Source organism: Bacillus sp. TH19 (genome assembly GCF_016651075.1).
Classification (GTDB): Bacteria; Bacillota; Bacilli; order Bacillales; family Bacillaceae_G; genus Bacillus_A; species Bacillus_A mycoides.
On the sequence record NZ_JAEKEO010000007.1, the window covers coordinates 1,849,418 to 1,907,088 of the forward strand.

Consider the following 57,671-nt stretch of genomic DNA (forward strand, 5'->3'; position numbering starts at 1 on the left):
ATGAAATATATGTTTGGGACAAGTTTCATGTAGTTAAGTTTTCATATAAAAATAATCTATTTACAAGTTTTGAGAGGAGATATATAAAGATGAACAAGAAGTTATTTACATTAGGGATGGTTACAGTTTTAAGTGTAGGTTTAGCAGCATGTAATAGTACGGATAAAACTTCAGGGGAACAAAAGCAACAGACAAAAGCTACGGAAACAAAAAAAGATGAAAAACGAAAAATTACATATTTAGGTAAAGAATACACAGTACCAGCAAAAGTAGATAAAATTGCGACAGCTAGTTTAGAGTCAATGGAAGATGCAGCAGTACTTGGAATTAAACCAGTCGGTGCAATTACTGTAGGTGGTAAATTACCAAAGTATCTTGAAAAAGAATTAGAGGGTGCAAAATCTGTGGGTGAAAAAATGCAACCTAATTTTGAAACATTACTTCAATTAAAACCGGATGTTATTACATCTAGTACGAAATTCCCAGCAGAAACAGCTGAAAAGTTTACGAAAGTAGCTCCGACGTTCCCGGTATCACACGTTTCAACAGATTGGGAAGATAACTTAAAGTTAATGGGAGAATTAACTGGTAAAAAAGATAAAGCAGAAAAAATTATTAAAGATTACAATGCGGACGCTGAAAAAGCAAAAGCAAAATTAGGAGATAAGTTAAAAGACAAAAAAGTACTTGTAATTAGACTAAGAGCAAATGAATTATTCCTATATCCAGAAGGAGTATACTTCAACCCTGTAATTTATAAAGATCTTGGACTAACTGCTCCAGAACAACTTAAAACTGTAAAAGCACAAGAGAAAATTTCATTTGAAAAACTTGCTGAACTTAACCCAGATTATGTTTTCTTACAATATGAGGCAAGTGAAAATAAAAACCCGAAAGTGCTAGAAGAAATTGAAAGCAATCCAATTTGGCAAAGTATGAATGCTGCGAAAGAAAAGAAAGTATTTGTAAACGTTGTAGATCCAATGGCCCAAGGTGGCACAGCTTGGAGTAAAACAGCATTCTTAAAAGAAGCAGTGAAAAATTTATCTAAATAATACAATAAGTAAGGTGCGTTGAATGATATGCAGAAAACGAATGCGGTACCAGTAACCATTTTATGTATAGCACCCATATTGATTTTATTTACAGTTATACTTTCTGTTTTATATGGGGCGAAAAACATTGATGCTGAAACAGTGTGGAATGCTTTATTTCATTTTGATTCAAGCGATGTAAATCATAATATTATTATTACTTCACGTTTACCAAGGGTAGTTGCAGCTCTTTTAGTCGGAGCATTTCTAGCCATATCAGGAGCACTTATGCAGGGGATGACAAGAAACTATCTTGCATCCCCTTCTATTATGGGTGTGACGGATGGTGCAGCCTTTGTTATTACACTTTGTATGATTTTTCTTCCGGGAATGTCATCGATTGGTATGGTTTTATGTTCAATGATTGGCTCTGCACTAGGAGCCGGTATAGTGTTTGGTTTTGGCTCACTCCTTCAAAATGGCTTATCCCCTGTTAGATTAGCAATTATAGGGACAGTTATTGGAACATTTTTAAGTAGTGTATCGGCTGCGATGGCTTCATATTTCCAAATTTCTCAAAATGTTAGTTTTTGGTTTAATGCAAAGTTAGATCAAGTGGACCCTAATATCATTAAAATCACGATACCATTTGGGATAATTGGTATAATTTTAGCACTATTAATATCAAAATCTATTACCATTCTTTCTTTAGGAGAAGAAGTTTCTATTAATCTAGGTCAGCGTACAAAACTAGTTAAAGCGATGGCAATTTTATCAGTTATTTTTTTAACAGGAACAGCAGTTGCTTTAGTGGGGAAAGTTGGTTTTGTAGGTTTAATTATTCCACACATTACGCGCTTTATAATTGGGGTAGATTATAAGTGGATTTTGCCTTGCGCAGGCGTTATTGGTGGAGTTTTCTTAGCATTATGTGACATTTTAAGTAGATTTGTAAACTATCCATTTGAAACACCAATTGGAGTCGTTACTTCCTTAATTGGAATTCCTTTCTTCCTTTATTTAATCCGTACAAGAGGAGGAGAGAGACATGCTTAAAAGTTCAAGTCAACGTTTTGGAATGACAATGGGGATTAGTATATTTTTAATATTATGTGCTATTTATATTAGTTTAACGAATGGTACGTTTGATATTACGATTACAGATGTATTTAAAACACTCTTTAGAATAGATCCAGTACCAGACCATGATTTAGTTATTTTTGAGTTTCGCCTTCCGCGCATTGTAATTGCTGGATTAGTAGGATTAGGCCTCGGTGTTGCGGGTGCTGTAATTCAAGGGATTACGAGGAATGGATTGGCAGATCCAGGTATTTTAGGTGTAAATGCCGGGGCAGGAACAGCCATTGTCATTTTTATGTTTTTCTTTCAAGGACAATTAAAGAGCACAGACTGGGTTTCTATTATGATGATGCCGATGTTTGGTTTAGTCGGTGGGCTAGGAGCCGCTATAATAATTTATCTGTTTTCTTGGAAAAACGGTAAGTTAGACTCGCAACGTCTTTTATTAACAGGGATTGCAATTGGATCTGGATTTGGAGCGTTTTCTATGTATTTATCGCTCAAAATGAAGTCAACTGATTTCGAGATGGCTGCAGTTTGGGTGTCTGGAAGCATATATAGTGCAAACTGGAAGTATATTGTTGCTATGTTACCGTGGCTTATCATTTTAATTCCACTTATACAAAAGAAAGCTTATTTATTAGATTTATTTCAATTGGAAGAAACGAGTATTACAAGTTTAGGTGTTGCAGTAGAACGAGAGAAATCCATTTTACTATTAAGTAGTATCGGACTTGTGAGTGCATGTGTTGCTGTTTCAGGAAGTATTGGTTTCATTGGATTAATGGCACCGCATATAGCGAAAAGGCTCGTCGGTATTCAGCATAAATATATAATTCCTACGTGCGGAGTAATCGGAATGTTCCTTGTAATTGCTTCAGACTTTATTGCAAAAACAGTTTTCACACCTGTAGAGTTACCAGTTGGAATCGTTATTTCTATTGTCGGTGTACCGTATTTCTTATATTTACTTTATAAGGCGAAAGCGTAAGAGGAGGAATAAAAGTGAGTATTTTAAGTGCAAAAAATTTAGAAACGAGTTATGAAAAGCTTACAGTGTTTCGCGATTTAAATGTGGAAATACAAGAAGGAAAAGTAACGACAATTATAGGACCAAACGGGTGCGGGAAATCGACATTGTTAAAAACAATGGGAAGAATTTTAAAGCAAAAGAGCGGTAAAGTATATTTGCAAGGACAGGATTTAAATACAATTCCAACGAAAGAAATTGCGAAGCAGTTAGCTTTACTTCCGCAAACTCCAATTGCACCAGGGGAGCTTAAAGTAGAAGAGTTAATTTCTTATGGACGCTATCCACATCGAAATAACGTAAATAAGTTAACTTCAAAAGATAAAGAAATGATTGATTGGGCATTAGAAATAACGAAAACTTCTGAATTTCGAACGAGACAAATTGCAAATCTATCAGGTGGTCAACGACAGAAGGTATGGCTAGCGATGGCTTTAGCACAAGAGACAGAAGTGTTGCTATTAGATGAGCCAACTACATATCTTGATATGTCTCATCAATTAGATGTATTACAAATTGTGGAGAAGTTAAATAAAGAACATAATTGTACGGTCGTTATGGTATTACATGATATTAACCATGCAGCAAGGTTTTCAGATGAAATTATTGCAATGAAGGAAGGGGAAATCGTTACAACTGGTAGCCCAGAAGAAATAATTACAAATGAAGTGTTAAAAGAAGTATTTCATATTGATGCACGTGTCATGATTGATCCGTATAATGGGTCTCCTGTTTGTTTCGGTTACGATAGCGTTGTATCTCAAAAAGAGAAAGTAGAAATATATGTAACGAGTTAAGAAGGGGGATGTAAGATGAATACTACTATTGAAAAACAGCAGGTTATTACATTTAATACAGAACAGTGGAAAATGTATTCAAAATTAGAAGGTAAAGAATATCAAATTCATATTTCAAAGCCGAGGCAGCCAGCACCAGAGTCAGGATATCCTGTTATATACGTATTAGATGGCAATGCCTTTTTTCAAACATTCCATGAAGCGGTTAAAATACAATCAGTTAGAGCAGAGAAAACAGGTGTTTCACCAGCTATTATAGTAGGTATTGGTTATCCAATTGAAGGGGCATTTTCAGGAGAAGAAAGATGCTATGATCTTACACCTGTCGTAATTTCAAAAGATGCCCCGTTAAAACCGGACGGTAAACCGTGGCCTAAAACAGGGGGAGCTCATAATTTCTTTACTTTTATTGAAGAAGAATTGAAACCACAAATTGAAAAGGAATTTGAGATTGATAAAGGAAAGCAAACGTTATTTGGACATTCTTTAGGTGGTCTATTTGCTTTACATATACTATTCACAAACGTAAATGCCTTTCAAAATTATTTTATAAGTAGTCCATCTATTTGGTGGAATAACCAATCCGTGCTTGAAAAAGAAAAGAATCTTATAAGTGAATTAAACAATGCTAAGGTTGAAACGGGAGTATTCCTTACAGTTGGGTCATTGGAACGAGAGCATATGGTTTTAGGTGCAAACGAATTATCAGAGCGCCTTCTCCAAGTAAAACACGATCAGTTTAGATTTATGTTTTATGAAGCTGAAGGGGAGAATCATGCATCTGTTGTGCCGACTTCTTTAAGTAAAGGATTGAGATTTATTAGTCAAGTGTAGAAGACGTATATGAAAAAAGGTAAGCAATTGCTTACCTTTTTTCATTATTGTTTTATTGCTACGTATCCATCAATTAAAAAGCTTGTGAAAAAGCGATTGATTTGAGTAAATCCACATTCCTTCATGATAGCTAGTAGATTCGTTTCGGAAATAGGAAATATTTCTGTTTCAAAAGAATTTTCAAATCGGTTCCAATCTTCTAATGGAATTTGATTTTGCATCATGTGGTTGCGCCAAGCATTCAATTGTGCAGAAAACATACTTGTATGGGGTACACCATTTATTGTAGAGAGAAAGAATGGAGCACCAGGTTTTAAGCGACTACTAATTTCATTAAGAAGCTCTTTTTTCTCCTTAATAGTTGGGATGAAATGAAGAACAAGCATACAAGTAGCAGCGTCAAATAATGGATTGGTTAATAATGAATGGACAGTTCCATGTACAAAGTGAATTTGATTTTGTATGCCTTCGCTTTCAATTCTTTTTTTAGCTAGCTGTAGCATGCTTTCAGATGGATCAACACCTGTAAAAGATAAGTTGCTATTTTGTTTGCCTATTGAGAGAATTTCTTGTCCACCACCAGCACCTATAACTAGAAAATTTGGATTCATATTTTCTTTAGGGAGTGTAGTAAACAAGAAATGATTCATCATTTCATATAGGTTGTAGTAGCCTGGGATTTTACATGGAATTCTTTGTTCATATGAATTTACGGTAGTATCATTCCAATTCATTTTTAACCTCCTAAGTATGTGTGTTATAGGTTTATTATGGAATGAAATTATGAAGGGAAACAATCCCATAAATCTGGGGGGAAGAGGATGTATGAAAAAATAACGAAAGAAATTACAATGGTAGCGAATCGTATAAGTTCTATAAGGACATTTCAAGAGTCATTTCTCCACTTAATACGTAAAGTCATTGATTTTGACGCCGCTTGTTTTACAGCTATAGACCCAATTTCTTTTTTATCTACTGGGGCATTTACGGATGAAAGTGTTGAAAAGATTCATCCACAATTGTTTATGAATGAATTTCTAGAAGATGATTTTAATAAATTTAAATATTTATCAGAACACTATCCTCATGTTGCTTCTCTTAGTATGGTGACAAATGGTGAACAAAAGAAAAGCTCTAGATACCGAAATATTTTAAAACCAGCAAGTTTTGGAGATGAATTAAGGGGCGTTTGTATGAGTAAGGGGAACTGTTTTGGGCATCTTAGTTTATTTCGAGGGAGTACAAGTCCCGCTTTTCATATAGATAATTGTAAGTATTTGGCAATGTTAGTCCCGATTGCTGGAGAGGCTTTAAAAAAGGCATTTCCTAAACCTTTTTCAGAAGAGAAGGTAATAGGGACAGGTACGATTATATTAAGTGAGGATTTTAATTTATTATATTGGAATCAAGATGGCAGCGATTGGCTTTCAAATCTTAGAAAGTATGAACAGTTAAATATAAAAGAAATACCAAGGCCAATACGTGCGGTTTGTTCGAAAGTAAAGGCTAACGAATATAATGTAGGTTGTATGAATAGAGAAGAAAAAGTTTGTATACCTTTAGCCTATGGACATTTTTTAATCATTCGGGCCAGTAAGTTAGAACGTACAAGTAGTTTTCAGGGTGGTTATGTTGTTCTATTCGAAAGAGCAAGACCGGAAGAAATCTTTCCGCTTATTACGGAAGTGTATAGTTTTACAACACGTGAGAAGCAAGTAATACGTAAAATTCTTACAGGTATGTCGACAAAGGAATTAGCCCATGAACTTTGTATATCTATATACACGGTACAAGATCATTTAAAATCCATTTTTGAAAAGACTGGGGTAAGTAGTAGAAATGAACTCGTGTGGGAAGTTTTTTCAAGATTTTGTTTTGATGGCGATGAATAAAAATAAAATAACTCTACAAAAATCACATGAAGTACGGTGGATGAGTTGTAGAATAGGGCTGAAAAAAGGTTATGGATGAAACATTCCATAACCTTTTTTTATAAGTAGAATTGTCCTTTTTGAAAGTTTTGTTTCAACTTTTCGTCTAAATAGACAAAAAGTTGTCACAATTCGGTCACAATTAGCATAAACATAAAATAGACGAAATGAACTTATTTCCAAAAAAGGCTTGATTCATTCCATTCATGATTAGTAGAGCTGAAAAAGCATGGATTAAAAGTTCACTATATTCTCAAGGAGGTAGATCGTATGAAAACTATTCTTGCTATCGCTGGGTTTATTTGGGTTTTATCGCATGGCATTCCAATTTATGAAGGAGAACAAATTCGCAGTGCTCTGAATAAAAATTTTAATGAATACCATATCATTGATCGGCAAGATAATGTTGTGACAGTTCGTGTAAATGACTGTTTTCATACGGTAACCGTTGAAGGAACTTCAGTAGTGAATGATACAAAAGTATGTGATCAGCAATAATTATATATAGGAAGAAAAAAGTCTCAATTTACACGTGTGAAAATTGAGACTTTTATATTTGTGGATGAATAATAAGCGGGGATGGACAATCCCTGCTTATTATTGTTTTTTTGAAAAAAAGAAAGGGTATCATATTAATTGAGACTGAGAAGCTAATGATGTGTTAAGAATAATCATAAAGCGAAAACATACTCATATGGGGTATCCTACATAGATATTTGATGATATAATTGGTATACTCATAAAAGCAATTGTTTTATTGGATGAAGAGAAACTTTAAGAAGGTGATAATATGGATCATAAGGACCATGAATCAGTAACACATAGATCAGAAAAAGAAAAAGAACAAATTATAAATAGATTAAAGAGAATTGAAGGCCAAGTCCGTGGTATTCAAAATATGATTGAAAATGATCGTTATTGCGTGGATATTTTAGTTCAAATTTCTGCGATTAATGCAGCGATGAAAAAAGTAGGAATGGGTGTCTTAAAAAATCATACGAGTCATTGTGTTTCAGGAGCTATTAAAAATGGTAATGGTGACGAAGCAATTGAAGAATTAATGACAGTATTTGAACGTTTTTCAAAAGCATAAAAGCCAAGCTAGTATTTGACTAGCTTGGCTTTTGTTTATATAGGAGAAGATATATAAATTCATAATTGGAGCAAAAAAATAAAGATTTTAGAAAAAAATAAAAATCATGATACAAAACCATTGATTACCTTAGGGGGGTATGGTAAGATGTAGTTGTGATTAATAAACAATGAATAAACAAGAGGAGGATTTTAAATGGAACAGTTAACATTAAAAGTTGAGGGTATGTCTTGTGGGCATTGTGTAAATTCTATTGAAAGTAATGTGAAAGAACTAAACGGCGTTGAACAAGTAAAAGTTCAATTAGCAGAAGGAACTGTTGAAGTTACTATCGACTCATCAGTTGTAACGTTAAAAGATATCGTTGCTGTAATTGAAGATCAAGGCTATGAAATTCAATAATAATTTTTAATATAGAAATAAATCGTACTTTATATGGAGTACGATTTATTTTGCTAAAAATTATACCTTATAAGGGTATATAGAGGTGAGAGACATGAATGAGCAAAAAGAGGCCAATCTCCAAATATCAGGCATGACATGTGCAGCCTGTGCAAATAGAATTGAAAAAGGCCTGAAAAAAGTAGAAGGTGTTCATGATGCAAATGTAAATTTTGCACTTGAAAAAACAAAAATAATGTATGATCCCCATAAAACAAATCCACAACAATTTAAGGAAAAAGTTGAGTCGCTAGGATATGGAATTGTAAGTGATAAAGCTGAGTTTACTGTTTCAGGGATGACATGCGCAGCATGTGCGAATAGAGTAGAAAAGCGTTTAAATAAGTTAGAAGGTGTGAACGGAGCGACAGTAAATTTCGCTTTGGAATCAGCTACAGTAGATTTTAATCCTGATGAAATTAATGTAAATGAAATGAAGAGTGCAATCACGAAATTAGGATATAAATTGGAAGTGAAATCAGATGAGCAAGATGGATCAACAGATCATCGCTTACAAGAAATTGAACGACAAAAGAAGAAATTTATTATTTCGTTTATTTTATCATTCCCGTTATTGTGGGCAATGGTGAGTCATTTCTCATTTACATCGTTTATTTATTTACCTGATATGCTAATGAACCCTTGGGTGCAGCTAGCTCTTGCAACTCCTGTTCAATTTATCATTGGTGGACAGTTTTATATTGGAGCGTATAAAGCGCTACGTAATAAAAGTGCAAACATGGATGTTCTTGTGGCACTTGGAACGTCCGCAGCTTATTTCTATAGTGTGTATTTAAGTATTAGGTCGATTGGTTCTTCAGAACATATGACAGATTTATATTTTGAAACGAGTGCGGTACTTATTACTTTAATTATTTTAGGTAAATTATTTGAGGCGAGAGCAAAAGGGCGTTCATCAGAAGCTATTAAAAAGTTGATGGGACTACAAGCGAAAACTGCCACAGTTGTGCGAGATGGAACAGAGATGAAAATTTTAATCGAAGAAGTGGTAGCTGGTGATGTTGTCTATGTTAAACCTGGTGAAAAAATCCCAGTAGATGGGGAAATTGTAGAAGGAAAATCAGCGATAGATGAATCGATGTTAACAGGCGAGAGTATTCCAGTTGATAAAACAATTGGGGATGTAGTAATTGGCTCTACAATGAATAAAAATGGATTTTTAAAAGTTAAAGCAACTAAGGTAGGAAGAGATACTGCATTAGCTCAAATTATTAAAGTAGTAGAAGAGGCTCAAGGTTCAAAAGCTCCTATTCAAAGGGTAGCAGATCAAATTTCAGGTATTTTCGTACCTGTTGTAGTTGTAATTGCTATTATTACATTTGCGGTGTGGATGATATTTGTTACACCTGGTGATTTTGGCGGAGCACTTGAGAAAATGATAGCAGTACTTGTTATCGCTTGTCCGTGTGCATTAGGTCTTGCAACACCTACATCTATTATGGCGGGATCAGGAAGATCAGCTGAGTATGGTATTTTATTTAAAGGTGGAGAGCATTTAGAAGCAACGCACCGATTAGATACAGTTATTCTAGATAAAACAGGTACTGTGACAAACGGGAAGCCTGTTTTAACAGATGTAATTGTAGCAGATGGATTCCATGAAGAAGAAATACTACGTTTAGTAGGTGCGGCAGAAAAAAATTCTGAACATCCACTTGCAGAAGCGATTGTAGAAGGAATTAAAGAAAAAAAAATTGATATCCCAAGTTCAGAAACGTTTGAAGCGATTCCAGGATTCGGTATCGAATCAGTCGTAGAAGGGAAACAATTATTAATTGGTACACGTCGATTAATGAAGAAATTCGATATTGATATTGAAGAAGTTTCTAAATCGATGGAAGAGCTAGAACGAGAAGGAAAAACAGCAATGCTTATTGCGATCAATAAAGAATATGCTGGTAAAGTGGCCGTTGCAGATACTGTAAAGGATACTTCAAAAGCCGCAATTGCAAGACTTAAGAAAATGGGTCTAGATGTCGTTATGATTACAGGAGATAATACACAAACTGCTCAGGCAATCGCTAAGCAAGTTGGTATTGATCACGTAATTGCAGAAGTATTACCAGAAGGAAAAGCAGAAGAAGTGAAGAACCTTCAAGCTAGTGGTAAGAAAGTGGCTATGGTTGGAGATGGAATTAATGATGCTCCTGCGCTTGCTACAGCGGACATTGGAATGGCAATTGGAACAGGAACAGATGTAGCAATGGAAGCAGCGGATATTACGTTAATCCGTGGTGATTTAAATAGTATTGCTGATGCAATTTTTATGAGTAAAATGACGATTAGAAATATTAAGCAAAATCTATTCTGGGCGTTAGCTTATAACGGCCTAGGAATTCCAATTGCGGCGCTCGGTTTCTTAGCTCCTTGGGTTGCAGGTGCAGCAATGGCATTTAGCTCTGTATCAGTCGTATTAAATGCATTAAGATTACAAAGAGTTAAATTGAAATCTTAAACACTTTCAGCTATAAAGCGAATTTAATATGCTTTTTTACAATAAACAATACTTTGTATGAGTATTGTTTATTGTTCGTTTAGAAGGAAAAGTCGATATAATATAGAAAGAGCAGAAGTAGAATCATATATAGTGGAAGAAACTGTTTCGAAAATAAACACGAAATAATTATCCGGATAACCGAAATAAAAGAGTTAGTTTGATAAGGAGTTTTACATATGTTTAAAGATATTAAAATTAGAACATTCCAGAAGAAGGATTTAGAGCAAGTATTACAATTGTTCTATGAAACGGTTCATACGGTGAATGCAAAAGATTATAACGAGTTACAGCTACAGGCGTGGGCCCCGGAGCGACTAGATAGAGAGAGATGGCTACAGTCTTTAGAAAAGAATATTTGTTACGTTGCTGATTATAAAGGTGTGATAGTGGGATTTGGGGATTATAATGATGATCATTACGTAGATCGCTTATTTACGCATAAAGATTATCAAGGAAAAAGGATAGCATCATACATACTACAGAAGTTAGAAAAAGAAGCAGTGAACTTGCAGCATAGGGATATGTATACAGAGGCGAGTATTACAGCAAAACCTTTCTTTGAAAGCAAAGGTTTTATTTGCATAAAGGAACAAAATAAGCAGCATAATGGTCAGATTTTTATTAATTATGTCATGAAAAAAATAGCCTTCTCATAAATGAGAAGGCTATTTTTCATTATTTTACAGCTTCTTTTAGTTCTTTACCAGCTTTAAAAGCAGGTACTTTAGAAGCTGCGATTTGCATTTCTTCACCCGTTTGTGGGTTACGGCCTGTACGAGCAGCTCTTTCACGAACTTCGAATGTACCGAATCCGATAAGTTGTACTTTTTCGCCAGCAGCTAAAGAGTTAGTGATTGATTCTACTACAGTTTGTAAAACTACAGTAGCTTCTTTTTGAGAAATCTCAGCGTTTTGTGCTACGTTTTTAATTAATTCTGTCTTATTCATGTTTTTCACCTCATATGTAAATAATGCTATTTAAGTTGTTATTATAACGTATAAAACATTCGAGAACAAGTGTACGTACATATATTCGCAAAAAAAATGAAATTTGTAATATTTTTAGGACCAATTTATAGACATTCAATTTAAGCGGATACAGATTTTTTCTTTAATGCAGTTTGCTCTTTATTGGAAGGTAGTTTCTTATTATAAGATATGAAATAAGGTAATGCTACAAATAACATACCCCCTACTAAATTTCCGAAGAAAACAAAAATGAAGTTTGGAAAATATTCAACCCAAGTTAAATGACCAGAAAAAATTGCAGCTGGGATGACAAACATATTGGCTACAACGTGTTGAAATCCAATCGCAACAAAAGTCATAACAGGGAACCAAATACCGACAATCTTTCCGATAAATTCTTTACTTCCCATACTGAGCCAAACAGCTAAACAAACGAGCCAATTACACCCGATTGCAGAAATGAAGGCTTGCAGTGGTGTATCTTGTAGTTTAGCTTGTGCAATAGAAACTGTTTTTGCTAAAAAAGCTCCCTCCGTTAAGCCGACGATATGACCAAAAAAATAAGCGACGAATATAGCACCTATGAAGTTGCTAAACGTAACAATAACTAAATTTCGTATGAAGTGAAATAAGTCGATTTTTTTGTGAAGCCATGCCATTGAAACGGTCATCATGTTGCCAGTTACTAATTCACCGCCTGCAAGGATAACGAGTATAAGACCGATAGGGAATACGGCAGCACCTAAAAAGCTAGTAAATGATCCCCAAGATTTTGGCATTGTTCCGATAACATGGATATCAAGTAAATATCCTAATGCTATGAAAGCACCACCAAAAAAACCGAGAATTAGCATAGGGAGCAATGATAAATGAGCTTTTTTTCTTCCAGAATTAGCAGCAAGTTCCGTAATTTCTTCTGGTGTAAATACAGACATGAATAACCTCTCCTTAATAGAATGATGGAATGAATAGAAGAAACATTTTAAAGAATCTATGTATGATAAAAATATGATATGATTTCTGTATAAATTTGTCAAAGTGAGTGGGGCTGAAATTGGATATAACGAACATTGTTCATGTTGTCACATTAATGTAACAATAAGGATTTAAAGTGATTTTAGAGGTGAAAACATGAATACGCATCATGTAAAAAAAGAACGAAAAAAATCAATCGTAAAGATATTTATTATTAGTTTCATAAGTATATTAATGATACCAGTAAGTTTGTATTTCTATGCGACTGAAATAGAAAGAAGACTAGTAACAGTTACGTGGAATGAAATAGAAGCTCCTACAATTCCTAAAGAGTTTAATAATAAAAAAATATTGCAGTTCTCAGATGTACATTTAGGACCAGATTTTACATTGAAACAACTAGAAAATTTGGTGGAGAAGATGAATGAATTACATCCAGATATAGTAGTTTTTACAGGAGATTTAATAGATAAGTTTGGATCCTATAGTGTGGAAAGAGAAGAAGCAAAGGTTATTTTGCAGAAAATTAAAGCTCCCCTAGGAAAATATGCTGTGTTTGGGAATCATGATAGAGGTGGGGGCGGTAGTTTATTTTACAAAAAGTATATGGAGGAAGCTGGTTTTTCTGTGTTAGTAAATGAAGTGCAGAAAATTAAAGGGGAAAACGGCAAGTATATTACAATATCAGGTTTGGATGATTTTTTATTAGGGAAGCCACAAATAGACTCGACTTTAAAAAACTTAAGACAACAAGATTTCAATATGCTATTAATACATGAGCCGGATGTTGTAGATAAAGTATCTCGTTATCCAGTCGATTTTCAAATGTCAGGACATAGTCACGGAGGACAAGTTCAAATTCCTTTTGTAGGTCCTTTAATTACTACAAAACTAGCTGAGAGTCATGTTGAAGGTATGTATGAATTAGAAGGGAAGAGTAAGCTGTTACATTTATACGTAAATCGTGGTATTGGGACAACCCGAATGCCTGTTAGACTTTTGAGTGTACCGGAACTTTCACTATTTGTATTGAAGCAAAGTAGTGACTGAAGTAGAAAGTTTAATATTTTGAAGAATTAAGAGTACTTTTAAAGAAAGTTCTCTTTTTTTATTGATTAAATACAGAATATTATGTATTTTTTATTTAAACTGTTAAAAAGAAAGGGGAATTTCTATGATAGAAACATGGCATAAAGAATTGGAAAGTTTATATAATCAAATGGTTTCGTGGCGAAGAGATTTTCATCAATACCCAGAGCTATCGTTTCAAGAAATAGAAACACCGAAAAAAATAGCTGGAATTTTAAAAAGTTTTCATATTGATGTGAAAACAGATGTCGGGGGGAGAGGGGTAATCGGCGTAATTGAAGGTGGAATACCTGGGAAGACGATGGCGCTACGTGCTGATTTTGATGCACTACCTATTCAAGATGAAAAGAAAGTTTCATATAAATCAAAGGTTCCTGGTGTAATGCACGCTTGTGGCCATGATGGACATACAGCAACACTTTTAGGAGTTGCAAAAATATTAAGTGATAACAGAGACCAACTTTCAGGAAAAATAGTCCTTATTCATCAACATGCAGAAGAGAAAGAGCCTGGCGGAGCAATTGCCATGATTGAGGATGGTTGTTTAGAAGGAGTAGATGTTGTTTTTGGTACACATTTATCTTCTCAGATGCCTTTGGGAATTGTTGGAACGAAAGCTGGAGCAATGATGGCGGCAGCTGATACTTTTGAAGTGAAGATTCAAGGGCGAGGCGGTCACGGCGGTATGCCACATCATACTGTAGATGCTATTATCGTTGCAACACAAGTTATTAATCAGTTGCAACTTTTAGTGAGTAGAAAAGTCGATCCACTTCAATCAGCAGTTTTAACAGTTGGTACATTCCATGCCGGGCAAGCCGATAATATTATTGCGGATACTGCTACGTTTACAGGAACCATTCGAACGTTAGATCCTGAAGTGAGAGAATATATGGAGAAGGAATTTAGACGAGTTGTTGAGGGGATTTGTCAGTCCCTTCATGCTGAAGTTAATATTCAATATAAACGAGGCTATCCAATATTAATAAATCATGTAGCTGAAACACGTCATTTTATGACGGTCGCGGAACACGATCTTGGCAAAGAAAGGGTCATGGAAGTACCACCTATTATGGGCGGAGAAGATTTTGCATACTACTTAGAACGTGTTCCAGGAGCATTTTTCTTCACAGGTGCCGGTAATGAAGAAATAGGGGCAACATATCCACACCATCATCCTCAATTCGATTTTGATGAACGTGCGATGTTGGTTGGTGGGAAGTTGCTTTTAAGTCTTGTGAATAGTTATTCAAGAGATGGAAAAGAATTTCTTCATCATGTAGAAGTGAAAAAGTAATTTACATAAATAAAAAACAACAATAGGTCATATAAAACCTATTGTTGTTTTTTATTATTTTTGCAAGGAAAGACTATCAAAATATGTTCTATAGTTATTAGAGAATTCAAAGTTGTTTTTTGCATCCCAATTAATAGACCAAGACATTAGGCCACGGAATGCAGGATAGCCACTCTGACTTGAAAGTTTATACTTTCCTCCGAAAGGAATTCCTTTAATGATATAATCTAAAGCTTTTTTCATTTCAGTTGGAGAAATATATCCGCCACTTGGAGCGGCCGCTGGTGCTGCAGGAAGTCCTATCATGACTTGATCCGAACGAAGAGGCGGGAAAATGTTATTTGCATTACCACCTACAGGAAAACCATGTAAGAGCATATCTGCCATAGCGACTTCGTAGTCTGCAGTACCTTGATTGTAGTTATTACCGTCCATTCCAATCCCGCTACCAGCGTTATAGTGTTGAACGTGAATGTATGTTAATTTGTCTTTCACTCCGTAAATAATCGGTAAATATGCACCCCAGATGCTTCCATATGCGCTATAGCCGCCTTGAACATAAGCTGTTTCAGGAGCCATGCTTAATAGAAAATTTGGACCATAATGATCTGAGATTGTCCGAATAGCCGAAATAAGATTTACGATTTGAGGAGTCGTTGGGTTTTTGAAATTAGTGTCATTACCGTTTAAGTAAATTCCTGATTCAAGGTCAATATCTATTCCATCAAAACCGTATTTATCAATTAGAGATTGTATAGAATTAATAAAACGTTGCTTAGCGGCATTATCAGGAAGTAAAACGACCCCATTTTGTCCACCTATTGAAAGAACTACTTTCTTTCCTTTACTTTTTAAATAAGCAATATCTGATTTGAATTCTGCATCTGTACCATACACAGGAGAAAATTCAACAGTGGAACGATCACCACCAGTTTCACCGAAAGATACATTGAGTACATCCCACTTTGGTGAAACGTCTCTTAATTTAATAATGCCAGTACCGTTATCAAAGTTATGCCAGTATCCAACGAGTAATTTTGATCCTAAATTGTTTGCTGCTTGTGCTTGAAAGGGAGCTAGCGGTAGCAGTAAGAAAATTACTAAAGTACAACAAATGAATTTGAACTTGTTTAACATATCAACACTCCTATACAAAAAGTTGTCTAGATGTATAATCTTGTTTATTTAATGATATCTGAAAATTCTTTCTCTTGTAAGGTGACTATAATTTTCTCAACAATTGTGTATGGGAAATTATTAAACCTAATGAAATAATTTTTGAAGGAGGTCGAATTACGATTGTTAAATTCAGAATATTTTGATATATTTTAAAGTATAGGATAAGATTTTTCACATAATACTCTTACATAAATTTCAAAATTAAGTTTGGAAGGGGATGTACAAGAGTTGGATAAAAATCTTAAGAAAGACCTCAAAATACGCCACATTACAATGATTTCCATTGGTGGCGTAATAGGAGCTGGTTTGTTTGTTGGAAGTGGTGCGGTTGTGCATTCAGCAGGTCCAGGTTCTATCGTTTCATATGCATTAGCAGGACTTCTAGTTATTTTCGTTATGAGAATGCTAGGAGAAATGGCAGCTATTAATCCGACAAGTGGTTCATTTGCAACATATGCAAGAGAGGCAATTGGTCCATGGGCAGGTTATACAATTGGGTGGCTATATTGGTTTTTCTGGGTAATTGTTATTGCAATAGAAGCTACAGCAGGTGCTGGTATTATTCAATACTGGATTCCAGAAATCCCACTCTGGTTATTAAGCCTAATATTAACGATATTATTAACGTTGACGAATGTTTTCTCGGTGAAATCATTTGGAGAATTTGAATATTGGTTTTCATTTATTAAAGTAATAAGTATTGTTTTGTTCCTTTGTCTTGGACTAGCTGTTATTTTAGGATTTGTATCAGGAACGGAAGCACCTGGCACTTCGAATTTGGTAGGTCAAGGAGGATTTATGCCAAATGGTATAAGTTCGGTGTTACTTGGAATCACCGTCGTTATATTTTCATTTATGGGATCTGAGATTGTTGCAGTGGCCGCTGGAGAGTCTGCCGAACCTGTAAAGGCAGTCAAAACAGCAACAAATAGTGTAATTTGGCGTATTCTCGTATTTTTCATTGGATCGATCGCTGTAGTTGTTACACTCCTTCCGTGGAATTCGGCGAACATACTAAAAAGCCCATTTGTGGCGGTACTGGAACATATAGGGATACCAGCGGCAGCGCAAATTATGAATTTTATCGTTTTAACAGCTGTACTTTCTTGTTTAAATTCGGGTTTATATACGAACTCAAGAATGCTTTTTTCAATGGCAGAAAGAGGAGATGCGCCAAAGGCATTTTTGAAATTGAATAGTAGTGGTGTTCCAGTTCGGGCGGTTTTATTTGGAACTTTCTTTGCTTACATTGGAGTTGTTTTTAGTTACATATCTCCAGATAAAGTATTTTTATTTTTAGTGAATGCATCTGGCGGGATTGCGTTACTCGTTTATCTCGTTATAGCAGTTTCACATTTCAAGATACGTAAAAAAATGGGGAAAGCGGAACAACAAAATTTGAAAGTGAAAATGTGGCTTTTTCCATATGTAACATATGTTACAATTGCTGCGATTATAGCAGTTTTAGTTGCCATGCTCGCAATTGAATCTTTACGTTCACAAGCGCTTTTAACAATGCTTGTTACTGTTCTTATAATAATTTCTTATTTTATTTTTAATAGAAATAAAAATAGTACATTGTTGAATCCTAAAAGTAAGAATGAGGAATCTGTTCGATTCTAATTTCTTGTTTTAGAAGAGAGTTACACCCAATCATTGCTATAAAAGAATCATATATAATCATAGAAACAAGTAATTACTATTGTCATAGTGAATATAAACTTTTTTCTTGACTTTTTATATGAAGGCGAGCAAAATGGTAAAAAAGGAAGGGGGGATGACGATGGAAGAGTACGTATTAGAGCTGTATAACTTTTTATATACGACAGAATGGCAAGATATTGTTTCATTTCTAGGAATAATGTTTTGTATGAAAATTGTAATTGTATATATGGAAGAGCAAGGTATGTTCTATTCCTTCTCATCTCCGTTCGATGTGCAGCGCGAGCCGTTGCCAAACTATGCCAAGGTAAATTACGAACAATTTCCTTTTGTGATTTTCTTTATGATTCGATTTATAACAGCAATTGTAAAGAAAAAGGAAAGTGACGATGAAGAGTGCCACTCAACTTGTAATATAGCGACTGCTTTTTAAGCTAAATACAAGGAGGAGATTTATATGTGGTTTCGATTTCTTATGATTGGTTTCTTTTCATTAACAGCAATTTCATTAATGGGATATCAAGTGTCTGAAATATATCAAGCGTATAGCAGTACGTTTTTTAACAAAAACTAATTACATTGCTATTTAAATAATAAAGCGATAAAATCCTTCTTAAGAAGTTTTATTAAGAAGGATTTTTTCTTTGCTTTGTCTTACTGTGTCAAACTATTGTCACATTTACACTGTGAATAATATGTTAAAATAGTGAGGTTACGTATACATATTTGAAGGAAGAGGAGTGACCATTTTGGTGGATCAATCAACTAATCAGAAAAGCTATGCTCCTATTGTGATAACGCTTTCTGTAATTGTAAATGCGATTATTTTATTTTTGTTCTTTGGACCTGTTGGCTATGAAGGAGAAGTACATTTTGATGTAACAATTTTACCAATGTTAAATGCAATTTTTAATAGCTTTACGTTCGTATTCTTATTAGCAGCTTTATACTCTATTATTAAGAAGAATGTGAAAATGCACCGTGGTTTCATCCTAGCAGCATTTACAACGACGTTGCTATTTTGTGTTTCTTATTTATCGTATCATTACTTGGCGCCAGCAACACATTTTGGCGGAGAGGGATTCATTAAATATGTGTATTTCATCATTTTAATTACACATATTATCCTAGCAGCAATTATTGTACCGCTTGCATTGTTTGCACTTGTGTTTGGTTTTACGAATCAATTAACACGTCACCGTAAAATTGTACGTTGGACGATGCCGATTTGGTTATATGTAAGTTTATCTGGTGTTATTGTTTACTTAATGATCTCACCTTATTATCAATAAAAAAATCTCAGCCTGTAGGCTGGGATTTTTTTATTAGGCAAATATTTTTGTGAAATGAAAAAATTGTGGTATACAAAAGTATAGTTGCTTTTTATATAGAAGGGATGGTAAAAATATATGCAAAATTTTGTATTTCGTAATCCGACAAAACTTATTTTTGGTAAAGGTCAATTAGAGCAGTTAAAAACGGAAATTCCACAGTTCGGTAAAAAGTTCTTCTCGTATACGGGGGAGGCAGCATTAAAAGAAATGGTATTTATGATAATGTGATTTCTATTTTAAAGGATATAAATGCGGAAGTATTTGAGTTGACAGGAGTTGAACCGAATCCTCGTTTATCAACAGTAAAGAAAGGGATTCAAATTTGTAAAGACAATGGAGTCGAATTTATTTTAGCGGTTGGCGGAGGAAGTGTAATCGACTGTACGAAGGCGATTGCTGCTGGTAGTAAATATGATGGAGATGTATGGGATGTTGTAACGAAAAAAGCATTTGCTAGTGATGCATTACCATTTGGTACGGTACTTACGCTTGCGGCAACAGGTTCTGAAATGAATGCTGGTTCTGTCATTACAAACTGGGAAACGAATGAAAAATATGGCTGGGGTAGCCCAGTTACTTTCCCGCAGTTTTCGATTTTAGATCCAGTTCATACTGCATCTGTACCGAAAGATCAAACAATTTACGGTATGGTAGACATTATGTCGCACGTATTAGAGCAATATTTCCACCATGGAACAAATACAGAACTACAAGATCGTTATTGTGAATCTGTTTTAAAAACAGTAATTGTAACAGCTCCTAAGCTTTTAAGTGATTTAGAAAATTATGAGCATAGGGAAACCATTTTATATTGCGGTACTATGGCGTTAAACGGCATTTTAGCGATGGGAGTAAAAGGAGACTGGGCAACTCATAATATTGAGCACGCAGTTTCTGCGGTTCATGATATACCACACGGGGGTGGCCTTGCAATTTTATTCCCGAACTGGATGAAGCATGTTGTAGATGAAAATGTAAGTCGTTTTAAACAGTTCGCTATTCGTGTATTCGATGTAGAAACAGAAGGGAAGACGGATCGAGAAATTGGGTTAGAAGGAATTGAGGCGTTACGTCAATTTTGGACTTCAATTGAAGCTCCAGTAACATTAGCTGATTACGCTATTAGAGAAAGTGAAATTGACTTAATGGCGGATAAAGCGATGGCTTATGGTGAATTCGGTAACTTTAAAAAATTAAATAAAGATGATGTTCTTGCAATTTATAAAGCTTCTTTATAAGTGAAGCGAGAGAAGAAACCTATTTGATTGTTGTATCAAATAGGTTTCTTTTTTTATTTATAACCGGTTTTGATTGATAGTGATTATTTTTGACTGTTTATGGTTGATTTTTGTGATCGTTTTCATTATACTGTAATCAAAGAAGAGGTGAATAAAATGTTAACTCCTGAACGTCATCAAATGATATTGCAACTTGTAAAAGAGCAGAAGGTTGTTAAATTACAACAATTAGTTGAAAGAACAGAAAGCTCTGAATCGACAATTCGTCGTGATTTAGCACAATTAGAAAAACAAAGGTTATTAAAAAGAGTTCATGGTGGTGCCTCTGTTTTAACAGGAAAAGGACAGGAGCCAACGATGATTGAAAAATCATCCAAAAACATTCAAATAAAACAACAAATTGCCAAGTATGCGGCTAGTATTGTTGAACAAGGGGATTGCGTTTATTTAGATGCAGGAAGTACAACATTTGAAATGATTCCATTTTTAATAAATAAAGATGTTACTGTCGTAACGAATGGACTTATGCATATTGAAGCTTTAGTTGAAAATAATATTCGTGCGTATTTACTAGGCGGGATGATGAAGAGTAGGACGAAAGCTTTAATTGGTGCTATGGCACAGGAAAGTATGCAAAAGTACCGTTTTGATAAATGTTTCTTAGGAGCAAATGGTGTACATGAACAGCTTGGTTTTACAACTCCAGATCCAGAAGAGGCACTTTTAAAACAAATGGCATTAACATTTGCGAACGAAGGATATTTCTTAATTGATGAAAGTAAGTTCTCAGAAGTTGCATTTGCGAAAATTGCCAATGTTGAAGAAGCGAATATTATTACAAACCATTTAGAAATTGATTTAGAAAAATATAAAAGACAAACCAATGTAATTGAGGCTGATAAACAATGATCTATACAGTTACTTTAAACCCATCTATTGATTATGTAGTACAAGTTAATTCCTTCGATTTAGGCGCAGTAAATCGAGCAGAGAAAGATATGAAATTTCCTGGAGGGAAAGGCATTAACGTTTCTCGTGTTCTTCATCGTTTAGGTGTTGAAAATGTAGCGCTTGGATTTACTGGTGGATTTACCGGTCGATTTATTAAAGATGTATTACAGGCGGAAGGTGTAACAACAAACTTCGTCCAAGTAGACGGTGATTCCCGAATTAATGTGAAAATAAAAGGGCAAGAAGAGACAGAATTAAATGGGCAAGGTCCTAATGTGACAAATGAACAATTTGAACAATTAATGAAACAAATCGAAAGTATGAGGCAGGGAGATTGTGTTGTACTAGCTGGAAGTGTACCGGCGTCTATCTCAACTACTTTTTATGAATCAATCGCAGCGCTCGGAGCTGAGAAAGGTATTCGTGTAGTAGTCGATGCAAGTGGAAGTGCGCTGCAGCATGTAATTAAAAATAAACCATTTTTAATAAAGCCTAATCATCATGAACTTGGTGAGTTATTTGGAGTAGAGATTTCAACAGTAGAAAATGTTTTACCGTTTGGAAGAAAATTAGTTGAACAAGGTGTAGAGCATGTTATCGTATCAATGGCTGGAGATGGGGCTTTATTATTTACGGCACAAGGTATATATGAAGCAACTGTTCCAAAAGGTGTTGTAATTAATTCGGTTGGGGCCGGAGATTCTCTCGTTGCAGGATTTGTAGGTAAATATGAACAGACAAAAGATATTGAAAAGGCATTTCAATATGGCGTTGCAACAGGGAGTGCAACAGCATTTTCAGCTGATTTATGTGAAAAAGAAAAAGTAGAAGAATTATTGTCGCAAGTAATTGTAACTAAGCGATAGGGGGAAGTAACATATGAAAATTACAGAACTATTAAAAAGGGATACAGTTATTATGAACTTGACAGCTTCAAATAAAGAAGCTGTCATAGATGAATTAGTTGAGAAATTAGACGGAGCAAATCGTTTAAATAGTAAAGCTGAATTTAAAGAAGCTATTTTAAAGCGGGAGTCACAAAGTACAACTGGCATAGGGGAAGGGATTGCTATACCTCATGCGAAGACGAATGCCGTTAAACAACCATCGATTTGTTTTGGTAGAAGTGTAAGCGGTATCAACTATGAGTCGCTTGATGGACAGCCTGCACATCTGTTTTTTATGATTGCTGCGAGTGAAGGGGCGAATAATACTCATTTAGAAACGTTATCTCGTCTCTCTACGTTATTGATGGATGAAGGGTTCCGCAAGCAATTATTAGAAGCAAAGGATGAGGATGAGCTTCTCCGTTTATTTGATGAAAAAGAGAATGAAAAAGAAGACGAAGAAGTTGAAGTAGCAAAGCCAGAAGGGAATGAGCCATACGTATTAGCTGTTACAGCTTGTCCGACTGGTATCGCTCACACATATATGGCTGCGGATAGTTTGAAAGCAAAAGCAGCAGAGTTAGGAATAGCGATTAAAGTTGAAACGAATGGATCAACAGGTGTTAAAAACGATTTAACGAAAGAGGACATTGAACGCGCAACGGCTATTATTGTAGCTGCAGATAAACAAGTAGAAATGAATCGTTTTGCTGGGAAGCATGTCATTCAAGTACCAGTCGCCGATGGGATTAGAAAAACTGAAATCCTTCTTAATCGAGCTATAAAACAAGATGCACCAATCTTTAAAGGGGTAAAAGAGGATGGGAAGGCAGAAAATGTAGAGAAAGAAAAAGGGCTAGGAATTTATAAGCATTTAATGAGCGGTGTAAGTAATATGCTTCCGTTCGTTGTTGGTGGTGGAATTTTAATTGCACTAGCGTTTTCGTTTGGTGGTATAAAAGCGGAAGGTCCTTTAGCTGAATTGTTCATGTCTATTGGGGGAGGAAAAACAGGTGCGTTTTTATTCCTTGTACCAATCTTAGCTGGATTTATTGCGAGTTCTATTGCTGATCGTCCTGGTTTTATGCCTGGTGTTGTAGGTGGGTTTTTAGCAGCACAAGCGAATGCGGGATTTTTAGGTGGATTAATTGCAGGTTTCTTAGCTGGATATGTTGTTTTAGGATTGAAAAGATTATTTTCAGGATTACCAGTACAGTTAGAAGGAATTAAACCTGTTTTGTTATATCCAGTCTTTGGATTGTTGATTACAGGAGTTGTTATGCAAAAAGTAGTAAATCCGCCTGTAGTAGCATTAAATGAAATGTTAACAGGATGGTTAAATGGTTTGAGTGGTACGAATGCTATATTATTAGGACTTATTTTAGGCGGTATGATGGCAATTGATATGGGTGGTCCAATTAATAAAGCGGCATTTACATTTGGTATTGCTGCAATAGAAGCACAGAATTTTGGAGTGCACTCAGCAGTTATGGCTGGTGGTATGGTACCGCCACTTGCGATTGCATTCGCAACCACATTCTTTAAAACAAAATTTACAGAAGCAGAACGTAAATCTGGTTTAACAAATTATATTATGGGAGCATCGTTTATTACAGAAGGTGCGATTCCATTTGCAGCTGCCGATCCGGTTCGAGTAATAGTAAGCTGTGTTGTTGGTTCAAGTATCGCGGGTGCCTTATCTATGTTATTCCAAATTACATTGCCGGCACCGCATGGTGGATTGTTTGTTATCGCATTAGTGAATAAACCGTTGCTATACATTTTCTCTATATTAATTGGGACGATTGTTTCAGCTATTATGATAGGTGTTTGGAAGAAGAAAGTTAAATAAAAGATAAAAAGGGACAGCTAATAGGAGTTGTTCCTTTTTCGTTACAAAAAGTAATTTAATAATTGGATTATGACGGATTTTGGTAAAAGATGTAATGAAAAGTGATTTTTTTGTAACAAAAAAGTAATACTGTAATTTTTTCTGGAAAAAATTCTTATACTAATTTGTGAGAAATATATGAAAACTATTGCTAATTTTGGTAGAAATACAATTTTTAAATATGGAAATTTATGTTACAAATCATTAATCGTTTATTACGAATGCTTTGTAATTGTGTGATTTTCGAAATTCTACAAAAAACTGTTGCTATAATGAGAACACGAAAACAAAGCAAATGGAGGCTATTCATGAAAAAATTATTAGGTATAGCAACAGCAGCAGTTTTTGGTCTTGGGATTTTTGCAGGTTCTGCTAAAGCGGAAACGATTGTAACAACAGATGTATTAAACGTTAGAGAAAACCCAACTGTAGAATCAAAACTTGTAGGTAAAATGTTAAGTGGAAATAAATTAGATGTTATAAATACAGAAAACGGATGGTCCAAAATTAAATTAGATGGTAAAGAAGCTTTTGTAAGTGCTGAGTTTACGAAAAGTTCTTATTATGTAACAGCAAACGTATTAAACATTCGTGCTGGAGCGAATACTGATTCAGAAATTCTTGGCACGCTTAAAAAAGATGACTTGATTGAAACGACAAATCAAGTACAAAACGAATGGTTACAATTCGAATATGGCGGGAAAGCGGCGTATGTTCACATACCATTTTTAACAGGTACAGCACCTGTTATTGAAAGAAAAGAAGTTCCAGCTCAAGATGAAGCGCCAACTAAGGTGAAAACGGCGGTTAAAAATGATACATCAGTTAAGGAGAAAGCGCCGGCTAAAAATGATACGGCAGTTAATGGAAAAGAATCAGTTAAAAGTGGAGCATCAAGTAAACCAGTAGCGCAAGCGAAGCCGGCAACTAAGCCAGTGGCAAAACCTACTGAAACAAGTGAACCTGCTGGTCGTGAAATAACAGTAGAAGCGACAGCTTACACAGCTCACCCGAGTGAAAATGGCACATATGGTGGTCGTGTGTTAACTGCGATGGGGCATGATTTAACAGCGAATCCAAATATGAAAGTTATTGCTGTTGATCCGAAAGTAATTCCTCTCGGATCAAAAGTGTGGGTGGAAGGATATGGAGAAGCAATTGCTGGAGATACTGGTGGCGCGATTAAAGGAAACCGTATTGATGTTTTAGTTGGTTCAGATAGCACTGCTGATAGTTGGGGTCGTAAATCCGTTAAAGTGAAAGTTATAAAATAATTTATTAAAATAAAAAACGGCTGCTTAAAAATGTCTAAGCGGCCACTTTTTTTATATAAGAATTATTGAAAAGGGTAAATTGTTTTACCTGTAATAATTTTATACGCGGTGCAAAATTGAGTTTGCATATACTCTGTATTTTTATTTTCTGGATGTAACGTTGTTTCTTGAAGAGTAGAATGAAAGGAACGTAGTAAACAATTTAGTGCGAAGTATAATTCTTCTTGTGAACAATTTTGTTCTTTTGTAGCAGTAGCTAAAATAAGGTCTTTTATTAATAATGGAAAATCGATAGTCGCTTGTTTCATAGTCATTGCACCCTCTCCGAGCTATTTTTTATCATGTATATGCAGAATTGGACAAGCTATGCTCTTTTTTTTTGTGTAATTTCATGTACTGGATTCAAAGAACTTGCAATCATGCCGTTAAAATTGGTAAGATTGGGTATAATCAATAGATGGAGTATATTACATAAAGAGAGTTGAATGATATGGGAGAAGTGCAACGTGAAAAAGTTGCTGTCATCATTGGGCCAACTGCTGTCGGAAAGACGAAATTAAGTATCGATCTTGCAAAAGCGTTGAATGGTGAGATTATTAGTGGTGATTCCATGCAAATTTATCGTACGATGGATATCGGGACTGCAAAGGTGACGACAGATGAGATGGACGGAATTCCACATTATATGATTGATATAAAAGATCCGGAAGATTCATTTTCTGTGGCGGAATTTCAAGAAAGTGTCCGTAAGTGCATTCGAGAAATTACAGAGCGTGGGAAATTACCAATTATTGTTGGTGGAACCGGTCTCTATATACAATCTGTTCTATTCGATTACCAGTTTACAGATGAGGCTGGGGACGCTACATACCGAGAACAGATGGAAAAGTTAGCATTAGAACACGGTGTGGAATATGTACATAAAAAGTTGCAAGAAGTAGATCCAGAAAGTGCGGAGCGTATTCATGCCAATAATGTAAGGCGTGTTATTCGGGCGTTAGAAATTTTTCACACGACGGGTGAAAAAATGAGTAACCAGCTCGAAAAACAAGAAAATGAGTTACTGTACGATGTTTCATTAATTGGCTTGACAATGGATCGAGAAATGCTATACGATCGCATTAACTTACGTGTTAACCTAATGATTGAACAAGGTTTATTAGAAGAAGTAAAAGGTTTACATGAAAGAGGAGTGCGAGATTGTCAATCTATTCAAGCGATTGGTTATAAAGAGATATATGATTATTTTGAGAATCGTGTATCTTTAGAAGAAGCGGTATCACAATTAAAGACGAATTCACGCCGTTATGCAAAACGTCAATTAACGTGGTTCCGTAATAAGATGGATGTCGCGTGGTTCGATGTTACTGATGGTGAAAAAACGTCAGAAATTTTACGATACATAGAAGGAAAGCTACAACTAAAGTCGAATAATAGTAAGTAGAGAAAAAGAGGAGGATTCGACATGAAGCAATCAATCAATATTCAAGATCAGTTTTTAAATCAACTCCGTAAAGAGAATACGTTCGTTACGCTGTACTTATTAAATGGTTTCCAGCTTCGTGGATTAATTAAAGGATTTGATAATTTTACAGTCCTGCTGGAAACAGAAGGTAAGCAACAGCTTATTTATAAACATGCAATTTCTACATTTGTACCACAAAAAAATGTTTCAATTGAATTAGAGTAGTAATGAATTATTGTACATAACAAAAAAAGAGCGAGTTTCTCGCTCTTTTTTTATTTGTCATAAACAATAAATAGTGAAATTTAAGCGATTCTAAATACAGTAAGACGAATGTTAGTGTTTCCTGTTGCAGGGATCGTAATCTCGTTAAGAGTAGATTGGACAGAAATGTTTGCTCCAGCAGCTAATGTTTCGATTGTAGTAAATGAAAGTGAGTCGCCTATTAGATTTGAAGAGAAGTTGTCAGTAGCAACTGCTCCATTAATTGAAATTCCTACTCCAAGTGGAGCGCATCCTGGCGCAGTTGTAGAAATAGATACGCTAATTACATAAATACCAGCGTTAATAACAGTAACTGTATTTGTGCCGTTAAAGATAATATTGTTTACGTTAATTGCAGTACTAAAAATAAAGTTATTAAATTGGATTACTGTTTGTTGGATGTTGTTTGTTACAACGATTGTTGCTACTGGGAAGCTAGGTCCAGTAGGTCCGGTAACTCCTATACCAGTCGCACCCGTTGGTCCTTGAACACCTTGAGGTCCAGTCGCACCCGTGTTACCTTGAGGTCCAGTAGGTCCAGTAGGTCCAGTAGGTCCGGTAACTCCTATACCAGTCGCACCTGTGTTACCTTGAGCACCTTGAGGTCCGGTAGCACCCGTGTTACCTTGAACACCTTGAGGTCCGGTAGCACCTGTGTTACCTTGAATACCTTGAGGTCCAGTAGGTCCAGGAGGCCCACCAGAAGGTCCGGTAGGTCCGGTAACTCCTATACCAGTCGCACCTGTGTTACCTTGAGCACCTTGAGGTCCGGTAGCACCCGTGTTACCTTGAGCACCTTGAGGTCCGGTAGCACCCGTATTACCTTGAGTGCCTTGAGGTCCGGTAGCACCTGTGTTACCTTGAGGTCCAGTAGCACCCGTGTTACCTTGAGCGCCTTGAGGTCCAGTCGCACCTGTGTTACCTTGAACACCTTGAGATCCGGTAGCACCCGTGTTACCTTGAATACCTTGAGGTCCAGTGGAACCAGTCGCACCCGTGTTACCTTGAGCACCTTGAGGTCCGGTAGCACCCGTGTTACCTTGAGCACCTTGAGGTCCGGTAGCACCCGTGTTACCTTGAGCACCTTGAGGTCCGGTAGCACCTGTGTTACCTTGAGCGCCTTGAGGTCCGGTAGCACCTGTGTTACCTTGAGCGCCTTGAGGTCCGGTAGCACCCGTGTTACCTTGAGGTCCAGTAGGTCCAGGAGGCCCACCAGAAGGTCCAGTAGGTCCGGTAACTCCTATACCAGTAGCACCCGTGTTACCTTGAACGCCTTGAGGTCCAGTGGCACCTGTATTACCTTGAATACCTTGAATACCTTGAATACCTTGAGGTCCGGTAGCACCTGTGTTACCTTGAACGCCTTGAGGTCCAGTAGCACCCGTGTTACCTTGAATACCTTGAGGTCCGGTAGCACCTGTGTTACCTTGAACACCTTGAGGTCCAGTAGCACCCGTGTTACCTTGCGCACCTTGAGGTCCAGTAGCACCTGTGTTACCTTGCGCACCTTGAGGTCCAGTAGCACCTGTGTTACCTTGAACGCCTTGAGGTCCAGTGGAACCAGTGGCACCTGTGTTACCTTGAACGCCTTGAGGTCCAGTAGCACCTGTGTTACCTTGAACGCCTTGAGGTCCAGTAGCACCCGTGTTACCTTGAACGCCTTGGGGTCCAGTGGAACCGGTAGCACCCGTGTTACCTTGAACGCCTTGAGGTCCAGTAGCACCTGTGTTACCTTGAACGCCTTGAGGTCCAGTAGCACCCGTGTTACCTTGAACGCCTTGGGGTCCAGTGGAACCGGTAGCACCCGTGTTACCTTGAACGCCTTGGGGTCCAGTGGAACCGGTAGCACCTGTGTTACCTTGAACGCCTTGAGGTCCAGTAGCACCCGTGTTACCTTGAACGCCTTGGGGTCCAGTGGAACCGGTAGCACCCGTGTTACCTTGAACGCCTTGGGGTCCAGTGGAACCGGTAGCACCCGTGTTACCTTGAACGCCTTGAGGTCCAGTGGAACCAGTAGCACCTGTGTTACCTTGAACGCCTTGAGGTCCAGTGGAACCGGTAGCACCTGTGTTACCTTGAACGCCTTGAGGTCCAGTAGCACCCGTGTTACCTTGAGCACCTTGAGGTCCAGTGGAACCAGTAGCACCCGTGTTACCTTGAACGCCTTGGGGTCCAGTGGAACCGGTAGCACCCGTGTTACCTTGAACGCCTTGGGGTCCAGTGGAACCGGTAGCACCCGTGTTACCTTGAACGCCTTGAGGTCCAGTAGCACCTGTGTTACCTTGCGCACCTTGAGGTCCAGTAGCACCTGTGTTACCTTGCGCACCTTGAGGTCCAGTAGCACCTGTGTTACCTTGAACGCCTTGAGGTCCAGTGGAACCAGTGGCACCTGTGTTACCTTGAACGCCTTGAGGTCCAGTAGCACCTGTGTTACCTTGAACGCCTTGAGGTCCAGTAGCACCCGTGTTACCTTGAACGCCTTGGGGTCCAGTGGAACCGGTAGCACCCGTGTTACCTTGAACGCCTTGAGGTCCAGTCGCACCTGTGTTACCTTGAACGCCTTGAGGTCCAGTAGCACCCGTGTTACCTCTAGGACCAGTGGAACCAGTAGCGCCCGTGTTACCTCTAGGTCCGGTCGCACCAGTAGCACCCGTGTTACCTCTAGGTCCGGTCGCACCAGTAGCGCCCGTGTTACCTCTAGGTCCGGTCGCACCAGTCGCACCCGTGTTACCTTGAGCACCTTGAGGTCCAGTGGAACCAGTCGCACCTGTGTTACCTTGAACACCTTGAGGTCCAGTGGAACCAGTCGCACCTGTGTTACCTCTAGGTCCGGTAGCACCAGTAGCGCCCGTGTTACCTCTAGGTCCGGTAGCACCAGTCACGCCCGTGTTACCTCTAGGTCCGGTCGCACCAGTAGCGCCCGTGTTACCTCTAGGTCCGGTCGCGCCAGTAGCGCCCGTGTTACCTCTAGGTCCGGTCGCACCAGTAGCGCCCGTGTTACCTCTAGGTCCGGTCGCACCAGTAGCGCCCGTGTTACCTCTAGGTCCGGTCGCACCAGTAGCGCCCGTGTTACCTCTAGGTCCGGTCGCACCAGTAGCGCCCGTGTTACCTCTAGGACCAGTGGAACCAGTAGCGCCCGTGTTACCTCTAGGTCCGGTCGCACCAGTAGCGCCCGTGTTACCTCTAGGTCCGGTCGCACCAGTAGCGCCCGTGTTACCTCTAGGACCAGTGGAACCAGTAGCGCCCGTGTTACCTCTAGGTCCGGTCGCACCAGTAGCACCCGTGTTACCTCTAGGTCCGGTCGCACCAGTAGCGCCCGTGTTACCTCTAGGTCCGGTCGCACCAGTAGCACCTGTGTTACCTCTAGGTCCGGTCGCACCAGTAGCGCCCGTGTTACCTCTAGGTCCGGTAGCACCAGTAGCGCCCGTGTTACCTCTAGGACCAGTGGAACCAGTAGCGCCCGTGTTACCTCTAGGTCCGGTAGCACCAGTAGCACCCGTGTTACCTCTAGGTCCGGTAGCACCAGTAGCGCCCGTGTTACCTCTAGGTCCGGTCGCACCAGTAGCACCTGTGTTACCTCTAGGTCCGGTCGCACCAGTAGCGCCCGTGTTACCTCTAGGTCCGGTAGCACCAGTAGCGCCCGTGTTACCTCTAGGTCCGGTAGCACCAGTAGCGCCCGTGTTACCTCTAGGTCCAGTAGGTCCAGTAGGTCCTCTGCCGAACGAAGCTGAATTAACTAGAGTAGTTTGTAACTCTGCAATTAATTTAAGGAGTTCTTGGAGTGTACAAGGATCAATTCGGAATAACTTTGTAATGTAAAGTAAATAATTAATTAAAATTTGAAGTTCAACAAATACAGCACTTGCTACGAAGGTTGGATTTTTTAATATAGTTATTAAGTTTTTAATGATGGCTAATCCTTGTGCTTTCAGAGCGGAAGTAGTGTCTAGTGAACAGATGAATTTGCTTAGTAGGTGCAATGTATCTATTAGATTCTCAATGTTTTTGGGAGATGGATTGGCGAAAAGTTTAGGGATTATTTTTATTAAATCGTTAATGATTGCACGGAATGTTCTAATTTGCGCTTTAGTAATTGGAATCGTTGGGGTAGTTGGAATTCGTCCAGCGCTAGTTGGAAAGCATGGATTGGAGTATTTATTTTGATTGTCGTTAAAGCGAGACATTAAATCTCTCCTTTCTAATAAGAGTGTGAACGAAACTCATCATAGTAGATGCAGAGAGTGGTTAAATGGTCATAGTGAAATGGATTCTTTCGAGAAAAAAATAAAAAAAACGCCTTATTATAGGGCGTTTTTTTTATTTTCAGCATATTGATAATATCGCTTTAGTGAAATTTTTGATTTGAAGCCAACTAATTTTATGATTTCTGGCTCTGGGGTTTGTTTTTTTATTAGGCGTAAAATAAACGTGTTCCGGAAATGTTGTCCAGAAATGCCTTTACGTAAATTCGCTCTTGCTACTTCAAGTCGGATCATTTTTTGGATAGCGATTTCTGTTAGTGCTTTTGGTGCATCGTTTTCGTATACCCATCTGTATGTTCCGCGGTTAAAATCGAATGCAACAAACAACGGGTCATTACTATGGTATTTAGGACGAACTGGTTCTGGAATACTTTTATAATATGTGTACAGTTGTTTTTTGTCTTCGATTGCTAATGTGATTGTTCTTTCTACTCCTGCGGTTGCTGGAATAGAAAGTGTATTAGTTTCAAAATGAACGTGATGCATAGTTAATGCTGTAAGCTCTTGTAAGGATAGTCCGTAGTCGATTAATATACTTAAAATGGCGATATTACGATCCATTAATAATGGACGAACGGGACGTTGTTTTTCTGAAAGTCCTTCTAATGAAGTGACTATATGCTTTAATCTTTTTTCTTCATCGGATGAAATGAAATCTTCATTACGCAATGCACGGTTTGGTTGAATAGTAATTTCCATATCATTCAATGGATTTGGAATGTTAAGAAAATGATGCATTCTATTTAATACAATAAATACACGATGCATTGTTTTCTCAGAGTAGTGTCGATTCTTTTTTAAGTCTGAAAAGTAATCTTCATAGTCTTTTGTACAAAGTGTTGCCCATATATTACTGGAAGGGAGCTTTTTGTTTTTTTCTAACCAATGTCCAAAATCTTCAATGTCATAAACATAACGTTTAATGGTTGAAGACTTTCGGCCTTTATTCAATAAAAAAATAGAAAAGGCTTGTATTGTATCATGGAATTCCGTTGTTTCCATAGTCCCACCACCTTGATTATTTCTTATATTATAGCAAACTTTTCTGAAAATAGGCATTTGCAAGAGGGACTGGAATAATAATATTTGGTGAGTGGATAAAATGAGGTGATTGTATGGAGCAATCGATGCGTAAGAAAAATAACAATCAAATTAATATTGTATTAAACCATCGAAAGAAAATTTCGTTACCGGCATCAGAAAATAAAACGGTAATTTCAAGTGAAACCACTACTAAACATGAGATGTTGCAGAGAATTGAAGAAGAGATGGGAAAGCTTGTTGGGATGGATGAAATAAAAAAGATAATAAAAGAAATTTATGCTTGGATTTATGTAAATAAAAAAAGGCAAGAGATGGGGTTGAAATCTGAGAAGCAAGTGCTTCACATGTTATTTAGGGGGAATCCCGGTACTGGGAAGACAACCGTTGCTAGAATGATAGGGAAATTGTTGTTTGAGATGAATATTTTATCGAAGGGGCATTTAGTTGAAGCAGAACGTGCTGATCTTGTGGGGGAGTATATCGGTCATACAGCGCAAAAGACGAGAGATTTAATAAAAAAGGCCATGGGAGGTATTTTGTTTATTGATGAGGCGTATTCTTTAGCGCGGGGGGGAGAGAAGGATTTTGGGAAGGAAGCTATTGATACACTTGTGAAGCATATGGAAGATAAGCAGCACGGTTTTGTATTAATTTTAGCTGGATATTCAAGAGAGATGAATCATTTTCTTTCATTAAATCCAGGGTTACAATCTCGTTTTCCATTTATTATTGAATTTGCGGATTACTCGGTAAATCAGCTGTTGGAAATTGGAAAGAGAATGTATGAGGAGCGTGAATATCAGTTATCTAAAGAAGCGGAGTGGAAATTTCGAGATCATTTACATGCGGTAAAGTATTCGTCGCAAATTACATCGTTTAGTAATGGGCGATACGTACGGAATATTGTTGAAAAATCGATTCGTACACAAGCTATGCGATTGTTACAAGAGGATACGTATGATAAATATGATTTAATTGGGATATCAAGTATGGATTTAATGCTTGAAGAGGAGACGCACAGTACGTAAACTGTGCGTCTGTTTTTATGCATAAGTTCGTTTACTCTTTTTTTGCTTTTTCTTGGTGAGTTTTATGAAGACGTTCCATTTTAGCGCTCTTTTCGTGCGCTGAATTTGGATCATGTCCAAATTGGTTTACTGAGCTTTTTTGAGCTCCTTTATTAACATGGTTTGTCATTTGCATTCACCTCGCTTTAAAAATTAGTATAAACATTATGTAAAGAAAAACTCGTTAGAAAAGAAAAACCTCTTTACGATATGTAAAGAGGTTAGATTGCTATTTATGCATTGAGCGCTCCTTTGTATCGATGCGTCTATGCGGTAAATGCCATTTGTAATGAATAGAAACCATGCGGAAGCAAACAATTAAAATGAATAAGGTGTATAGAGCCCAATCGCTAACGATGACTTTAGCGCCAATCAAAAAACCGGCTAAAATCGTCCAAAACGCATATACATCAGCTCGAAGGACGAGAGGTTTTCTACGTGCTAAAAGATCACGAATAATACCGCCGCCAATGCCAGTTAAAACAGCAGCTACAATTGTAGCGCTAATTGGTAAATTTAATTTTTGGGCGTATAGAGCTCCTTGTACGGCGAACGCTGATAAGCCGATGGCATCTGTGATGTTTTCCCACTTTTTCCAATGCTTAATTAATTTATTAGGAAAAAGAAAAATGATTGTCATTGATAATAGTGCGATTTGGAATAACATGTCTTGTTGCCAAAACGCGACGATTGGATAACCGATTAATAAATTACGAAGGGCACCGCCCCCAAATGCGGTTGCCATTCCTAAAATATATACCCCGAAAATATCATAATCCTCTTCCATTGCAACAATGGCTCCGCTTAGTGCGAAAGCGATTGTGCCTATGATGCTAAAAATCTCCCATGCCATGAATTTTCTCCCCCGCTAACTAGATGAAATGTGCTTCCTCTGCTATTATATTAGAAGGTTTAAATTTCGAAAAGGATGAGTGAACATATTTGATGGAAGAAAAAGAAAAAATCATATTAGTTGGCTGTCAATTGCCACAAGATGATGATGAAAAATTTATGCATTCCATGAAAGAGCTTGCATCGCTAGCGAAAACTGCGCGAGCGGAAGTGTTAGTATCAACGACGCAAAAGCGCCCAAAGTTTCATCCGGCGACTTATATAGGAAAAGGTAAACTAGAAGAGCTTGCAGCGTTGACGGAAGAATTAGAACCAGCTGTTATTGTTTTTAATAATGAGTTAACACCAAGTCAAATTCGGAATTTATCTTCAGTATTAGATGCGAGAGTGATTGACCGAACGCAGTTAATACTAGATATTTTTGCGCAACGTGCGAAATCGAGAGAGGGTAAGCTTCAAGTAGAATTAGCTCAATTGCAATATACAATGCCGCGCCTTATGGGACAAGGTCTTGCTTTATCGCGTCTTGGTGGTGGAATTGGTACAAGGGGACCAGGAGAGACGAAGCTTGAGACAGATCGTCGTCATATTCGATCTCGTATTGATGAAATAAAGAGACAACTTGCGGTTGTTGTGGAGCATCGAAAGAGATATCGTGAGAGAAGAAAAGATAATAAAGTGTTTCAAGTTGCGTTAATTGGGTATACAAATGCAGGAAAATCTACGTTGTTTAATAGATTAACGGAAGCTGATACGTTTGAAGAAAACTTATTGTTTGCAACGCTAGATCCGACGACAAGAAAGATGCCGCTACCTTCTGGTTATACAGTGCTTTTGACTGATACGGTTGGTTTTATACAAGATTTACCTACGTCACTAATTGCTGCTTTTCGATCTACGTTAGAAGAAGCTGGGGAAGCGGATGTTATTTTACATGTTGTTGATTCTGCAGATCCTAATTATGTAGGGCATGAGCAGACAGTAAAACAATTATTGTCGGACCTTGAAATTAATCGTATTCCTATTATTACGTTATATAATAAAAAAGATAAATTGCATCAAAACTTCATTCCATTTCCGAAAAGTGATTTCTTAATGACTAGTGCTTTTGAAGAAAGTGATTTATTGCGTATAAAAGAAGCGCTAGAAACGAAGATGAAGGAAGAAATGGATGATTATCAAGTGGAAATCCCTCCGAGTGAAGGTAGGTTATTAACGCTTTTAAAGACAGAAACAATATTAACTAAAATGGAGTTTCTAGAAGATAAATTTGTATATGATTGTACAGGGTATATATTTGCTCATTCATCGCTTAAGGGGCAATTAAAGAGATTTTTAGTGGAAGAAGGAGAAAATAATGTTTGATCGTTTGAAAAATGGAGAAAAAATTGCTCCAATCGTAAAAGAAGTAGAAAGTCAAATTATAGAAGTGCATAAACATGTGGATGAAGTGATTGAGAGTAACCAATTTCGTGTATTAGAAAGTTTTCGTAAACACAAAATTAGCGATTCGCATTTTATTCCGACGACAGGTTATGGTTATGATGATATTGGTCGTGACACGTTAGAAAAAGTGTATGCTGATGTATTTGGGGCAGAAGCGGGTCTTGTTCGTCCGCAAATTATTTCAGGTACTCACGCAATTTCGACAGCTCTATTCGGTATTTTACGTCCAGGAGATGAACTGCTATACATAACAGGAAAACCATATGATACGTTAGAAGAAATCGTTGGTGTACGCGGAAAAGGTGTAGGCTCATTTAAAGAATATAATATTGGTTATAACGCAGTTCCGTTAACTGAAGAGGGATTTGTGGACTTTGAAGCTGTTGCAGCTGCGATCCATAGTAATACGAAGATGATTGGTATTCAGCGTTCAAAAGGATATGCTACTCGTCCGTCGTTTACTGTTTCACAAATTAAAGAGATGATTGCGTTTGTGAAAGAGATTAAACCTGATGTTGTTGTATTTGTAGATAACTGCTATGGCGAATTTATTGAAGAAGAAGAGCCATGTCATGTTGGTGCGGACTTAATGGCAGGCTCTCTTATTAAGAATCCTGGCGGTGGAATTGTTAAAACTGGTGGTTACATTGTTGGTAAAGAGCAGTATGTTGAAGCGTGTGCATATCGTCTAACATCTCCAGGAATCGGTGCGGAAGCAGGGGCATCTTTATACAGTTTGCAAGAAATGTATCAAGGTTTCTTCTTAGCGCCGCATGTAGCGGGACAAGCGCTAAAAGGTGCGATTTTTACAGCTGCATTTTTAGGAAAGTTAGGGATGAATACATCACCAGCTTGGAATGCACCAAGAACAGATTTAATTCAGTCTGTTCAATTTGATGATAAAGATCGTATGATTGCGTTCTGTCAAGCGATTCAATATGCATCTCCAATTAATTCTCATTTCACTCCATATGCAAACTATATGCCGGGTTATGAAGATGATGTAATTATGGCTGCGGGGACGTTTATTCAAGGTGCAAGTATTGAGCTGTCGGCTGATGGTCCGATTCGTCCACCTTATGTTGCTTACGTGCAAGGTGGGTTAACTTATTCGCATGTAAAGATTGCTATTTGTTCTGCGATTGATGCGTTAATTGAAAAAAAACTATTAACAATTTCTTAAAGGAAAGCTGTCGATTTCGGCAGCTTTTTTCGTGTGAAAGTAATGATTTGTGCCATTAGAAAGAAAATGAAAAAATTCACAAAAAAACCATGTAAGAAAAGCTAACATCTATTGACACTAAACATAACATGGTATAAAATGAGAAACAGTTAAGGCGAAGGAGGAACTGAAACAATGAAAGAAGATAGACGTTCTGCTCCGCTGTTTCCAATTGGTATTGTAATGGATTTAACACAATTATCTGCACGTCAAATTCGCTACTATGAAGAGCATAATCTTATTTTTCCAACCCGTACAAAAGGGAATCGTAGATTATTTTCATTTAACGATGTAGATAAATTGTTGGAAATTAAAGATTTGTTAGATCAAGGCTTAAATATGGCCGGAATTAAACAAGTATTGCAAATGAAAGAAAATCAAACAGAAGCAGTGAAAGTAAAAGAAGAAACGAAAGAAATTTCAAAATCCGAGCTTCGCAAAATTCTTCGAGATGAACTACAACATACAGGTAGATTTAATCGGACCTCATTGCGACAAGGTGACATTTCAAGGTTTTTTCACTAAAGATAACTGATTCTGAAGGTGTTTAGAGGGACTAAGGAGGAATTTATAATGGCTAGGTACACAAAAGAAGATATTTTCCGTTTGGCGAAAGAAGAGAATGTAAAGTATATCCGTTTGCAATTTACGGACCTTTTAGGGGTAATTAAAAACGTAGAAATTCCAGTGAGCCAATTAACAAAAGCTCTTGATAACAAAATGATGTTTGATGGATCTTCTATTGAAGGTTTCGTACGTATTGAAGAATCTGATATGTATTTATATCCGGATTTAGATACTTGGGTAATTTTCCCTTGGACAGCTGAAAAAGGTAAAGTAGCTCGTTTAATCTGTGATATTTACAATGCTGATGGTACTCCATTTGATGGCGACCCACGTAACAACTTAAAGCGTGTGTTAAAAGAAATGGAAGCATTAGGATTCTCAGATTTCAATCTTGGACCAGAGCCAGAATTCTTCCTATTTAAAGTTGATGAAAAAGGAAATCCAACATTAGAATTAAACGATAACGGTGGATACTTCGACCTTGCGCCGATGGATCTAGGGGAAAACTGTCGTCGTGATATCGTTCTTGAACTTGAAGAAATGGGCTTTGAAATTGAAGCATCTCACCATGAGGTTGCGCCAGGTCAACATGAAATTGACTTTAAATATGCAAATGCAATTCGCTCATGTGATGACATTCAAACATTCAAGCTTGTTGTAAGAACGATTGCTCGTAAACATGGTTTACACGCAACATTTATGCCGAAACCATTATACGGTGTGAACGGTTCAGGTATGCACTGTAACTTATCACTATTTAAAAATGGTGAGAACGTATTCTTCGATCAAAACGGTGATTTACAATTAAGTGATGATGCTCGTCACTTCATCGCAGGTATTTTAAAACATGCGCCAGCATTTACAGCGGTAGCAAACCCAACTGTAAACTCTTACAAGCGTTTAGTACCTGGATATGAAGCTCCATGTTACGTAGCATGGTCTGCACAAAACCGTAGTCCATTAGTGCGTATCCCTGCATCTCGTGGTATTAGCACACGCGTAGAAGTACGTAGTGTTGACCCAGCTGCAAACCCGTATTTAGTAATGGCTACATTATTAGCAGCAGGTCTTGATGGAATTAAAAACAAATTAACTCCACCAGCTGCAGTAGACCGTAACATCTACGTAATGACAAAAGAAGAGCGTGAAGAAGCAGGTATCGTTGACTTACCAGCAACATTAGCGCAAGCGTTAGTTACTTTACAATCTAATGAAATCGTATGTGGCGCATTAGGTGATCATTTACTTGAACACTTCATTGAAGCAAAAGAAATTGAGTGGGATATTTTCCGCACGCAAGTTCACCAATGGGAACGCGACCAATATATGTCTCTATACTAAGAGAGAAAAAAGCCCTAATACTACGGTATTAGGGCTTTTTCGTCATTTATCTACAGTGAAAAAACACGAATATTGTCGCATTTTTTTTAGTGTCATCAGGAAGTAATTTAGTGAAAATAATTTGTGTTGACTCGTTCTGTATAAAGAACTAAAATGGCATTAACTAGAAATGTTTGTATATTAAAAAGAATGAAAATATTGTTTTTTTCTTAAGTTTTCGATGTCAATTTCAAGTTGAAGCTCATTGGTTTTAAATGAGGAGGGAAGTTATGGATAAGGAAATAAATTTGAAAAATCTATTTACTATTATACGGAAAAGAATTTGGATCATTCTATTATTTACAACTCTCACAACAGTAGCAGGAGCGATGTATACTATATATGTAAAAACACCATTATATGCCTCTTCAGCAAGAGTTATTGTTCAAGCTAATGCTGAAACGATGAATACATTGAAAGCGATGGTAAATGAGCCTGTAATATTAGAAAAAGTGGCTGCTGAATTGAATATTAACAGATCTGCAGGTGCATTAAGTGGACAAATAAGTACAGAAAGTGTGCAAGGGTCCCAGATTATGAGAATAAATGTAGTGGATATAGATCCTGTGCTTGCTCATAAAATTGCAAATACTACAGCCACTGTTTATAAGAAAGAAGTAGCGAATATACTGAATTTTAATAATGTGAGTATATTACCAGAAGACCCAGTTCAAAAACATTCTATGCCTATAAATATAAATCACCTTAAGACGATACTAATTGCATTCGCTATAGGTATGGTGCTCAGTATTGGATTCATTTTTTTATTGGATTCACTTGATGAGAGAATCCAATCGGAACGGCGAATTGAACAATTGTTAGATGTCCCTGTTTTGGGCGGAATATCTAAAATGAATAGAAAAAATGTGAAAGACAAATTCAGTAAAAAAAATACGGTATTATTGGGGGAGGGAACGGAGTGGCTTACAAAAATAGACGAAAAACAAATAAAGTTAAAGGAGAAAGTATAATTGTACATACCGCTCCAAGATCGAAAATTTCGGAGCAGTATCGTTCGCTTCGAACAAACCTTCAATTATCTTCATCTATTCATAAAAGCAGAACTATAGTTATAACTTCTCCGAGGTATGGTGAAGGAAAATCAACGATTACAGTTAATTTAGCAGTCTCAATAGCACAAAAAGGTGAAAAAGTATTGGTAATAGATGCAAATTTACGAACACCAACGATTCATGAAATGTTTGGGGTAGAAAATACAATTGGATTAATTGATATATTGAACGGAAAAACAACTTTAGAGGGCGCCGTGAAAAAAACAGAGATGGAAAGTCTGGATGTATTAACTAGCGGACCAGTACCATTTAATCCATCTGAAGTGCTTAGTTCAGATGCAATGGATATGTTAATTCAAAAGGCGCTGGAACGATACGATATTATATTATTTGATTCTTCTCCTGTACTAGAAGTAACGGATACGAGTGTATTGGCTGATAAATGTGAAGGTGTATTATTGGTGATCCGTTATAATCATACTGTGAATGAAGATGCGCTTGAAATGAAAAGGGCGTTAAGTTTTACGAAAAGTAGGATATTAGGTGCGATTTTGAATGGAAAAGTATAAATAACATAAATGTACTTTAGAAAAATGAATTTAATATCCTTATATCAGGATGTTCTTTATAAAGAATTTTTTAAAGGGATACGATGTGGTGATGTCTCCTTACCGCTATCAACGGAGGCACTCGATTATGCTGTGGGTTGTGAAAACAACCTTAGATGCGAGTCATCAAGAGTGTAATGTGAGGGAGGGTTAGATGCCCCTATTTTATTAAAGTTTCTAACTATGTGTTTTTAATAAAGAGAATATAGTTAGAAACTTTAAATTTGAAAGAGTTAAGTATGGAATTGATTAAAGGAGGAAGTTACATGACGTATCGACGGAGGATATCGTTATTGCTTTTAATGGATTCAATGATTGTGTTAAGTGCTATTTTCTTTAGTTATTTCTTTGTAAATGCTAGCTTTAGTGTTATCACTTTATCATCAATTATTAGCTCTATCACTCTATTAGTCAGTCATCATTTATTTGCTTTAATATATAAGTTGTATAATAAAGCTTGGGAATATGCAAGTATAGGAGAATTACTCATTATATGCAAAGTTGTTACATTTTCTATAATTGCTACAGCAGTTGTGCAGCAACTAATCATGCCAAAAATGTATTTTCGGCTGTTAGTTGTAACTTGGATGATTCATATTTTATTAATTGGTGGTTCACGTTTTATATGGAGAATGTACAGAGATATTTATTATGTAAAAAAGGGTGATAAAAAAAGAACGTTAATTGTTGGTGCGGGATCTGCTGGGACAATGGTTGCAAGGCAGTTGTTGAAGAATAGTGCCGCTGAATTAATGCCAGTCGCATTTATCGATGACAATGCAAAAAAACATAATCTTGATATTTGGGGTATTCCAGTAATTGGTGGTATGAATCAAATTGAGTACACTGTTAAAAAACTGAATATTGAAATAATTATTTTGGCAATCCCCTCATTAAACAAAAGAGAGCAAAATGTTATTTTGAAAAGATGTTTAAAAACAGAAGTGAAAACTCAAATTCTTCCGATGTTAGAAGACTTAGTAACGGGTAAAGTATCGGTGAACGAATTCAGGGATGTTCAAGTAGAGGATTTATTAGGGCGTGATTCTGTAGAACTTGATGTGGATATTATTTCAGATTATATAACTGACAAGGTTATTTTAGTTACTGGTGCAGGAGGTTCAATTGGTTCGGAAATTTGTAGACAAATTGCAAAATTTAGGCCGAAAAAGTTGATTTTACTAGGGCATGGGGAGAACAGTATTTATTCTATAGAAATGGAATTAAACAGAAAATATGGAGATATGAAAGGCACGTTTATTCCTGAAATCGCAGATATACAAGATGAAAAGAAGATGCAATTAATTATGAGCAAACATCTTCCGAATGTTGTATATCATGCAGCTGCACATAAACATGTACCACTAATGGAGAATAATCCTGAAGAGGCTGTTAAAAATAATTTGATTGGAACTATGAATGTATCAGAGGCGGCGAGAGCACATGGAGTAGGAACGTTTGTTATGATTTCCTCTGATAAAGCTGTGAACCCGACGAGTGTTATGGGAGCAACAAAGAAATTAGCTGAGATGGTAATTCAACATAAAGATAAAATAAGTCATACAAAGTTTGTTACTGTACGCTTTGGGAATGTCTTAGGAAGTAGAGGGAGTGTTATACCTTTATTTAAGAAGCAAATTCAAAATGGTGGACCAGTTACAGTTACTCATCCTGATATGGTTCGGTATTTTATGACAATCCCGGAAGCATCAAGACTCGTAGTGCAAGCTGGTGCTTTAGCTAAAGGTGGAGAGATTTTTGTATTGGATATGGGAGAACCAGTGAAAATAGTCGACCTTGCCAAAAATCTTATTCGATTATCAGGAAATTCTGTGGATGAAATAGGAATAGAATTTACTGGTATACGCCCAGGGGAGAAACTTTTTGAAGAATTACTAAAAGAAGATGAAATGAATGAAAAGCAAATTCATCCGAGGATTTACGTAGGACAAGAAATGAATGTTCGTATAGAAGAAATTGAAGAGTTTATTTCAAGTTATACAGATTTAAACGAAGTAGAATTAAGAAAACGATTGTTAAAGTTAGTAAATCAGCGTAAAACTTTAAAACTGTTAATACCTGTATCAGGTCAATAGAAAAAATTTATATAAGACGGGTGCGTGGGATGGTGTCTAAAAAAGTTCTGTTTTGTGCAACTGTAGATTATCATTTTAAGGCTTTTCATTTACCGTATTTGAAATGGTTTTCAGAACAAGGATGGGAAGTACATGTTGCAGCGAATGGGAATATACATCTTCCGTACGTAACTCGAAAATATAATATTCCTATTCAAAGGTCACCTCTTAGTATACAAAACATCCACGCATATAAAAAACTAAAATCAATTATTGATCAAAATAAATATCATATCATTCATTGTCATACGCCTATGGGAGGAGTAATTGCTCGTTTAGCTGCTCAGAAAGCCAGGCAGCAAGGAACGAAAGTCGTATATACAGCACATGGATTTCACTTTTGTAAAGGATCACCGTATATGAATTGGTTGCTTTATTATCCAATTGAAAGAATTCTAGCTTCTCATACGGATTGTCTAATAACAATTAACCAAGAAGATTATGATTTAGCAGTTAAACATTGCTTTCCAGTGAGAGATATTAAGCTAGTTCACGGTGTAGGAATAGATGTACAAAGGTTTACTCCTGTAACTGAAATTAAGAAACGAGAATTAAAGCTACAATGTGGCTATAAATCACAAGATTTTTTAATGTTTTATGCTGCTGAATTTAATAAGAATAAAAATCAAAACTTTTTAATCCATGTATTAGCACAATTGAAAAATGAAATGCCACATGCGAAGCTTTTGCTTGCTGGCGAAGGACCGTTAATGGAAGAGTGTAAAAAAATAGCTACTCAACTAGGAGTGACTAACATGGTTCATTTTCTCGGTTACAGAAATGATATAGCTTCCTTACTACAGATGTCTGATCTTGCAGTTGCATCTAGTTACAGGGAAGGTTTGCCAGTTAATATTATGGAAGCCATGGCTTGTGGACTTCCGGTTGTAGCTACTGATAACCGGGGACATAGGGAATTGATTATTAATAATAAAAATGGTTGGATTGTAGATCGCGATGATATAAAAGCAATGGCTGACAGGATAAAGGGTATTTCTATAAATCCTAAAGTATTAGCTCAGATGGGGCAGTATGGATGTACTAGTATTAAAAATCAATATTCAGTAAATGAAGTGTTAAAGGAGAAACAAGAAATCTATACAACATTTATGGGTGAAATGGAGGATTTAAATTGGGCACTCCATTAAGAGTATTACATGTAGTCGTAAATATGAATAGAGGCGGAGCAGAAACTTTAATTATGAATTTATATCGCAATATAGATCGTTCCAAAGTTCAATTTGATTTTTTAACATGTAAAGAAGGAGTGTTTGATGAAGAAATAGTAAAGTTAGGCGGGGAAATTCATAGAATTCCATATATCACAAACGTTGGACATAGAGGATATATAAAAGCACTGGATAATTTTTTCACCTCTCATCAAGAATATAGAATTGTACATTCACACATGGATAAAATGAGTGGATTTGTACTTCGTTCTGCTAAGAAGGCGGGAATACCGGTTAGGATTTCACATAGCCATAGTACAAGTAGTGAAGGCGGAACTATAGCGAAGATATATAAATGGTATGCAGGAGCATTTATTGTGCCATGTGCAACACATTTTTTAGCATGTTCAATTACAGCGGCAAAATGGTTGTTTGCTGATAGGGTAAGTACAACTGAAATTTTAAAGAATGGAATTGAATGTGATAAGTTTGCATTTTCTTCAGAAATTAGAGAACAAGTAAGAAAAGAACTGAAACTTCATAAGGATGCTTTTGTAATTGGACATGTAGGAAGATTTGCGTATCCTAAAAATCATACTTTTCTAATAGATATTTTTGTTCGATTAATAGAAACTCGACCGAAATCTATTCTTTTGTTAGTGGGAGATGGTCCTCTTCGATCAGAGATTGAGAAGAAAGTAGAAAAACTGAATATAAAAGGTCGAGTCAAATTCTTGGGGATACGAGATGATATCAATCGCTTGTTGCAGGCATTTGATATGTTTATTTTTCCGTCTATTTATGAAGGGTTACCCGTTACCCTTATTGAAGCGCAAGGGGCGGGTTTACCATGTATTATATCAGACACTATTACGCAAGATGTAGATCTGGGTTTGAATTTAGTTGCACAGTGCTCTTTGTTAGATGTAAGAGAGTGGACAGGGAAATTACAAAGTATAGCGGATAGGAAGATATCGAGGGGCATTGCACAATTTACGTTAGCTGAAAAAGGATACGATATAAAAAATATTACTGGATTCACTCAAAAATTTTATGTAGCAGTATCGAGGTGATAAATTTGAAAAAACTAACGGTTTTTACCCCTACATATAATAGAGCGTATTGTCTTCAGGGGTGTTATGAAAGCTTGAAGCAGCAAACGTGTAAAGATTTTATATGGCTTATTATAGATGATGGATCTGATGATAATACAAAAGAGTTAGTGCATTCTTGGGTTTCTGAAGATTACATAGACATACGGTATTATTGGCAACCAAATCAAGGGATGCATGGTGCTCATAATACGGCTTATGAAATGATTGATACAGAACTCAATGTATGTATTGATTCAGATGATTCAATGCCCAGTGATGCCGTAGAGAAAATCATTAATTTTTGGAATGAAAATGGAAATGAACAGGTAAGTGGGATAATTGCTCTTGATTTATATAAAGATGAGAAGGTAATTGGTTCAAAGTTACCATTACATCTTAACCGTTCTACACTTTTTAATCTCTACAATAAACATGGTGTAACTGGAGATAAGAAATTAGTGTATCGTACAGAACTAACAAAGAAGTATCCATATCCGATTTTTAAAAATGAGAAGTATGTAGGTTTGGCATATAAATATTATATGTTGGATCAGAAATATGAGATGTTACTGATGAATGAAGCTCTTTGCTATGTTGAATATATGCCTGATGGTTCTTCGATGAATATGTTAAATCAGTATCGTCAGAATCCAAAAGGTTTTGCTTTTTATCGTAAGGAACTGATGAAGCTACCATTTACAAATAGGTTATTTAAATATAGGCAAGCTGTACATTATGTATCAAGTAGCTTTATAGCAAAAAACATAAGATTTATAAAAGAGTCACCATGCAAAGTGCTTACACTTTGTGCACTGCCATTTGGAGTTATCCTTTATAGTTATATAACAGTAAAAACAAGAGTGAAAGCAAATATATAGAAATTTATTTGGTAGTTAAATGAGAGGGAATAATAATGACTATACTTTGGATGAATCTTTTTATAGTGCTCATACTCGCATTTTTTGCAAGGTATTTTGCTATGCCGGTAACTACAGGAATTGTGATGTTAAAACCAAATCGATTATTGATTTTAATGGCGACTACCTCTCTTGTATTAGTATCTGGTTTTAGAAATAATATTGGTGATACGTATTTTTATATGCATGCTTTTAAAGTTACTGATTTCAATTGGGGTATATTCGAAATAGTAAGGATGTTGGGTTTAGTATTTTACAAATGATATTAAAAGTATATACGGATAATCCCCAAGTTCTAATTTTTATAACAGCGTTAATAACAAATATATTAATAGTAGCAGTTTTATATAAATATTCAAGAATGATTGAGTTAAGTTTATATGTATATATAGCATCGGGTATGTACTTAGTTTCAATGAATGGAGTGAGGCAGTATTTAACAGCAGCAATTATTTTTACCGCCACAAAATATATTTTAGATGGGAATTGGAAAAAATATTTTTTAATAGTTCTGTTTGCATCTACTTTTCATCAAAGTGCTCTTGTATTAATTCCTATTTATTTTGTAGTCCGAAGGAAAGCTTGGTCGACAATAACATTTATACTACTCCTTCTTGCGGTGCTTATTGTGATAGGATTTAATCAATTTGCAGAAGCTTTCTTTGCGACTATAGGAGATACTCAATATGGACATTATAAGGATTTTCAAGAAGGGGGAGCTAATATTCTTCGAGTTGCTGTGGAAGCAACCCCGCTCATCCTTGCTTTTATTGGGAGGCATAAACTAAGAGAGCTTTTTCCGAAGAGTGATTATATCGTAAATATGGCATTATTAGGTCTAGTTTTTATGATTATTTCAACTCAAAATTGGATTTTTGCTAGATTCTCCATATATTTTGGATTATACCAATTGATATTGATATCGTGGGTTATAAAGGTATTTATTGAAAAGGACCAAAAGTTAATTTACTATGCAGTAATATTATGTTACTTTATTTATTTTGTATATGAACATGTTATTACTTTAGGGATAGTTTATAAGAGTAATTTTTGGGGATAAAATGTATATTTGAAAATCATTCTTAGATGGGAGTAATTTTCAATGTGTAAACTAGAACGACCTAAAAGGGTGTTGCATATCGTTAGTGCGATGGACCGAGGTGGTGCAGAGGCGTTGCTAATGAATGTATATAGGAATGTAGATAGAGAAAAGGTACAATTTGATTTTGTTTCCCATAAAAGTGAAGAATGTGATTATGATAAGGAAATAATTGCATTGGGTGGGAAAATATATCGAATATCTAGCTTAGGACAGGCAGGCCCCCTTTCGTACATTAAAGAGCTTGTTAAGGTAATGTCTAGTAATCAATATGTGGCAGCACATGCACATACTGATTACCAAGGGGGATTTGTTGCTGTTGCTGCCAAAATAGCTGGTATAAAAATAAGAGTTTGTCATTCACATAGTAATAATTGGCCGATAGGATCAGGGATGAAAGGGAAAGTTTTGTTGTTTTTTTTACGAACACTTATTGCTTATGCTGGAACAAATTATTGTGCGTGCAGTGTTGAAGCTGCACGCTTTTTATTTAATGAAAATATAGGTAATACAAAGGTAAAGATAGTGAAAAATGCAATAGATACTAATCAATTTGTTAATGTAGATATACAGGATAGTAATAAAGTAAGAGAAGAATTCAACATACCAGTTGGAGCGAAGGTGATAGGTCATATTGGTCGTTTTTCTGAATCTAAAAATCATATTTTTATGTTAAAGGTATTCAAAGATGTATTAAAGTCTGATTCGAAATTTATGCTTGTTTTAGTAGGAGAGGGTCCGTTACAGGATTCTATTGAGTTAGAAGCAAAAAGTTTAGGTATCTATGAAAAAATTAGATTTTTGGGGGTAAGAAAAGATATTCCAAGAATTATAAGGATGTTTGATGTTTTTCTTTTTCCATCTTTATTCGAGGGATTCGGTATTGTGGCATTAGAAGCACAATGTGCGGGGATACCATGCGTAGTAGCAAATACAATAACTAAAAATGTCGATATGGGTTTAGGAATAATATCGTTTATTAGTTTAGATGAAAAACTGGAAATATGGTCTGCAGAAATTCATGGAGCTTTATTAAAAGAAAAATTGAATACACAAATAGTAGTTAATAAGATTTCGGAATTAGGTTTTGATATTAAGAATAATATTCCAGATTGGTTAGCATTATATGGAGTAGAGTATAGGGAGTCATAATTAATTGTAAGTATTTATATATGATGAAGGTAAGGCTATTATTATAAAAATTTACAATAAATTGGGTGAGGGATTAGAAAATGAAAAAGAAAAAATTCTCATTACATCATTTGATATGGCAATTGGTGGAGTAGAAAGAAGTTTAATCGGTTTATTGAATACAATCGATTATAGCAAATATGATGTAGATTTGATGTTATTTAAACACGAAGGAGAGTTTCTTTTTTTGTTGCCTAAAATGCCTAATTTGTTAAAGGAAGTAAAACAATATACTACTTTTAGAAAATCTATCAAGCAAATATTGCAAGAAGGACAAATTACAATTGGATTGACAAGAACCTTGGGGAGAATTTTAGGTGATGCACATGGTAGATATGTAAAAAGTGAAGAAGCTGGATACCTTGTTATTCAATATGGTTGGAGAATAACGTTACCCTTTATACCGAAATTGGAAGAGGAGTATGATGTAGCAATTAGTTTTTTATGGCCACATTATTTTATTGGAGATAAAGTTCGAGCGAAAAGAAAAATTGGTTGGATCCATACGGATTATTCAAATATAAAACTTAATACAGACATGGAGTATAAAATGTGGAGCAAGATGGATAATATCGTAGCTGTTTCAGAAGGATGTAGAGATTCATTTCTTAGTAGTTTACCAAATGTGAATAAAAAGGTTGAAATTATAGAAAATATACTATCTCCTGAGTTCGTGCGTGAGCAAGCTTATCAAGAAGATATTACCGAAGAAATACAGGTGAAATCAGAAAAAGTAAAGCTTGTTACGGTAGGACGGTTATCGTATGCAAAAGGAATAGATCTTGCTATGTATGCATTAAGAGATTTAGTAGATCAGGGATATGATATTGAATGGTATGTAGTTGGTTATGGAGCACAAGAAGCTGAACTTAGGAAGTTATTAGCTGAACTTAATCTGGAAAAAAGATTTTTTTTACTGGGTAAAAAAACAAATCCTTATCCATATATAAAAGCATGTGATATATATGTGCAACCGTCTAGGTATGAGGGGAAAGCTGTAACAGTTCGTGAAGCGCAAATTATTGGAAAGCCAGTACTTATTACTAATTTTTCAACTGCTAATAGTCAGGTGCGGGATGGGGTCGATGGAATAGTAACTGAGATGGGGATAAATGGGATAGCTAATGGAATAAAGAAACTTATTGGTGATAAAGAGCTGAGGGAAAAACTGGCGGAAAATACGCTTAAAGGTGAATACGGAAATCGTAATGAAATTGATAAATTATATGCATTATTTTCATAAAGCTAGAATCAATAAATGATGTTTAATATTTTGAGCGCAATAAAAACACTTTAGGGTAGTGATAGTTATGAAAAAAAAGTTTTATTCGTCATAGATTCGTTACAAAGTGGAGGGGCAGAAAAAAGTTTAGTTTCTTTACTTTCTTTATTGGATTATGAAAAATATGAAGTGGATTTGTTAATGTTTTCTGCTAGTGGATTGTATTTGCCATTACTTCCAAAGCAGGTAAACGTATTAGATGTACCGATAGTTATTAAAAGGCAGGCGGAGAAATTTAAAAATTTAATTAAACATAAATACTTTAAAGAGTTATTTCTTAGAATTGGAGCTTCGATATCTCTTAGAAATCCATACATAAATAATAATTTACATGCAGCTCAAATAGTTTGGAGATGGGTGTCTAAAGGGATGGATAATTTAAAGGGAAAATATGATGTTGCCATAGCTTATAGTCAAGGAATGCCGACATATTTTGTGGCAAATAAGGTTTACGCAAGTAAAAAAATTGCCTGGGTGAATACAGATTATAGGTTAGCTGCATATAATAAAGATTTTGATTTGAACTATTATGAGGAATTTAATGAAATAGTAGCCGTGTCCGATGTTTGTAAGGAAGTATTGATTCAAGAAATTCCTAAAATAGAGTCAAGGATCCAGGTTGTATATGATATTATATCGCCGACTCTAATTAAATCGATGGCAAATGAGGGGCAGGGGTTTAGTGATCAGTTTGAGGGATTACGAATATTAACTATTGGTAGGTTAGTGTATGAAAAAGGGTATGAACTGGCCGTAGAAGCTTGTTATAAATTAAAGCAAAAAGGGTATAAATTTAAGTGGTATGTAATAGGAGAAGGGAATCTTCAAAATAAACTCGAGGAGATGATAAGTAAATATAATTTACACGATACTTTTATACTATTGGGTACTCACAAGAATCCATACCCTTTTATAAAACAAAGTGATATATATGTACAACCGTCAAGGTATGAAGGATATGGATTAGCGATAGCAGAGGCTAGAATATTTCAAAAACCTATAGTAGTAACTGATTTTATAACCGTTCATAACCAAATTAAAAATAGAGAAAATGGCTTAATAGTGAAGATGAATTCGGAAGAAGTGTACGAAGGGATAGAAGAAATTATAGAGGACAATTTACTGAAGAAATATTTGTGTGAGAACTTAAAGAATGAGCAGGTTGGAACGGAAGGGGAACTTAAGAAGGTGTATGCCTTATTAGAAAAATATTAACCTGAGTAAATCTAAGAATCCAAAGCTTATTAATAAGAGCGGGAAAGTGAATCTTTAATCAATGAAGATTGTATTCTATTAAATAGTAGGATAAGGTGATTCGGAGGAAATATGAAGAAGAAAATTATATTTATGGTTATAAATATGAATATAGGCGGTACGGAGAAGGCTTTGTTGAATATGGTTGCAGAAATTCCAAAAGATAAGTATGATATAACAATTTTGATGTTAGAAGAAAAAGGGGGTTTTTTGGAGTTTATCCCAGATGGGGTACATGTAGAATATTTAACAAATTACGGGGAAATAAAAGAGGTGTTAAATAAACCACCACGAGTCGTTATAAGCAGTTTTATTAGACAAGGAAAAGTTATAAAAGCTGTTCAAACAACTTTTTGGTATTTAGTATCAAAAATTATGAAAGAAAGGAGTGTTATTTTTAGATATTGTTTGCGTGAGTACACTGTTATAAACAACAACTATGATATTGCAGTTGCTTATGCCGGACCTATGGATTTTATAAGTTATGTTGTTGCAAATAAAATAGAAGCTAGACGAAAGGTTCAATGGATACATTTCGATATTGAAAAGATATATTTTAACAAATACTTTGTAAGTAAAGTATATAAAAAGTTCCAGCATATTTTTGTAGTTTCTGATTTAGGAAGGGAAAAACTTACTCAAACGATGCCAGAATTAATTAATAAGACAGGAACTTTTTTAAACATTATTTCACCTGACATGATAGTAAAGATGGCAAATGAAGGAATCGGATTTTTGGATGATTTTGATGGAGTAAGGGTTCTTACTGTTGGTAGATTGAGTGTAGAAAAAGGACAGGATTTAACAATATCGGTATTAGCTAAGCTTAAAGAAGCTGGCTATAAGGTTAGGTGGTATTGTATAGGAGATGGAAAGGAAAAAGTAATGTATGAAAAACTCGTAGAAAATTACGGTATTCAAAGTGACTATATATTTTTAGGGGCAATGTCAAATCCATATCCTTTTATGAAGCAATGTGATATATATGTACAACCATCTCGTTATGAGGGATACTGCATAACACTCGCAGAAGCTAGATGCTTTAGCAATCCAATTATTAGTACAAATTTTACAGGAGCGAGTGAACAAATAAACCATAACCACAATGGATTAATAGTTCAATTTGACGAGCAGCAAATGTATGATGCAATTGTACAAATATTAGGTGATAAACTGTTGGAAGGACGGCTGAGAAAAAACATAGAAAAAGAAATGGTAGATACGAGGGATGAGTTGGAAAAGTTATATAGAATAGCAGATTCTAATGTATAACCTGTTTCATACGGGATTGTTATTATTCTTTTTATAATATTTCAAGAATATGGAACGTTAGTCGTTATGAATTGTATTGCGTGCGAAAACATCTTGGAGAGGATGTTTTTAATTTTGCTATAAAACATTTTGATGGTAGAAGGAGATAGTTATGAAGAGAGTGCTATTTATGATAAGTAGTATGAATATAGGTGGGGTAGAAAAATCACTACTTTCTTTGTTATCTGTTTTACCAAAAGACAAATATGACGTTACGGTATTGATGTTGGAGAAGAAAGGGGGATTTTTAAAACAATTACCAAGCTGGGTAAAGATAGAAGAAGCAGCTTGGTTTGAAAGTATAAAACCTAAAATTATGCAACCACCAAAGAAAACGATTAAAGAGTACTTTAAAAATAAAAGATATATTAAGGCTTTAAATTTTTTACTATCTTATGTGGTATCTAAAAAATTAAAGGATAGATATGTTTTCTATAAAGAGATTTTTAAAGACATTCCACATAATAAGAATAAATATGATATTGCAATAGCATATCAAGGACCTACAGACATAATTGATTATTATGTAGTAAATAAAGTAGCTTCAGAAAAGAAGATTTCTTGGGTACATTTTGATGTTTTTCAACATCAAATTAATACCAAATTATATGAAAAATTATACGATGAGCTAGATAATATATTTGTAGTTTCTAAAGAAGCGCAAAAACATTTAATAGAAGTTTCCTATAGTTAAAAATAAGACAAGTGTCTTTTTTAATATTGTACTTCCGGATTTAATAAACGAAATGGCAAAAGAAAAAATAGAATTTGATAATGGATATAAAGGTATGAAGATAGTAACAGTAGGTAGACTTTCAAAAGAAAAAGGTCAAGACCTTGCAATTAAAGTTTTATCAATGTTACGTAAAGACGGATACGATGTAAGGTGGTACTGTATCGGGGAAGGGGAAAATAGAGCGTATTATGAGACGTTAATAGGTAAGTATAATTTGAAACAGGATTTTCTATTATTAGGATCAGCAAAAAATCCGTATCCATATGTAAATCAATCAGATATATATGTTCAAACTTCTAGACATGAAGGATATTGTCTCACCTTAGCTGAGGCAAAATGTTTAAAAAAACCTATTGTAACAACTAATTTTACTGGGGCATATGAACAAATAAAAAATGGGCATAATGGTTTTATCGTCGAATGGAATGAGGAAGATTTGTATAACAAAATTAAGTATCTTTTAGATCAAAAGATAATATGTGAAAAAATAACGACGAATTTGTTGACAGAAAAATTAAATAATATAGAAAATATTGATAGAGTTTTTGGATGAATTTAAATGAAGGGAGTCAATTATGAATCCTAAAATTAGTATTATAGTACCGGTATACAAGGTTGAACGATACATTCATAAATGTATTGATTCTATATTGGTACAAACGTTTGAAGATTTTGAATTAGTACTTGTTGATGACGGTTCTCCTGATACTTGCGGAGAAATATGTGATAGATATGCAGATAAAGATATGCGGATTAAAGTAATTCATAAAGAGAACGGTGGATTATCTTCTGCGAGAAATGCCGGATTAGAAAATGCAAAGGGAGATTATATAGGGTTTGTGGATAGTGATGATTGGATAGAACCAGATATGTATGAATTATTATATGGTATGTGTGTTGAACAAGGATGTGATATAGCTATTTGTAGTAGTCAAATCCATTACAGTAATAGAATTGTAACTTCAAGTAACCATCCATTTATTATTCACGATAGAAATACTGCAATGAAGACGATGTTAGAAGGGAAATTGTATGATGAAGTCGTTTGGACTAAACTATTTAAAAGAAATTTATTGGAGGATATTAAATTTCCAGTAGGTATGTCATATGAAGATACAGCATTTACGTATAAAGTTATTCATAAGTGTAAAAAAGTATGTTTCATAGGAGAACCTAAATATCATTATATAAAGCGTGATAATAGCATGATGGATCGGGCTGTAAAAGAGCTTAAAATTGACTCAGTCTTAATTTATGATGAAATGTGTAAATTTATGGAGCGATATTATAAGGAGTTATATAGCTTAGTTATATTAAAACTAGGAAATTGTTCGATGGTAGTTTTAAATTTAATATCAATGAGCGGAAGGTTTAATGAACATAAGGTTAAATATTATAAGGTTATTGGTATATTGAATAATTATTTTTATAAAACGATGAGTTTAAAAGAGTATGGGAAAAGTGTAAAGTTCTTATTGTTTGCGACTAAGCTGCATCCATTATTGTATAAATTTTTAATAAACAATTTTGCAAAAAGGGGGCAGGTATGAAGAAGTCATTGTTAAAGTTATATTATTTATATATTGGAATGAAGAATAAGGTAACCATTCAATATAACAGGATGATTACAGTGAAAAGGCAGCCCCCAACAGTGAAAACTCTTGATGAAACGCTTGACTATATTATAGGTAATAATTGTTCAGTAAGTAGATTTGGTGATGGTGAATTCGCTCTTATAAATGGAGAAAGTTTAATCTTTCAGCCGTATTCAAATGAATTAAAGGATAGACTGGATGAAATTATTAAGAGTAATAAGGTGGGGCATTTAGTTTGTATTCCGAATGTTTTTAAAGATTTAAATTGGTGCACTGAAAAATCAAGAGTATATTGGAAAAGATATTTAGAGTTAAATCGTAGCAGAATTTATAAGAGTATAAGTATGAATAAAGAATATTATGATGCATTAGTTACAAGGTTATATATAGACCATCAAGATAAGAGTATGGCTGGAATTCGCTTTGATAAAATAAAAGATGTTTGGGATGATAGAGAAGTAATTGTTATTGAAGGGGTGCAAAGTAGATTAGGGGTAGGAAACGATCTTTTTAAAAATGTTAAAACAATTGATAGGATAATATGCCCATCGAAAAATGCTTTTGCGAAGTATAGAGAAATTTTAGAGATAGCAAAGAACCAAAAAAAATCTAAATTAATATTAATTGCACTAGGTCCAACAGCTACGGTATTAGCGTATGATTTATCTTCTTATGGATATCAAACTTTAGATATTGGTCATATCGATGTAGAGTATGAATGGTTTTTGAAGAAAGCAACAGAAAAACAGCCTGTAAAAAATAAGTATATTGGTGAAGTAGATAATGGAACTAATGTGAATGCAATTAGTGACTTAAAGTATGAGAGTGAAATTATTGCCAGGGTAATATAATTTTATTATTTCAAACTTTTTGAATAGATATAGTTAATGAAGGGAATTAATCATGCGAACGATGCATTCAATCAAGAACATATCAATAAGTATATTTTCTCAAATAGTTATTGTTATTCTAGGATTTATATCGAGGAAAGTTTTTTTAGATAGTTTAGGAATAGAGTATTTAGGAATAGATGGTTTATTAATTAATGTTTTATCCATGTTAGCGTTAATTGAGGCTGGTATAGGAGCAAGTATAGTATACAATTTGTACAAACCCTTGGCAGAAAATAATCAGCATAAAGTTATAGCCCTTGTTCAATTATATAAAAAAATCTATCAGATTTTGGCAATAATTATTCTAGCGATAAGTGCGATGATATATCCGTTTTTAAGCTATTTAATGAAAGATGGGGGGTCTATATCAAATGTCGCGATAATCTATTCAATATTTGTAGCAAAAAATGTAGTCACATATTTAAATGCTCATAAGAGGTCTTTAATAAATGCGGATCAAAGGGGATATATATTAGCTAGGGTGGATCTCGTATTCCAAGTGCTAACTACTATGTTCAAAATATTTATACTTCTTTATACGCAAAATTATGTATTGTATTTAATTATAGAATTGAGCATATATACAGTTCAAAATGTGGTAAACGGTAGGATTGTGAATAAGAACTATCCTTATATAAACACAAAAAGAAGTATTCTATAGATAAAGATACGAAAGAAAATTTAATTATAAATGTAAAGGCGATGTTTTTGCATAATATTGGAGGATATATTGTATTTGGCACGGATAATATATTGATTTCTTCTTTTATAGGTCTTGCTATGGTCGGGATATATTCTAACTACACAATGATAATAAATCAATTATCAGCACTAGTAAGTCCTATATTAAATGGTATTGAAGCGAGTGTGGGGAATTTAATTGCTACTGAGAATAATGATAAAAATTATTCTATATTTAAAGTGACTTATCTAGTGAATTTTTGGATATTCTCTTTTTGTACCATATTTTTATATAACCTTTTAGAGCCGTTTATAGGGTGGTGGCTTGATAAGAAGTATTTATTAAATAACATAGTTTTTGTAGTGATATTAATAAACTTTTATTTGACAGGTATGCGGACGGCGATAGCCATTTTTAAAAATAAAGCGGGATTATTTGTACAAGATAAGTATATTCCGTTAGTTGAAGCGTTAATCAATTTAAGTTTATCTATTGTATTAGTTAAAATTTTTGGATTGGTAGGTATATTCATAGGCACGGCGATAAGTACAATTGCTACTGTACTGTGGATTCAGCCTTATATTGTATATAAAAATCTTTTTAAGAAATCGGTTTTGAATTATTTTACAACATATGTATTTTATATATTTTTAACCATAGTTACAGGTTTCATTACTACGAGTATATGTAATTATTTTATAGAAGGAAGTACTTTTATTTCGTTAGTCGGAAAAGGTGTAATTTGCTTATTAGTACCAAATGTAATATACGTTTTAGTTTTTTATAAAAGTACAGAATTTAAATATATAAGGAACATCTTTAGTACGATGTTTTTACAAATTAAAAAGAAACAAAACGTTATTTAGGTATAAAAAAGTATGGACATTATACTGATTTGAATTAATAAGGAAGTATAATATTGTTGAAACCGGTTAGTATGAAATGAAACCTGATTTTAATTAGAAAACATGAATCATTAGCCCTAACATAGTATTTATATAATGCATAGTATTCTATTAAAGGGATACGTATGTAAGCAGAATATAAAATATTTATCCCAATCTACTGATATAAGTTTGAATTTTCTGGTGAAATTCAGCTTGCATCTTAGTTGGAGGTTATATATAAATCATGGCAAAATTTCAGGTGACATGTGTTTTAAAAAGTAATCTTCCTGTGTTAAGTGAGGGAGAATTTTGTTTTTGTATAGATACTAGTGAGTTATTTATTGGAACGAAAAAAGGGAATGTAAAAGTATCAACAGAGAATACATTTGAGAGGTTAGTAAGTAAACTTAAAAGCAATACATTTGGAGGTTTTAAGTCCAGAAAATCACTGGTTGGAGAAACAGAATCTGCTAATGTGGTTTCAGGCACATATTTTCTTGAGTTAGAGAGATGGAATGTTAAAAATGATGGAACGGACGCTGATAATACTTCTAAAGGGATTAATAATGCATTATTATGGGCATCCCAACAAGGATTTATAGAAGTTGTGTTACCCCTGGGGACATATTTAATTGATGAAAATACACCAATTGAGCCACAAAGCTTTATGACTTTAAATTTAGGTGGATCAACTTTAAAAATAAGAAGTAATGGATTAGTTAAATATGCAAT

General features: G+C 35.4%; 51 protein-coding genes and 3 pseudogenes (1 of these 54 cut by a window edge). 45 read left to right on the forward strand and 9 right to left on the reverse strand.

Features of this window, described 5'->3' with window-relative positions; translation table 11 throughout:
- Positions 1 to 89: 89 nt before the first annotated feature.
- Genes JFU54_RS13410 through JFU54_RS13430 form a run of 5 tightly spaced genes read left to right on the forward strand, consistent with a single transcriptional unit; the run spans position 90 to position 4,775 of the window.
- Positions 90 to 1,055 (forward strand): iron-hydroxamate ABC transporter substrate-binding protein, encoded by a 966-nt coding sequence (locus JFU54_RS13410; protein ID WP_002014659.1) that lies wholly within the window; start codon positions 90 to 92, stop codon positions 1,053 to 1,055.
- Between the two features lie 27 nt (positions 1,056 to 1,082).
- A complete protein-coding gene (locus JFU54_RS13415) occupies positions 1,083 to 2,090 on the forward strand; it encodes a FecCD family ABC transporter permease (protein ID WP_002014660.1) in 1,008 nt (335 codons plus the stop codon).
- A complete protein-coding gene (locus JFU54_RS13420) occupies positions 2,083 to 3,105 on the forward strand; it encodes a FecCD family ABC transporter permease (RefSeq protein WP_002128652.1) in 1,023 nt (340 codons plus the stop codon). The genes JFU54_RS13415 and JFU54_RS13420 overlap by 8 nt, the downstream gene beginning before the upstream one ends.
- A 14-nt stretch (positions 3,106 to 3,119) precedes the next feature.
- Entirely contained in the window at positions 3,120 to 3,941 is an 822-nt protein-coding gene (locus JFU54_RS13425) for an ABC transporter ATP-binding protein (RefSeq protein WP_002142804.1), read from the forward strand.
- 15 nt (positions 3,942 to 3,956) lie between these two features.
- A complete protein-coding gene (locus tag JFU54_RS13430) occupies positions 3,957 to 4,775 on the forward strand; it encodes an alpha/beta hydrolase (RefSeq protein WP_201064715.1) in 819 nt (272 codons plus the stop codon).
- A gap of 44 nt (positions 4,776 to 4,819) precedes the next feature.
- On the opposite strand, the gene JFU54_RS13435 is transcribed toward JFU54_RS13430, so the two are convergent.
- Complete coding sequence (locus tag JFU54_RS13435) at positions 4,820 to 5,509, reverse strand: class I SAM-dependent methyltransferase (protein ID WP_016100797.1); 690 nt, start codon at positions 5,507 to 5,509, stop codon at positions 4,820 to 4,822.
- 87 nt (positions 5,510 to 5,596) lie between these two features.
- Here JFU54_RS13435 and JFU54_RS13440 point away from each other — a divergent pair, with 87 nt between their 5' ends.
- The 6 genes from JFU54_RS13440 to JFU54_RS13465 all read left to right on the forward strand — a co-directional run bounded on the left by JFU54_RS13440 (position 5,597) and on the right by JFU54_RS13465 (position 11,414).
- Complete coding sequence (locus JFU54_RS13440) at positions 5,597 to 6,667, forward strand: helix-turn-helix transcriptional regulator (protein ID WP_201064718.1); 1,071 nt, start codon at positions 5,597 to 5,599, stop codon at positions 6,665 to 6,667.
- Between the two features lie 309 nt (positions 6,668 to 6,976).
- Entirely contained in the window at positions 6,977 to 7,204 is a 228-nt protein-coding gene (locus JFU54_RS13445) for a hypothetical protein (RefSeq protein WP_002014667.1), read from the forward strand.
- Between the two features lie 292 nt (positions 7,205 to 7,496).
- On the forward strand, positions 7,497 to 7,799 hold the full coding sequence (locus tag JFU54_RS13450; protein ID WP_002014668.1) for a metal-sensing transcriptional repressor: 303 nt from the start codon (positions 7,497 to 7,499) through the stop codon (positions 7,797 to 7,799).
- A 195-nt stretch (positions 7,800 to 7,994) separates the two neighbouring features.
- Positions 7,995 to 8,201: a copper chaperone CopZ gene (copZ, locus tag JFU54_RS13455; protein WP_002033654.1), complete on the forward strand. Its 207-nt coding sequence runs from the start codon at positions 7,995 to 7,997 to the stop codon at positions 8,199 to 8,201.
- A 94-nt stretch (positions 8,202 to 8,295) separates the two neighbouring features.
- The gene (locus tag JFU54_RS13460; protein WP_201064720.1) at positions 8,296 to 10,716 is read left to right on the forward strand and encodes a heavy metal translocating P-type ATPase; all 2,421 of its coding nucleotides are present in this window, start codon (positions 8,296 to 8,298) and stop codon (positions 10,714 to 10,716) included.
- Between the two features lie 218 nt (positions 10,717 to 10,934).
- A complete protein-coding gene (locus JFU54_RS13465; RefSeq protein WP_201064722.1) occupies positions 10,935 to 11,414 on the forward strand; it encodes a GNAT family N-acetyltransferase in 480 nt (159 codons plus the stop codon).
- Positions 11,415 to 11,433: 19 nt separating this feature from the next.
- Here JFU54_RS13465 and JFU54_RS13470 read toward each other — a convergent pair whose 3' ends face one another.
- Together JFU54_RS13470 and JFU54_RS13475 are read right to left on the reverse strand one after the other, a co-directional pair.
- Positions 11,434 to 11,706 carry an HU family DNA-binding protein gene (locus JFU54_RS13470; protein WP_002033657.1) on the reverse strand — a complete coding sequence of 91 codons (273 nt, stop codon included), beginning with the start codon at positions 11,704 to 11,706 and terminating at the stop codon, positions 11,434 to 11,436.
- A gap of 140 nt (positions 11,707 to 11,846) precedes the next feature.
- Positions 11,847 to 12,662, reverse strand: coding sequence for a formate/nitrite transporter family protein (locus tag JFU54_RS13475; protein WP_002014675.1), 816 nt, complete (start codon positions 12,660 to 12,662; stop codon positions 11,847 to 11,849).
- A 196-nt stretch (positions 12,663 to 12,858) separates the two neighbouring features.
- Between JFU54_RS13475 and JFU54_RS13480 the strand changes: the two genes are divergently transcribed.
- Together JFU54_RS13480 and JFU54_RS13485 are read left to right on the forward strand one after the other, a co-directional pair.
- The gene (locus tag JFU54_RS13480; protein ID WP_201064725.1) at positions 12,859 to 13,752 is read left to right on the forward strand and encodes a metallophosphoesterase; all 894 of its coding nucleotides are present in this window, start codon (positions 12,859 to 12,861) and stop codon (positions 13,750 to 13,752) included.
- A 124-nt stretch (positions 13,753 to 13,876) separates the two neighbouring features.
- Positions 13,877 to 15,088, forward strand: coding sequence for a M20 family metallopeptidase (locus JFU54_RS13485; RefSeq protein WP_201064728.1), 1,212 nt, complete (start codon positions 13,877 to 13,879; stop codon positions 15,086 to 15,088).
- A 54-nt stretch (positions 15,089 to 15,142) separates the two neighbouring features.
- Here the strand turns inward: JFU54_RS13485 and JFU54_RS13490 are convergent, their stop codons facing one another.
- Positions 15,143 to 16,225, reverse strand: a complete 1,083-nt coding sequence (locus JFU54_RS13490) for a chitinase (protein WP_002128633.1) — start codon at positions 16,223 to 16,225, stop codon at positions 15,143 to 15,145.
- Positions 16,226 to 16,495: 270 nt separating this feature from the next.
- Here JFU54_RS13490 and gabP point away from each other — a divergent pair, with 270 nt between their 5' ends.
- The 8 genes and pseudogenes from gabP to JFU54_RS13530 all read left to right on the forward strand — a co-directional run bounded on the left by gabP (position 16,496) and on the right by JFU54_RS13530 (position 25,504).
- Positions 16,496 to 17,890 (forward strand): GABA permease, encoded by a 1,395-nt coding sequence (gene gabP, locus JFU54_RS13495; RefSeq protein ID WP_201064740.1) that lies wholly within the window; start codon positions 16,496 to 16,498, stop codon positions 17,888 to 17,890.
- 133 nt (positions 17,891 to 18,023) lie between these two features.
- Positions 18,024 to 18,362 (forward strand): hypothetical protein, encoded by a 339-nt coding sequence (locus JFU54_RS13500; protein WP_078175321.1) that lies wholly within the window; start codon positions 18,024 to 18,026, stop codon positions 18,360 to 18,362.
- Between the two features lie 316 nt (positions 18,363 to 18,678).
- The gene (locus JFU54_RS13505) at positions 18,679 to 19,221 is read left to right on the forward strand and encodes a DUF420 domain-containing protein (RefSeq protein ID WP_000228316.1); all 543 of its coding nucleotides are present in this window, start codon (positions 18,679 to 18,681) and stop codon (positions 19,219 to 19,221) included.
- Positions 19,222 to 19,338: 117 nt separating this feature from the next.
- A pseudogene (locus JFU54_RS13510) lies at positions 19,339 to 20,501 on the forward strand (iron-containing alcohol dehydrogenase).
- A gap of 156 nt (positions 20,502 to 20,657) precedes the next feature.
- Positions 20,658 to 21,410 carry a DeoR/GlpR family DNA-binding transcription regulator gene (locus JFU54_RS13515; RefSeq protein WP_002128628.1) on the forward strand — a complete coding sequence of 251 codons (753 nt, stop codon included), beginning with the start codon at positions 20,658 to 20,660 and terminating at the stop codon, positions 21,408 to 21,410.
- A complete protein-coding gene (gene pfkB, locus JFU54_RS13520) occupies positions 21,407 to 22,318 on the forward strand; it encodes a 1-phosphofructokinase (protein ID WP_201064743.1) in 912 nt (303 codons plus the stop codon). Before JFU54_RS13515 ends, pfkB begins: the two co-directional genes overlap by 4 nt.
- A 13-nt stretch (positions 22,319 to 22,331) precedes the next feature.
- Positions 22,332 to 24,191 (forward strand): PTS fructose transporter subunit IIABC, encoded by a 1,860-nt coding sequence (locus JFU54_RS13525; protein WP_088039976.1) that lies wholly within the window; start codon positions 22,332 to 22,334, stop codon positions 24,189 to 24,191.
- 347 nt (positions 24,192 to 24,538) lie between these two features.
- Positions 24,539 to 25,504: a 3D domain-containing protein gene (locus JFU54_RS13530; RefSeq protein WP_078185574.1), complete on the forward strand. Its 966-nt coding sequence runs from the start codon at positions 24,539 to 24,541 to the stop codon at positions 25,502 to 25,504.
- Positions 25,505 to 25,566: 62 nt separating this feature from the next.
- On the opposite strand, the gene JFU54_RS13535 is transcribed toward JFU54_RS13530, so the two are convergent.
- On the reverse strand, positions 25,567 to 25,812 hold the full coding sequence (locus tag JFU54_RS13535; protein WP_002014695.1) for a hypothetical protein: 246 nt from the start codon (positions 25,810 to 25,812) through the stop codon (positions 25,567 to 25,569).
- A 182-nt stretch (positions 25,813 to 25,994) separates the two neighbouring features.
- On the opposite strand from JFU54_RS13535, the gene miaA reads away from it, so the two are divergent.
- Entirely contained in the window at positions 25,995 to 26,948 is a 954-nt protein-coding gene (gene miaA / locus JFU54_RS13540) for a tRNA (adenosine(37)-N6)-dimethylallyltransferase MiaA (protein ID WP_002142786.1), read from the forward strand.
- 21 nt (positions 26,949 to 26,969) lie between these two features.
- A complete protein-coding gene (gene hfq / locus JFU54_RS13545) occupies positions 26,970 to 27,194 on the forward strand; it encodes an RNA chaperone Hfq (RefSeq protein WP_000813896.1) in 225 nt (74 codons plus the stop codon).
- A gap of 80 nt (positions 27,195 to 27,274) precedes the next feature.
- Here hfq and JFU54_RS13550 read toward each other — a convergent pair whose 3' ends face one another.
- Positions 27,275 to 31,417 (reverse strand): Gly-Xaa-Xaa repeat protein, encoded by a 4,143-nt coding sequence (locus JFU54_RS13550; RefSeq protein WP_201064746.1) that lies wholly within the window; start codon positions 31,415 to 31,417, stop codon positions 27,275 to 27,277.
- Positions 31,418 to 31,534: 117 nt separating this feature from the next.
- The gene (locus JFU54_RS13555) at positions 31,535 to 32,497 is read right to left on the reverse strand and encodes a tyrosine-type recombinase/integrase (protein ID WP_002128613.1); all 963 of its coding nucleotides are present in this window, start codon (positions 32,495 to 32,497) and stop codon (positions 31,535 to 31,537) included.
- 113 nt (positions 32,498 to 32,610) lie between these two features.
- Between JFU54_RS13555 and spoVK the strand changes: the two genes are divergently transcribed.
- A complete protein-coding gene (gene spoVK / locus JFU54_RS13560) occupies positions 32,611 to 33,567 on the forward strand; it encodes a stage V sporulation protein K (protein WP_002014481.1) in 957 nt (318 codons plus the stop codon).
- Between the two features lie 31 nt (positions 33,568 to 33,598).
- On the opposite strand, the gene JFU54_RS13565 is transcribed toward spoVK, so the two are convergent.
- Positions 33,599 to 33,736 (reverse strand): hypothetical protein, encoded by a 138-nt coding sequence (locus JFU54_RS13565; RefSeq protein ID WP_002087943.1) that lies wholly within the window; start codon positions 33,734 to 33,736, stop codon positions 33,599 to 33,601.
- 99 nt (positions 33,737 to 33,835) lie between these two features.
- Complete coding sequence (locus JFU54_RS13570; protein ID WP_002014478.1) at positions 33,836 to 34,459, reverse strand: trimeric intracellular cation channel family protein; 624 nt, start codon at positions 34,457 to 34,459, stop codon at positions 33,836 to 33,838.
- A 92-nt stretch (positions 34,460 to 34,551) separates the two neighbouring features.
- On the opposite strand from JFU54_RS13570, the gene hflX reads away from it, so the two are divergent.
- From hflX to JFU54_RS13670, 21 genes and pseudogenes are all read left to right on the forward strand, one after another.
- Complete coding sequence (gene hflX / locus JFU54_RS13575) at positions 34,552 to 35,823, forward strand: GTPase HflX (RefSeq protein WP_002069969.1); 1,272 nt, start codon at positions 34,552 to 34,554, stop codon at positions 35,821 to 35,823.
- Entirely contained in the window at positions 35,816 to 37,087 is a 1,272-nt protein-coding gene (locus tag JFU54_RS13580; RefSeq protein ID WP_002128611.1) for a methionine gamma-lyase family protein, read from the forward strand. Before hflX ends, JFU54_RS13580 begins: the two co-directional genes overlap by 8 nt.
- 174 nt (positions 37,088 to 37,261) lie before the next feature.
- The gene (gene glnR / locus JFU54_RS13585; RefSeq protein WP_002014475.1) at positions 37,262 to 37,651 is read left to right on the forward strand and encodes a transcriptional repressor GlnR; all 390 of its coding nucleotides are present in this window, start codon (positions 37,262 to 37,264) and stop codon (positions 37,649 to 37,651) included.
- Positions 37,652 to 37,699: 48 nt separating this feature from the next.
- Entirely contained in the window at positions 37,700 to 39,034 is a 1,335-nt protein-coding gene (glnA, locus tag JFU54_RS13590) for a type I glutamate--ammonia ligase (RefSeq protein ID WP_002014472.1), read from the forward strand.
- A 269-nt stretch (positions 39,035 to 39,303) separates the two neighbouring features.
- Positions 39,304 to 40,044 carry a YveK family protein gene (locus JFU54_RS13595; RefSeq protein ID WP_201064748.1) on the forward strand — a complete coding sequence of 247 codons (741 nt, stop codon included), beginning with the start codon at positions 39,304 to 39,306 and terminating at the stop codon, positions 40,042 to 40,044.
- A complete protein-coding gene (locus tag JFU54_RS13600) occupies positions 39,993 to 40,655 on the forward strand; it encodes a CpsD/CapB family tyrosine-protein kinase (RefSeq protein ID WP_201064749.1) in 663 nt (220 codons plus the stop codon). The genes JFU54_RS13595 and JFU54_RS13600 overlap by 52 nt, the downstream gene beginning before the upstream one ends.
- Positions 40,656 to 40,960: 305 nt before the next feature.
- Positions 40,961 to 42,790, forward strand: a complete 1,830-nt coding sequence (locus tag JFU54_RS13605) for a polysaccharide biosynthesis protein (RefSeq protein ID WP_201064751.1) — start codon at positions 40,961 to 40,963, stop codon at positions 42,788 to 42,790.
- A gap of 29 nt (positions 42,791 to 42,819) precedes the next feature.
- Positions 42,820 to 43,977 (forward strand): glycosyltransferase family 4 protein, encoded by a 1,158-nt coding sequence (locus JFU54_RS13610; protein WP_201064754.1) that lies wholly within the window; start codon positions 42,820 to 42,822, stop codon positions 43,975 to 43,977.
- Complete coding sequence (locus tag JFU54_RS13615; protein ID WP_201064757.1) at positions 43,962 to 45,071, forward strand: glycosyltransferase family 1 protein; 1,110 nt, start codon at positions 43,962 to 43,964, stop codon at positions 45,069 to 45,071. The genes JFU54_RS13610 and JFU54_RS13615 overlap by 16 nt, the downstream gene beginning before the upstream one ends.
- A gap of 5 nt (positions 45,072 to 45,076) precedes the next feature.
- Positions 45,077 to 45,970 carry a glycosyltransferase family 2 protein gene (locus JFU54_RS13620; RefSeq protein ID WP_012261454.1) on the forward strand — a complete coding sequence of 298 codons (894 nt, stop codon included), beginning with the start codon at positions 45,077 to 45,079 and terminating at the stop codon, positions 45,968 to 45,970.
- A gap of 35 nt (positions 45,971 to 46,005) precedes the next feature.
- Positions 46,006 to 47,069, forward strand: a pseudogene (locus JFU54_RS13625) (EpsG family protein).
- A gap of 42 nt (positions 47,070 to 47,111) precedes the next feature.
- Positions 47,112 to 48,260: a glycosyltransferase family 1 protein gene (locus JFU54_RS13630; RefSeq protein ID WP_012261452.1), complete on the forward strand. Its 1,149-nt coding sequence runs from the start codon at positions 47,112 to 47,114 to the stop codon at positions 48,258 to 48,260.
- A 115-nt stretch (positions 48,261 to 48,375) separates the two neighbouring features.
- On the forward strand, positions 48,376 to 49,542 hold the full coding sequence (locus JFU54_RS13635) for a glycosyltransferase (RefSeq protein ID WP_201065594.1): 1,167 nt from the start codon (positions 48,376 to 48,378) through the stop codon (positions 49,540 to 49,542).
- A 147-nt stretch (positions 49,543 to 49,689) separates the two neighbouring features.
- Positions 49,690 to 50,796: a glycosyltransferase gene (locus JFU54_RS13640; RefSeq protein WP_242489424.1), complete on the forward strand. Its 1,107-nt coding sequence runs from the start codon at positions 49,690 to 49,692 to the stop codon at positions 50,794 to 50,796.
- 111 nt (positions 50,797 to 50,907) lie between these two features.
- Positions 50,908 to 52,107: a glycosyltransferase gene (locus tag JFU54_RS13645; RefSeq protein WP_012261449.1), complete on the forward strand. Its 1,200-nt coding sequence runs from the start codon at positions 50,908 to 50,910 to the stop codon at positions 52,105 to 52,107.
- Positions 52,108 to 52,258: 151 nt separating this feature from the next.
- A complete protein-coding gene (locus JFU54_RS29745; RefSeq protein ID WP_242489425.1) occupies positions 52,259 to 52,840 on the forward strand; it encodes a glycosyltransferase family protein in 582 nt (193 codons plus the stop codon).
- Between the two features lie 52 nt (positions 52,841 to 52,892).
- Positions 52,893 to 53,435, forward strand: coding sequence for a glycosyltransferase (locus tag JFU54_RS29750; protein WP_242489426.1), 543 nt, complete (start codon positions 52,893 to 52,895; stop codon positions 53,433 to 53,435).
- 22 nt (positions 53,436 to 53,457) lie between these two features.
- Positions 53,458 to 54,432: a glycosyltransferase family 2 protein gene (locus JFU54_RS13655; protein ID WP_201064760.1), complete on the forward strand. Its 975-nt coding sequence runs from the start codon at positions 53,458 to 53,460 to the stop codon at positions 54,430 to 54,432.
- Positions 54,429 to 55,328 (forward strand): SP_1767 family glycosyltransferase, encoded by a 900-nt coding sequence (locus tag JFU54_RS13660; RefSeq protein ID WP_012261446.1) that lies wholly within the window; start codon positions 54,429 to 54,431, stop codon positions 55,326 to 55,328. Before JFU54_RS13655 ends, JFU54_RS13660 begins: the two co-directional genes overlap by 4 nt.
- Before the next feature lie 52 nt (positions 55,329 to 55,380).
- Positions 55,381 to 56,918 (forward strand): annotated as a pseudogene (locus JFU54_RS13665) (lipopolysaccharide biosynthesis protein).
- Positions 56,919 to 57,183: 265 nt separating this feature from the next.
- Positions 57,184 to 57,671 carry the beginning of a right-handed parallel beta-helix repeat-containing protein gene (locus tag JFU54_RS13670; RefSeq protein WP_002137802.1) on the forward strand. 1,843 nt of this gene lie beyond the right edge of the window, so 488 of the gene's 2,331 nt are visible here — the first part of the coding sequence; the start codon lies at positions 57,184 to 57,186; the stop codon falls past the right edge of the window.

What these genes read in the sequence shown, in the direction of transcription:
- JFU54_RS13475 (WP_002014675.1), bottom strand. Translation starts at nt 12,662, where the DNA reads ATGTCTGTATTTACACCAGAAGAAATTACGGAACTTGCTGCTAATTCT.
- JFU54_RS13610 (WP_201064754.1), top strand. Translation starts at nt 42,820, where the DNA reads ATGGTGTCTAAAAAAGTTCTGTTTTGTGCAACTGTAGATTATCATTTT.
- hfq (WP_000813896.1), top strand. Translation starts at nt 26,970, where the DNA reads ATGAAGCAATCAATCAATATTCAAGATCAGTTTTTAAATCAACTCCGT.
- JFU54_RS13525 (WP_088039976.1), top strand. Translation starts at nt 22,332, where the DNA reads ATGAAAATTACAGAACTATTAAAAAGGGATACAGTTATTATGAACTTG.
- JFU54_RS13580 (WP_002128611.1), top strand. Translation starts at nt 35,816, where the DNA reads ATGTTTGATCGTTTGAAAAATGGAGAAAAAATTGCTCCAATCGTAAAA.
- JFU54_RS13450 (WP_002014668.1), top strand. Translation starts at nt 7,497, where the DNA reads ATGGATCATAAGGACCATGAATCAGTAACACATAGATCAGAAAAAGAA.
- JFU54_RS13410 (WP_002014659.1), top strand. Translation starts at nt 90, where the DNA reads ATGAACAAGAAGTTATTTACATTAGGGATGGTTACAGTTTTAAGTGTA.
- JFU54_RS13570 (WP_002014478.1), bottom strand. Translation starts at nt 34,459, where the DNA reads ATGGCATGGGAGATTTTTAGCATCATAGGCACAATCGCTTTCGCACTA.
- JFU54_RS13655 (WP_201064760.1), top strand. Translation starts at nt 53,458, where the DNA reads ATGAATCCTAAAATTAGTATTATAGTACCGGTATACAAGGTTGAACGA.
- JFU54_RS13435 (WP_016100797.1), bottom strand. Translation starts at nt 5,509, where the DNA reads ATGAATTGGAATGATACTACCGTAAATTCATATGAACAAAGAATTCCA.
- JFU54_RS13415 (WP_002014660.1), top strand. Translation starts at nt 1,083, where the DNA reads ATGCAGAAAACGAATGCGGTACCAGTAACCATTTTATGTATAGCACCC.
- JFU54_RS13470 (WP_002033657.1), bottom strand. Translation starts at nt 11,706, where the DNA reads ATGAATAAGACAGAATTAATTAAAAACGTAGCACAAAACGCTGAGATT.
- JFU54_RS13500 (WP_078175321.1), top strand. Translation starts at nt 18,024, where the DNA reads ATGGTAAAAAAGGAAGGGGGGATGACGATGGAAGAGTACGTATTAGAG.
- JFU54_RS13630 (WP_012261452.1), top strand. Translation starts at nt 47,112, where the DNA reads ATGTGTAAACTAGAACGACCTAAAAGGGTGTTGCATATCGTTAGTGCG.
- JFU54_RS13535 (WP_002014695.1), bottom strand. Translation starts at nt 25,812, where the DNA reads ATGAAACAAGCGACTATCGATTTTCCATTATTAATAAAAGACCTTATT.
- JFU54_RS13635 (WP_201065594.1), top strand. Translation starts at nt 48,376, where the DNA reads ATGGCAATTGGTGGAGTAGAAAGAAGTTTAATCGGTTTATTGAATACA.
- JFU54_RS13565 (WP_002087943.1), bottom strand. Translation starts at nt 33,736, where the DNA reads ATGACAAACCATGTTAATAAAGGAGCTCAAAAAAGCTCAGTAAACCAA.
- JFU54_RS13490 (WP_002128633.1), bottom strand. Translation starts at nt 16,225, where the DNA reads ATGTTAAACAAGTTCAAATTCATTTGTTGTACTTTAGTAATTTTCTTA.
- JFU54_RS13430 (WP_201064715.1), top strand. Translation starts at nt 3,957, where the DNA reads ATGAATACTACTATTGAAAAACAGCAGGTTATTACATTTAATACAGAA.
- miaA (WP_002142786.1), top strand. Translation starts at nt 25,995, where the DNA reads ATGGGAGAAGTGCAACGTGAAAAAGTTGCTGTCATCATTGGGCCAACT.
- JFU54_RS13480 (WP_201064725.1), top strand. Translation starts at nt 12,859, where the DNA reads ATGAATACGCATCATGTAAAAAAAGAACGAAAAAAATCAATCGTAAAG.
- JFU54_RS13595 (WP_201064748.1), top strand. Translation starts at nt 39,304, where the DNA reads ATGGATAAGGAAATAAATTTGAAAAATCTATTTACTATTATACGGAAA.
- spoVK (WP_002014481.1), top strand. Translation starts at nt 32,611, where the DNA reads ATGGAGCAATCGATGCGTAAGAAAAATAACAATCAAATTAATATTGTA.
- JFU54_RS13645 (WP_012261449.1), top strand. Translation starts at nt 50,908, where the DNA reads ATGAAGAAGAAAATTATATTTATGGTTATAAATATGAATATAGGCGGT.
- JFU54_RS13445 (WP_002014667.1), top strand. Translation starts at nt 6,977, where the DNA reads ATGAAAACTATTCTTGCTATCGCTGGGTTTATTTGGGTTTTATCGCAT.
- JFU54_RS29745 (WP_242489425.1), top strand. Translation starts at nt 52,259, where the DNA reads ATGAAGAGAGTGCTATTTATGATAAGTAGTATGAATATAGGTGGGGTA.
- JFU54_RS13460 (WP_201064720.1), top strand. Translation starts at nt 8,296, where the DNA reads ATGAATGAGCAAAAAGAGGCCAATCTCCAAATATCAGGCATGACATGT.
- glnR (WP_002014475.1), top strand. Translation starts at nt 37,262, where the DNA reads ATGAAAGAAGATAGACGTTCTGCTCCGCTGTTTCCAATTGGTATTGTA.
- JFU54_RS13530 (WP_078185574.1), top strand. Translation starts at nt 24,539, where the DNA reads ATGAAAAAATTATTAGGTATAGCAACAGCAGCAGTTTTTGGTCTTGGG.
- copZ (WP_002033654.1), top strand. Translation starts at nt 7,995, where the DNA reads ATGGAACAGTTAACATTAAAAGTTGAGGGTATGTCTTGTGGGCATTGT.
- JFU54_RS29750 (WP_242489426.1), top strand. Translation starts at nt 52,893, where the DNA reads ATGGCAAAAGAAAAAATAGAATTTGATAATGGATATAAAGGTATGAAG.
- JFU54_RS13555 (WP_002128613.1), bottom strand. Translation starts at nt 32,497, where the DNA reads ATGGAAACAACGGAATTCCATGATACAATACAAGCCTTTTCTATTTTT.
- JFU54_RS13485 (WP_201064728.1), top strand. Translation starts at nt 13,877, where the DNA reads ATGATAGAAACATGGCATAAAGAATTGGAAAGTTTATATAATCAAATG.
- glnA (WP_002014472.1), top strand. Translation starts at nt 37,700, where the DNA reads ATGGCTAGGTACACAAAAGAAGATATTTTCCGTTTGGCGAAAGAAGAG.
- JFU54_RS13605 (WP_201064751.1), top strand. Translation starts at nt 40,961, where the DNA reads ATGACGTATCGACGGAGGATATCGTTATTGCTTTTAATGGATTCAATG.
- JFU54_RS13550 (WP_201064746.1), bottom strand. Translation starts at nt 31,417, where the DNA reads ATGTCTCGCTTTAACGACAATCAAAATAAATACTCCAATCCATGCTTT.
- JFU54_RS13660 (WP_012261446.1), top strand. Translation starts at nt 54,429, where the DNA reads ATGAAGAAGTCATTGTTAAAGTTATATTATTTATATATTGGAATGAAG.
- JFU54_RS13420 (WP_002128652.1), top strand. Translation starts at nt 2,083, where the DNA reads ATGCTTAAAAGTTCAAGTCAACGTTTTGGAATGACAATGGGGATTAGT.
- JFU54_RS13440 (WP_201064718.1), top strand. Translation starts at nt 5,597, where the DNA reads ATGTATGAAAAAATAACGAAAGAAATTACAATGGTAGCGAATCGTATA.
- JFU54_RS13465 (WP_201064722.1), top strand. Translation starts at nt 10,935, where the DNA reads ATGTTTAAAGATATTAAAATTAGAACATTCCAGAAGAAGGATTTAGAG.
- hflX (WP_002069969.1), top strand. Translation starts at nt 34,552, where the DNA reads ATGGAAGAAAAAGAAAAAATCATATTAGTTGGCTGTCAATTGCCACAA.
- JFU54_RS13515 (WP_002128628.1), top strand. Translation starts at nt 20,658, where the DNA reads ATGTTAACTCCTGAACGTCATCAAATGATATTGCAACTTGTAAAAGAG.
- pfkB (WP_201064743.1), top strand. Translation starts at nt 21,407, where the DNA reads ATGATCTATACAGTTACTTTAAACCCATCTATTGATTATGTAGTACAA.